This is a genomic window from Synergistaceae bacterium (genome assembly GCA_017444345.1).
Lineage (GTDB): Bacteria > Synergistota > Synergistia > Synergistales > Aminobacteriaceae > JAFUXM01.
The window spans coordinates 1-50,314 of sequence record JAFSWW010000092.1 but is presented as its reverse complement, the minus strand read 5'-3'; the positions used below and the strand labels follow the sequence as shown (position 1 = coordinate 50,314).

Below are 50,314 nucleotides of genomic sequence, written 5' to 3'. Positions count from 1 at the left end.
TGTGCTGTGCTGTGCTGTGCTGTGCTGTTGTCGATTCTACCTACCGACATAATTTCTTGTCAAGTCCTTTCTTGAAAAATTTTTATGCATGAAAATATTATAACACCCCCGCTATTATTTATAACGAGGGCGATATTTTATTATTGTAAACTTGCTGCTTTGACTAAATTTTTCGCTAATACTGAAGTGGTAACAGCTCCGACTCCGCCGGGCACTGGGCTTATTGCGTGAACAATCGGCGCGACCCGTTCATAATCTACATCACCGCAAATTTTGCCTTCAGGACTTAAATTTATTCCCACGTCAACTATAATGCTATTATTATTTACAAATTCGGGCGTGATAATTCCTGCTTGGCCTGCTGCTGAGATAATAATATCGGCTTGTTTGCAAGTTTCAGCTAAATTTTGAGTCCTGCTATGACAAATAGTAATCGTTGCGTTTTCACTAAGCATTAACATAGCTAACGGACGGCCAAGAACGAGACTCCGGCCGACTATGACGACATTTTGCCCAGTTAAAGAAATATTATAATGCTTCAACATTTCCATGACAGCAAGAGCAGTACAGGGCGCAAAAGAATTTTTCTCCCCAGCAAAGACTCCGGCCAAGTTAATGGGACTCATACAGTCAATATCTTTTAAGGGATTAATTGTCTTGCATGCTTTCTTGTCGCTTAAGTGTTCAGGCAGCGGACGAAATAATAATATGCCGTGATTGTGTGAGTCTTTATTTATTTTCGCAAATTCCGAGTCAAATTCTGACTGTGAAATATTCTCCGGCAATTCGTGAATGTTTACGCCGAAGCCCAAAGCCGCGAATCTCTTAACTATTCCGCGTTGATATGCTAAATCGTCCGGACGCGCTCCCACTTTGATAATAGCGAGATTTGCAATTTTGCCCATTAATGACTCTTGTATGCTTGCTGCGACCTCTGAACCCTTCATTATTAATTCTGCCATGATAGAAGCTCCTTGCTTTCACGTTCAGAATTCGAGACCCATTCGGACATTTGCGCATTATATGACTCGTCCTTAATAAATGCGAGATTTATTTTTACGTTATCGAGTGCTATATTAATCGCCGCATAACATTGAGACAGTGCCGCCGTCAAATCGCATTCAGCCGTAATATTTGACTTCCCGATTAAATTTCTTGATAATTTCATGACTTCCAAGCAATTATTTACTATTTCAACCGGTGCAGAGATTGCGGTTTTATAAGCCTCCTGCAGTGCCTGTGAACGCGCTAATTTTTCGGAGTCTGTATTTTTCGGGAGCTTGAGAGCGTTTATTACTCCGTCAAATGAGCGCATATCTTTATTTATGCATTGAGTCAAATTTTGCATTAACTCATTTGCTTTCTTGGCCGAATTAATTGCGAGTTCCTGAAATTGTGAATATTTTTCGCGGTTAATTGTTAGATTCGCTACCATTGAAACAAGAGCCGCGCCCATTGCCCCGGAAAGTGCAGAAGTTGCCCCGCCCCCCGGTGCTGGTAAATCTGAAGCAAGATCAGCTAAAAATTTTGAGATTTCCATTTAGAATAACCCCGTGATTTTGCCGTTCTCGTCAACGTCGATATTTAAGGCCGCAGGTTTTTTCGGGAGTCCCGGCATCGTCATAATTGCTCCTGTTATAGCTACCATAAAGCCCGCCCCGGCAGATAGTCTCACTTCTCTAACTGTGATTCTAAAATTTTCAGGACGGCCTAATTTCGCGGGGTCATCTGATAAAGAATATTGAGTCTTTGCCATACATACAAGCAAATCATCTTTATTTAAATCGTGAATTCGCTGTAAATCCTTTTCTGCCTGTGCTGTGAAGTCGACTCCTTCAGCTCCGTAAATTTCTCGTGCGATTGCGTTAATTTTTTCTTTAGGACTCATTGAGGACTCATAAATGAATCTGAAGTGTGACTCTTTCTCGCAAGCCTCGACAACTTTTTGAGCTAACAATTTGCCGCCCTCGCCGCCTTTGCCCCATACATCAGCTAGAGCAAATGACGCGCCTAACTCTTCACACTTTTTAGAGAGTAAATTAATCTCTGACTCTGTATCATTCGCAAATTTATTTATCGCAACAACAACAGGAAGGCCATATTTCTGTATGTTCTCGATATGCTTTAATAGATTCGGAATTCCTGCTTCAAGAGCTGCTAAATTTTCGTGAGTAAGCTCGTTCTTGCTTAATCCCCCGTGCATCTTGAGAGCTCGAATCGTGGCAACTACAACAACTGCATCAGGCTTTAACCCAGCTGTACGGCATTTGATGTCTAAAAATTTTTCTGCTCCGAGATCTGCTCCGAATCCTGCTTCAGTTACTAAATAATCAGCGCATTTGAGTCCCAGTCTCGTAGCCTGCACTGAATTACAGCCGTGTGCAATATTAGCGAACGGCCCGCCGTGAATAAATGCCGGGTTGCCTTCAAGAGTCTGCGCTAAATTCGGCTTGATTGCGTCCTTAAGTAATGCTGCCATAGCTCCCGCCGCCTGAATGTCATTCACTGTAACTGGCTTATTATCATAAGTGTAGCCTAAAACAATGCGCCCGAGTCTAGCTTTCAAGTCCATTAAATCAGCTGATAAACACAATACTGCCATTACTTCAGAAGCAACTGTAATATCAAAACCGGACTCACGGGGGACTCCGTTTGCTGTGCCTCCCAGACCGATAATAATATTTCTTAATGCTCGCTCGTTTAAGTCCATGACTCTGCGGAAAACTATTTTTCTGGGATCGACATTTAACGCGTTGCCCTGCTGTATGTGATTATCGAGCATAGCAGCGCACAAATTATGTGCAGTAGTAATCGCGTGTAAATCTCCGGTGAAGTGCAAATTTATATCTTCCATAGGGACGACTTGAGCATAACCGCCGCCAGCTGCCCCGCCCTTGAGTCCAAAACTTGGCCCCAGTGAAGGTTCACGCAAAGCAGCACATGCTTTCTTGCCGATTTTATTAAGTCCGTCAGTTAATCCTACTGTTGTAGTAGTCTTGCCTTCACCTGCTGGAGTCGGTGTAATTGCAGTAACAAGAATTAATTTACCGTCGGGCTTATTTGCGAGTCGCTTTAACACGTCCGGAGAAATTTTTGCTTTATATTTGCCGTAACACTCTAAATCATCTTCAGAGATTCCCAGTTTTGCGGCTATATTAATTATTGATTCAGGTTTAGAAGCCTGAGCTATTTCGATATCGCTTAACATGTAAAAATTTTTCCTCCTTATAACAAATAATATCATCAGGATAAAACGATATTTTACAAAATCAAGCGGCAATTAATCAACTATTTTATTAATAAGCTCCTGTGCCTCGTATAACTGCCCTGACCGTTCGCAATAAAATTATAATATCAAGCCATATAGACCAGTTATGAATATAATATAAATCGTAAGTTATCCGCTCGTCATAATTCTTGACATCATTGCGGCCGCTGACCTGCCAAAATCCTGTCATTCCGGGTTTAACGTGAAAGATTTGCCGTGCTGTCTTATAACCGTAATATAATTTGATTTCTTTCTGTACAATCGGACGGGGACCTGTGAGACTCATTTCTCCGCGCAAAACGTTAAAAATTTGCGGTAACTCGTCAAGACTCGTGCGGCGTAAAAATTTGCCAAATTGCGTTATTCTAGGGTCATTCTTGAACTTGAAAGCTTGCTGAAATTCTTTGCGTAAATTCTCATCTTTCATCATTTCCTGTAAAACCTGCTCGGCATTTGGAATCATAGTTCTAAATTTATACAAGTAAAATAATTTCAAGTTTTGCCCGACTCGTTTATGCTTAAATAAAATATTGCCGCCGTCCTCGTGTTTAATTTTATAAGCTGAGTAGATCATTAACGGCGAAAAAATTATCAATGCAGCAAAGCCCCCGACATAATCAAATATATTTTTTATGAAGCGATTCACGGGATTCAATAACCCCTGCGAGGCCGATATAACAGGGAGTCCGTCAATGCTGCGAATTTCTGCCGAGTAAGTTGTAAGCATATACATATCGGGAATATATAAGACTCTGCTTACGTTCTCTTCTACAATGTTTAATATATCAGCTAGAGTCTTTCTTGACGCTGTAGGAATTGCTATAATTGCCTCATCCGCGTTAATTTGTGATTGAATTTGCTCAAAATCTTGTAATTTGCCGAGCACCGGAACTCCCGCAATAAAATTATCCTGTTTTGACTCGTCGTCGTCAAGAAATCCCAGAACTTTACGCGCTATAAACGGTGAAGAGATTATATTTTCCGCGAATATCTGCCCGGCCTTACCTGCTCCGAGAATTATTACATTTGTTGTGAGTAATCCCAGCGCAAATAATAAACGCCTGAAAATATACCTGGCTGCCAGACTCACAGGTATAAATATTGCAATTCCGAGAATTAATGCGAATAAGGACATTTTTATTTTGCTGGTATAAAGAAATAACACGCTCACAAGCAATATAGACAGCCCCGAACGGAGAGCCGCCTTTATTTCGTCCCAGAATGTCCAGAGCCTAAAGAAATATAATGACTCAAACAAGAAAAATGCTGTCATTGTACCAGTTAAGAAGGCTTTTACTTCAAACGAAATTTTTACGTCAATTAACAGCGCGAATATAATATTATATAAATATACGTCAAGAATAATTTGTATTACTGAAAATATTACCCGTAAAAGTGAATAATTAATGCGATGTGCGATGTTTGAAGCACAATCAAACAAAATCATGAGAAATCTTGTCAAGCTCCTTTCTTGTAAAATTTTTACGATAAAATAATTTCTTGAATTCTAACATATTTATTCGCAAAAAAAATCCCTCCTGCAAATATTTCACAGAAGGGACGCATAAATTTTTTAATTTCCTACAGTCTATACTGCATATCCAAAGAACGCAGGAAGCCATAAACTTATACTCGGAATAAATGTAAGCAATAATAAAGTTATCAACATGCAAAGATAGAACGGGAGAGTAGCCTTTACCACTTTCTCCATCGGCAATTTTGCAACCGCCGAGCCTATAAATAAAACCGACCCGACCGGAGGTGTTAATAAACCTATACCGCAATTAAGAATTACCATGATGCCGAACTGAATCGCGCTGATTCCAATTGACTGTGCAACCGGTAATAAAATCGGCGTGGCTATTAAGATAATCGGTGCCATGTCCATAATACAGCCGAGAATTAATAATATAGCATTGAGCATTAAAGCAATTATAATCGGGTTGTCTGATACACTCTTAATTAAATTTGCTGCTTTGAGAGGCACGTGCAAAGTAGTCAAGCAATAACCGAATGCCGCCGACGTTGAAATAAGTATTAACACGATCGCAAGAGTCTCTACACAAGTATCAAGCGATTTCCATACGCCTTTCCATGTCAAGCCGCGATAAATAAATACTGACACGATAAGCGAATATACAACGGCTATAGCTGCTGATTCAGTTGCTGTGAAGACTCCGCCGACGACTCCTACAACGACTATTAAGACCGCCGCTAATGCCCAGAATGACGTTAATAACTGCTTAATAAAAACTGTCAGGCTGAAGGGATTGCCTTTAGGATAATTTCTCTTGACTGAAATAATATAAGAACCTACCATTAACGATAATGCGAGAAGAGCTCCGGGAATATATCCGGCCATGAAAAGCGCACCTACTGAAATCCCGCTCGCTGTAGTCGCGTAAATTACCATATTATGACTGGGAGGCACAAGCAAGCCCTCACATGATGATGTAATAGTAACTGCTGTTGAGAAGTCAGCCTCATAGCCCTGATCTACCATCATGGGAATTAATATCGAGCCTAGAGAAGCCGTATCAGCTGAAGCCGAGCCGGAAATCCCCCCGAAAAAGTATGACGCGACAATATTGACCATTGCAAGACCGCCGCGCATCCATCCCACGAGAGAATTTGCAAGCGCAATTAACTTGTCAGAAATTCCCCCCGTGCCCATTAATACGCCCATTGTGATAAAAAACGGGACTGCCATTAAACTAAATGACCATATGCCTTTGACCATTTGCTGAGGAAGTGTAACAAGTGCCTGACCCTGCGAAATTAAACAAAATACAGTCGAGAGTCCGACAGCATAAGCAATCGGGAAGCGCAATAAGATCATCGCGAAAAACGTTCCTAGTAATACTAATGTCGAAATATCTTCAGGACTCATTTTTATTCACCTGCTGCATCAAGAATTATTTGCTTTATTTCTTCATTTCTTGCGAAATCAATAGCTGTCTGCCCGTTGTCGTTCTGAATATTAACATCTGCTCCAAAATCAATTAAGATTTTCACGACTTCGGGATTGTCATTATAATAAGCTGCTTTCATTAGGGCTGTGTTGCCGTATTCGTCACGCATGTTAATTCTTATTTCCTGATCGCCCTCTTTCAGGAAAGTATAAATCACGTCGGAATTTGGATTCATTGCGGCCAAGTCCAAAGGAGTCCAGCCGTTATTATTCCTGTGATTGAGTTCTGCCCCTTGTCTTATGGGAATTCGCACGTCTTGAGGTGTTGAATGTTCGTTCTTTACTGCTCGAAATAGATCGCTCGTAGGACTCGCATAAGCACATGAAGCAATTACGAGTATTAATACAAATGCGAGAGTAAATTTTTTCATTTCGTGACCTCCTTATTTTATTTATATTGCTGCTTTCTCTTCCTTAGGGACAAAGATTTCTTCAAGTCTCATGAAAATCTGTTCAAGCTCAAAAATTGCCATACTTCCGCCCGCAATGGGAATCGGCAGATACATCCAAACTCGGCTCAATGTCGGGATTGATTCATAGCGTCCGAATCTTGCCAAAGGCGATTGACATACTTTAATGCCATAAACGAGCATTACAATACCCAGTGCAAAGACTGCTATATCAGCTACTAAATCAAGAAATTTCACAAGCCCGTCGGGTAAATATTTATCAAATGCCGTCATTCTTATATGAGCACGGCGGCGAATTGCTAGTGTAGCAGACAAGACCGCCATATATACCATAAATGTTAATACCATTTGCTCACTCCACGCAGGATCGGGAATCCATTCGATATAACGCCCTGCAACGGACATTGAAGTTATTACGATGTCAGCAACTAATAATAATTTGCAGATTAACATAACTAATTTATCCGTGATGTCATATAGCGGCCTTATTAATGAAATTGCTTTAAAGAATCCGCGCATAATTATTTAGTCATTCCCTTCTGATAATCTAATAATCTAATAATTTAATCTGGAAAATTAAATCACTCTCATAAATTAAACGGGAGAAATTTTATTAACTCCTCCCGCTGAAATATTAAATCTTATTGCATGTCTACGATTTTCTTATAGAGTTCGGCCTGACTTGCTGTATTTGCTTGAATAGTGGGCTGGCATGCCTTAACCCATTCGGTTTTGTCGGGAACGTCTACAACTGTTACGCCGTCTTTGCGGAGAAGGTCTAACACTTTTGCTTCTTCACCGGCTGATAACTGCGCATTAAATTGCTGGGTTGCCTTCCCTGCTTCCATGATCCAAGCGCGCTGCTGATCATTAAGTTTATTCCAGCCTGAGTCAGCTATAACAATCTGAATAGCTCCGAGTGTATGTCCGTCAAGCAATAAATTCGGGGCAACTTCTGAGAATGCATTAGATCTGTAATTTGCGATGGGCTGCTCGGCACCGTCAGTAACTCCGGTCTGTAATGCGCTGTAGAGTTCCGTATAAGTTACAACTGTAGGATTTGCGCCGAGATTGCTGACCATTCCGGTCATAACAGGGTCATCTGATACACGAATCTTTTTGCCTTTAACATCGCTTAAGCCGCCGACTTTTTCCTTAAAGAAGAAATGTCTGAATCCCTCTTCACCGTAGCAAATGCCTCTTAATGGGAGTCCGATTACATGAGGTTCTGCTAAAAATTCCGCAGCGAGTTCACTATTTGCGAACTTCCAGAAATGTTCACGGCTCACAAAAGTATAGGGAATTGATAATAACATAGCTTTCTGACAGCCGTAACTTGTGAGGGCAAATGCTGAAATTCTTGACATGTCGATTGTGTCGCCGCCGCCAAGGATTCCGTCTAAAACCTGAGCTTCTGAACCGAGTACGCCGCCGGCCTGAATATCGATGACGACTTCACCTTTTGAGAGTTCTTCAACTTTGTTCTTGAAAAATGTTCCAGTTTGTCCGACGATTGAGTCAAGCGGGTTGACTTCTGCATAAACAAGCGTAACTTTTGCGGATGCTGCTCCGGCAAATACACAAGAAAGAACGAGCGCGAGTGCTAATACTTTTTTCATTATAGTGAATCCTCCCTATAAAATATAAATAATTTAGCCCTGATGATGAGCTAACATTACAGCCCCTGCTATTGATAATAATTTTGCTCTGGGTGAGTCTGCTCTGCTTGTTAAGACGACTGGAGCCTTTGCACCGATAATTAATCCTGCTGTCTCACTGCCCTTAGCAAAGAAACTTATCGATTTTGCGAGCGCGTTACCTACTTCAATTTGAGGCACCATCAAAATATCTGCGTGGCCTGCGACTGGTGATTTAATGTGCTTGATTTTCGCGGCTTCCTCGTTGATTGCGTTATCGAGTGCGAGAGGTCCGTCAACTACACAATTTTTAATCTGTCCGCGTGCGTTCATTTGTACGAGTGCCGTAGCGTCAAGAGTGCAGGGCATATCAGGATTTACCATTTCAACGGCTGCGAGACATGCTACTTTCGGGAGCTCGACTCCGAGTGAACGCGCAAAATTTACGGTATTCTGCACAATATCGGCCTTCATCTTTAAATCCGGGTACATGTTAAATGCTCCATCAGCAATAAAAATTATTCTGTCATAGCCCGGTATTGAGTGGAAATAACAATGAGAAATAGCATTCTTGCCGACTCTGAGTCCGACTTCCTTGTTTAACATGCCTCTAAGGAAGTGATCCGTGTGAAGCTGACCCTTCATATAAATATCTGCCCGGCCTTCTGAGACTTCAGTAACTGCCACGATTCCGCACTTGGGCTCGCTAGTTTCGGGGATAATGTGATAACTTGATTCTGATGCGCCTGCTTCTGCGATACACTCTTTGACTTTGTCGGGATTGCCCACGAGTGTAGCCTCAATGAGTCCCATTTTGCGGGCGTCCTCGATTGCTGAAATGAGTCCCGCGTCTTCTGCCATTGCTACGGAAATTCTTTTACGGCCTTTATCAGCGCATAATTTCGTAGCGTCCTCGATTAACTGTGATAATGATCGAATCTGTTCCATAAAGATAAATAAACCTCCTATTATGTAAAAATTTTATTATGACTCCGGCTCAAATTCCCGGAGGTGTTGCCGTTATTCAAGCCACCTGTCTAAATTTTTAGCGTATAGGTCAGCGATTTTGCGTGTAACTTTGCCCGGTCTGCCGTCTCCTAAAGTAATGCCGCCGACTTTCACGACTGGGACGACCATTTTTATACTTCCTGTAACAAATGCCTCGGCTGCCTTCTCGCTTGCAAGTTCTGACCATAGGGGGCAGCGTTCTTCTATTTTGATCCCTGCTGATTTTGCGAGTTCTAATGCTCCGTCCCTCGTCGTACCTTTCAAGACCCGCGATAATGGAGCTGTTACAATCGTATCATCCTTCAGGACTAAATAAAAATTGCTGTGTCCTGCTTCCGTGATTTCACCGTTTGGACAATATAATACGTCGCTTACTCCGGCCGGGAGCTTGAATGTCATACGATAATCAACACTCTTTACTGAGGGATCATCTCGGCCCAATGGTACAGGCTCAAGAATTACACCTCTCTCAAAATCTTCAGGAGTTAAAAAATTTGCTTCATCGAATATAGCAAAAAATCTCGGTTCAGTAAAGCAATTTTTTTCTGAATCGAAATTATCTCCGCCCGTCAAAAAAGTTCTGACTCTGACATCACGGCCGATTTTCTTGATTCCTTCACGGACTATATTTTTCATGAATTCAACGTCGGGAATATTTGCGATTCCTGAACTCTTTGCGCTGTTAACAAATCTTGTCATATGCGGAGTAAGCATTAAAGGCTTCAAATTATGTGATGCAAGAGCCTCAAAGACTCCGACTCCGCGCTGAATGATTAAATCTGAAATCGGTAATTTTGCGTCTTCAGGTTTAACAAATTTTCCGTCAATGTAACATAAAAACATTTTCGCACAACCTTCCATAAAAATTTATTTATTCTTGGGAATTTCGCTTGGCCTTATAAACGGGTCAACGTCGCGCTTTTGTCCGAATGACACGTTAGAATCCGGGTAGGCATTAATCGAGATTGTCAGGCCTAAACTATCATTTCCGCCATATGTGCGCTCATTCTTGTAATGCAGATCCCATAACATACAATCCGTAACCCATTGAATACTATAAATCATCTTGTCAACCATTGAAGCCTTTAGATCATAACTGCCCCTGACAGCAAGATAAATTTCACGTCCGACGGGGAATCTAATTTTCTGGTGAATTCTCTCAAGATTATAATATTGATCCCAGTACATAGCACTTTCTCCCCAGACAAATTGACGCTCGTAGCCTGTTCCTAATTCTAACGCACCTAAATTATATTTAATGCCCGCAAAAGTTCGTAACATTTCCATGTCTCTATGATCGTGATCATAAAGCCACGCTTCAGCCTTAGTATCAGAAAATAAAGTAGTCTCGCCGATTGGTAACTCGAAATAAGACCGCAGGCCAAGTCCAAATCTTGATACAGTGCTGCTTTTAGGGTAGCCGTATATTAATTCTTTATAGCTTCCGTATGAGGCATAAATTCTTGACCATGTATGAGTCGAACTCTTGAACCACGGAGCATAAATGTAAAATTCAGGTTCACGGTCGACTCGGCCTTTATATTGAGTAAATGCGTCTTTCTGTTCCTCGACGTATTCATTATGACTCCATTTTAGTTCAGCCTGCCAGCCGTTATAGTGATAAATTAATGAGCCGTAGGGATGCCAGAGTCTTTCTTGCCATAAATCATTCCAAGTGCGTTCGGCTCCGACCTTGATAGAAAATTTATCGCTTAATTCCTGCTCGATTTCTACACGATACTCCCAGCCTGATTTACGAGCCCATGAGAGTCCTAATGCAATTGAGCCGGTCTCCCAGCCTAACATGCTTGACATTCCCCCGCCTGAGCCTTTAGTGTCGCTCCGTTGGAAATATGGCAGGAAAGCATAACCGATCTCTCTGCGTTCAAGTCTCAAGACATAATCAAGCGGTGAAGTAAATAAATAAGTGTTGCCTAAATAGACTCGCGGACGTTTTGCGATAATTCTTTTTCCGGGTACAAACGTAATAATTTTTGACTCGAGCCTGTAATGAGGGTGATCTAATTTACAAGTCGTTAGCTTAACATGATGCCACCGCACAAAATAATCTTCAGGAGTCCCCCGAACGAGCCCGCGTTCATGTGCAAGATCCCACGGGATGACTTCTATATCTTGACCGTGAACGTAAAGAACTCCGCCGTTGTCGCCTATGCCGATTTTAGTAGCTGCTCCGGTTAAGATTCCTTCTTTAGTGTTCAAGTCATAATTTAATTGATCCCCGCGTAAAATTCTATCTTCCTGCTTTAATACAACTTTTTCACCGGGTAAAGGCATAGCTTGAATTTTTTGAGTATCTGCGTCGTATTCGATTCGTTCGGCCATTATTGACGTATTATTATATTGCAGGACTGCCCGGCCTTCAGCGAGTGCGTGCCCTGTCTCGTCATTGAATGAAACTCTATCAGCATTTAACGTAACTTTTTCGGGAGCTGATTCAGTCTCAGGTGTTACAGGTGCTGAATCCTGCTCATCTTCAGCGGCATTTATTTCACAGCAAGAAAAAATTATTATGCAAATTATCAATATTGTTCTAAAGGTTTTAGCCATTGGATTACTCCTCCTTGCTCTAATAATATCACGCCGCTTTCATCCATGCTCGCATTTGGAGTCGTCAGCATAAATTCATCGTCATAAATCGTGAATCCTTCAGGAAATGAGAAAGTATTATTTTTTTCCTGCCAGTTAAGACGGGGGCTCTCAAGATTCCAGACTCGCTGTCCTGTGTCAAGAGTTCCCAGCAAACCGAGAAGACTCGCGGCCTTCTTTTCGTGATAGTAAGCACCTTCACGCCCGAAAAAATACCACTCGCCGCCGGATTTTAACTCGCGCCTGATGTCAAGAGATTTCACGTTTATAATATCTTCTTCGCGATCTAAATAGGGAATCTTTATACGCCACATGTCGCCGGAAATTTCGCGGGAGAAATTAATATTTTCCATGACTATGCCGGGCAAATTTTCGAGACTCTCGCGCAAGAAATCTATATTTAGATTCATGTCCCGCCATGCAAAGCGAACTAACACGACAAAGCCAAGAAAGAAACTAGCTACTATAAGTTTTGTGAGTGAAAATTTCATTTGCTTAATTCTTCCAAACGTCCTAACGCGTCAGAGCCTTTGAGATTCTCATTTTCGCGGGCATAATCAACTGCCATTTTTCCGGATTTATCGCGGATTTTCACATCTGCACCGGAGTCAAGTAAAATATTTATTATTTCCTGATATTTAGTATTCGAGGCTGCAAACATCAAAGGTGTCAAATCGTGATAATTTTTCGTGTTGACTTTAATTCCGGCATTCAGCAAAATTTTAACTATTTCGGGAGTATTAACTGCTGCTGCCGACATAAGAGCCGTATTACCGTATTTATCTTCTGCGTTGACATCTGCGCCGAGTTTCAAGAGTGTATTAATTATTTCAGGTTTATTATTAACAGCTGCGGCAATCATTAAAACTGTTTCGCCCTCAACAGCTTTATAATTTATATCGACTCCGGCATTCAAGAAAGCATTAATTATTTCAGGAGTTATATTTCCTCTTACTGCATACATTAAAGCATTCTGGCCGTGTTCGTCTTTTGCGCGGGGATTAGCTCCTGACTTTAGAGAGTCAAGAATTTCCTGTGATGTCCCGTTTTCGCAAATCTTTATAAATTGAGCGTCTGAAATTTTCTCGGCAAATAAAGGACTCGCGCTCAACAAAAAAATTAACACAAATAATAAACTTTTACGCAAATTTATTTACTCCTTTCACCATACTATTTTCCATGAAGATCCTTCGCGAATTACTCCCAGTGTGCGGCTCACGACGGATCTAAATATTAAAGTTTTCTGTACTGCTATAACTTTTGCGCGTTCTTCTCCTACCCAGTCAATATTAAAATCTCCCTTAAGTGCTGCTCTCATGTCGGAGGCTTTTGCGGCATCTTTCGCGAAATTATCACGTGAAATGACTTTCTTTGAGCTGGTACACAACATATCATACATTTCTGAATATGAACCTATAGCCCATAGAGATAAAAATTTTCGTAATACTGCCTCGCGACTCGAATAAGCATTACCGGTATTATTATTTAATTGCCGTGAATTATTATTTCCGGGCTTGCTGTCTTGACTCGTGTTATTATTTCTGCGTCCCTGTAAATTATTCACAAAATTTGCCATGTCGCTGGACTCTTCCTGAAAAATTGGCTTAATAGGTCTGGGAGGAATCGCGGGCGGAGTCGGCTTTTTCGGGGGCGTGGGCTTCTTTACGGGCTCGCGTTTAGGAAGATTCACTACTACTAATTCAGGTTTATTTGCTGGCTCTTGAATGACGGCGGGGGCTGTCTCTAATGGCGCAAAAGTAAATAATCTCTCATTACGGCCAATTCCATTTAACGAGACTGAATAATTTTTCCGAATTTGTTTAGGGAAGAAAACGAGTCCCTGAATTACTCCGCGTGAAGGATTCTCAAGTGAGGCATCGAATCTTGTCGGCTTGACTCTCTCACCTGAATCAAGAATTAATGCAATATTATCACGGACGGGATTCAAATCTACAGGCTTGACTCCAAATGAGTAAATGCTAATTAAAAAAGTTTCTGACTTGTCAATCTGTAATTCAGAAATAAAATTTTCCTTGTATGCTTGCTGCTGTGATGGGCTCATTCCTGTGCGGATTGCTTCAGATTCGACCCATGGATTAATTAACTCTTCAGGATAATGAACTATCCAGACAAAACAATCTTGTCCCCAGTGAGTCGCCGTCCAACGTTCGAGAATTCTTATTGTGTCATTGAAGGGGTCAGGCTCGGCGAAAATTTTACAAGCGCAAAAAAAATTACTCGCAGCAATAATAATCACTACGAGTATGAATCTTGCATAATTAATTAACCGGCTGTTCCGGAGGCAGCTGGAAATCTCCACCCTGATTCGCTCCTGATCCTGAATATGTCGGAGTGCCGTATTGACTCCTGTTAAAGACATCGCCTTTAATTATAGTATCTCGATTAGGGTCATAATTTGTCGGCTGGGTAATCTCACTTTGAGGCGGGGCAGTGTTTATATTATTAGTTATGCTTGACTGCAGACTTGCCGGAATTGGATAAGCTGACACGGGAACATCGCCGGAAATCTGCACAAAAGTTACTGAACCTTCGGGGATTCTGATTGAATTTCCGCGAATAAATATACCTCCCACGAGTCCGACCGGCCCTAACAAAGCAGCTCCGGCAACACTCACAGCACCTGCTCCGACAAATCCGCCTTCACCGCGATCTCCCACTCTGCGGGCTTCTTTCAGTGCATGTTCTGACGCTTTACCGACTATAACGGGGGGACGCTGAGGGCCTAAAGGTTTCAGCTCGTTAAATGAGAGTCTGACTTCTCCGGGAATTCCGAACATTCGAGGGCGTTTAACGTCTCTTACTTCTGTAATTAATAACGAACCGGCCGGGGCAACTAGGCAATAATTCACAATTAAGTCATTTGTTAATTCTAATCTCACAAAGTCGCCTACTCTTGATTTAGCGGGGCTTAATTCGTCCATAAATCTGAATTTCATTACAGTGTCGCCGGGAATTACTACACTTTGAGCCGAGACTGGATCCATTAAGAGAGTCGATAAAAGACTTTCAACGCGCATAACGAGGGGGCTTCCTGTGTTAGATGTCCCGTTTAAATTTGTTTCGAGTCGTTCAACACGTTTAATAGCAGGCTCTGAGGCACTAATTTTTTTATCGACTACCCATTCAGCGACTCCGAGCTTGAATAACATAGAAGGCTGTTCGGGTGTACCTATTTCTAAGAAATTCAAGATTGCCGCGTGACGTTCTGCCATTGTACCGGGTAGACTGCGCCCGAATAAATCGCCCTCAACTTTTGAGAGCCTGTCAAGTAAACCGCCCTGCGCAACATAACCGTAAATAATCTGCTCGATTTGCTGCATCATTCGATGTGATGAGCCCGAACTATCTTCAGGATCTGGGACTGCTTCAGACGCAAAACAAATTGACGACGCGAAAATTAATATTATTGCCATAAAAATTTTTATTGACTTCACTGTTTTATGCCTCCTTCTCGATTTCTCATGTAATTAACGCTTGCATTTATGAATCCGTCAAATAACGGGTGCGGACGAATGGGACGAGATTTTAATTCACTGTGGAACTGACCGCCGATGTACCAATTATGACCGGGCAATTCTACAATTTCGACTAAATTATGCTCTGTGCAAACTCCTGAAATTTTCAGCCCGGCCTTCTCGAGTCTCTCACGATATGAATTATTGAACTCGTAACGATGTCTGTGTCTCTCTGAAATTTTTAACTGCCCATATGCTGCGGCTGCTTTTGTGCCTTCTACTAAGTCGCAGTGATAAGCTCCGAGTCTCATTGTCCCGCCGAGATCGCTTAAATTCTCCTGATCTTCCATTAAGTGTATAACAGGATGAGGAGTCGCGGGATTCATTTCTTTGCTGTGAGCATCGGGCAATTTGCAGACATTTCGGGCGAATTCCACGACCATCATTTGCATTCCTAGACAGATTCCGAATAAAGGCACGTTATTTTCACGGGCATATTTTGCAGCTGCTATCATACCTTCAACGCCTCGAACTCCGAAACCGCCGGGAATTAATATTCCGTCAGCAAATTTTAGAATCTCTTCGGGATTTCCTGACTCTAAATCTTCTGACTCGATTGAAATTATATTAACTCTGACATTATGAGAGATTCCGCCGTGATGTAAGGCCTCTACAACGCTCAAATGTGCGTCCTTATGCTGAATATACTTCCCGACTAAGGCAATACTAACCTGCTCAGGGGGATTTATATATCTGTCAACGACTCTGGCCCAGTCGCTCAAATCAGGCTCAGAGTCATAATTCAAGCCTAAATATTTCAGAATTAAATCATCGAGTCCCTGTTTATGAAGACTTATAGGCACGTTATAAATTGTCTGCTCGTCTCTTACTTCTATAACTGCTTCGGCCGGGACATCACAGAACAGAGCGATTTTATTTTTCATGCCGGTGTCCATCGGGTGACTCGTGCGGCAAACTAAGACATTCGGCAAAATTCCAATTCTGCGCAATTCTTGAACGCTGTGCTGAGTGGGTTTAGTCTTTAATTCCTTTGCTGCTTCAAGATATGGCACTAAAGTAACATGACAGTACACGACATTTTCACGGCCGACTCTGACTGCCATTTGCCTGATTGCCTCTAAAAAGGGCTGACCCTCAATATCTCCGACAGTTCCGCCGATTTCGACAATCAAGACATCAAGATTTTCAGCCGCACTGATTAATCTTTCTTGAATGTCATTCGTTATGTGAGGGATAACCTGAACAGTTCCACCGAGATAATCGCCGCGCCGTTCTTTCTTGATAACGCTTGAATAAATTTTGCCGGTCGTTATTGAACTTTTTTCGCTTAAAGTCTCGTCTACAAATCTTTCATAATGACCTAAATCTAAATCCGTTTCTGCTCCGTCATCAGTTACGAATACTTCTCCGTGCTGAAATGGATTCATAGTTCCTGCGTCGACATTCAAATACGGATCAACTTTCAAATTTGAGACTTTGAGTCCGCGCTTCTTTAAGAGAGTGCCGACAGAACCTGCTGTAATTCCCTTGCCTAATGACGACACTACGCCGCCGGTGATAAATACAAATTTTGACATGTTATTTGCTCAGGTACTTAATCGGATTGACGGGGCTGTTACCGTTGCGCACTTCAAAGTGTAAATGCGGCCCAGTTGAACGCCCTGTAGTTCCTACTTTTGCTACTAGCTGACCTGATGAAATACTTGCTCCCTTTCCTGCTAATAATGTGCTGCAATGAGCATATAATGTTGACTGGCCGTTTGAATGCTCGATTACGAGAACTTTTCCATAACCGCCCATCCAGCCGGAATAAACAACTTTGCCGCTTCCTGCTGCCTTAATAGGATCTCCCCTGCTCGCTTTAATGTCAATTCCAGTGTGAAAATCTCTGCGTCTCGTAATGGGATGCTGTCTCCAACCGAACGGGCTGTTAATTCTACCCATGATAGGCCATCTGTATGTACCATTTTTTACAGCAACTTCACCCGCTTGAGATTTATTTGCCTGCTTGGCCGGAGTCTTTGACGGTGAAGGCTGTTTCTTGACTTCTGCTAATTTCGGAGTGTCTCTGCGTTCGATTAAGCCGTCAGGTTTTGCGCCGGGTAAAAATATTTCGTCGCCTGTTTTGAGTGAGGCAACATCTACATTTATATTTACCTGCTTTAATTTATTAATGCTGACTCCGTAACGCTTGCTGACTTCTTCGAGACTCTCACCCTTCTTTAACACGTAAAAAATTCCGTCCTGATTTGGAATTCTTAATTTTGCGCCGGGCCTCAATCTTGCTGAAGTCTTGAAAGTGTTGCTCCCGATGAGTGTATCAAGTTCGATATTTTGAGCGTTTGAGATTGACCATAAAGAATCCCCCGGAGCTATGACATAACTTTTGACTTTGAGGGGCTCAATTTTTTCTTTAGTAGCGGCTATTCTCATTTGTCGGGTTCTAACTTCGTCTAAAGTTTCTTCTATTTTGCTTGGGTCGTTAGGAATTAATAAAAGCTGATTCTCTGATAGTCTATTTGCGTCCTTGAGTCCATTTGCGCGTAAAATGTCCTGAGCCGTGATATTTCCGTGAGCCATTGCTATATCTGAAAGAGTTTCGCCGTTCTTTACAACATGTTCGCGCCATATTGCGGCATTCTCAACTAAGATAATAGGCTGCTTTTGTGAGGGTTTCTCTGCGGGGGACTCTATGACTTCTTCATGATTTATCGGGATTTCTTCTTCCTCGTCATCTTCTGGCATCTTTGTGCCGTCCTCGTGAACACTTAATATAATACTCTCATAGTCCGATAAATATTTAGGCAGGGGGCCTATTTCTTCATTCAAAGTATTTTGTGTGTAAACATATAAATTATTATTCTTGGGAGTTTGTGCGCCTTCAAGCTCTGTGATTTCTACTTTGATTAGATTGCCGGTTATAGTTGTCTCGCTGCCTTCACTGCCTCCCCATGCTTGGCTAATGTCTGAATCTGAGGCAAAACTAAAGTGTCCGGCTGAAAACATCAAGAATGAAGCAAGCCCGAATGTCAGACACACAAAGAATCCAAATGCCCAGCAAAAACCTAATGACACGCCTTTATTCTTTTTTTTACGGGAGCGATTCTTACTGTTTCGATAGCTTTCATAGCTATTATAATTCCTGTATTGCAAAGACTCCCGTTGTCTATCCAGATCTCTCAAAAAATATTCCTCCCGACCTGCCGCGCGCTTTTACTCAATCACGACATCTAAATTTTGATAGCCCTCTATAAATAAATTTTTCTCAATCATTGAACGTAAGCATTATAACATATGGAAATACCGCGAAAAATACTCAACATTCACTAAAATTTTATTCACAAGTTCAACAATGCCGGCTATTATAGCACAGTAAAAAATCTCTAAATCGGTGTAATTCCGCATTCTTTGAGAAAGTTATAAAAATTTATTCTGTATTTTTTCGAGATTTCACAGCTAAAAATTTTTCTCATAATTGAGTCATAACGGCTAATTTTTCCGGAGTCTATCTGTCTGATAAATTACAAGTTAATTTGCTTGATTCTCCTGCGCTGCTCACACTAACAATTATATTTTGCTATAAAAAATTTTCTCATCATTAACCCATGAAGGCCAAATTTTCCGGAGTCTATCTGACAATTTACGAGTTAATTTGCTTGATTCTCCTGCACTACTCACACTAATAATTATATTTTGCTATAAAAAATTTCTCTCATCATTAACCCATAACGGCCAAATTTTACGGAGTCTATCTGACAATTTACGAGTCAGTTTGCTTGATTCTCCTGCGCTGCTCACACTAACTGAAATATTTTCGCAATTTATTAGTGACGGAAAATAGAAATCGCATTCACTCTGACAATCTGCAATATTTACGGGGATATTAAAATTTTTTGCCGTGTCATGAACGAGTCTATTAATTTCGCGCTTATCTGATGCAGCAATCACAAATAAAAATTTTCTGCTTATATCACTAATAATAAATTCTCGGCAAATTTTTACGGCTTCACGCGGGAATTTCTCGATAAAACAAGGACTCACAGCTGTAACTTTTGCGCCGCACCTCAATAAAGTATCTGCACGCCTCGCAGCAACTTGACCGCCCCCGACTATCAAAATTTCACGATCCTGAATATTTATTAAAAACGGAAATAACGGAAATTTCACGAAAATATTTGCCCCTTTCTTGATTCTTGCTATTATTATATAAATTTTTTAGCTGGGAGTGAGTATAATTTCATGAAAAAATTTGCAGCGTTTATATTAGTCTTTCTTGCTTTGACTGGAATCGGCGAAGCTTTTGTACGTGAAGGCAGAGTACCGGGCAAAAATGGGCTTGCTTTTTACGGACTTCGCTATGATTTCGACAGTCTGACTCTCTCAATCAAGAATAATACAAAATATAATCGGACTTTCGGAGGGAGTATGCTGTTTCTTGATAGAAATTATAAACTAGTAGCAAGAGCAGAAATCAGACCGGCAAAAATTAAGCGGCATTCTTCACGAAAATATAAAGCATTCTTCACTAAAGGCAGCGGACACGAAGCAAGACAAGCAAGTTTTCTCGAATGGGAATTCTAAAGGAGTGAATAAATAATTATGTCGCAAATATTACTCGATTTTACGCCGGAACTTCAGGAACGTATTAATTTCTGGAGCAGCAAGAATAACAAGACACCCGATATTTTTATTAAAAACGTGCTGGCTGAATATCTCCAAGATTTAGAAGACTACGAGGAAGCCGCAAAAATTTCTCAAGAGATAAAAGCAGGGCGGGTAAAGACTCATTCATGGGAAGAAGTGAGGGAGCGTCTTGGCTTGGAAAATTGAAATCTCAGACGAGGCCGAGTCTGTACTAGCAAAAATGAATAAGACAGAGCAGCGAAGATTTGATAAATTTTTGAAAGACTTGCAAGCCGTGAGAATCCCCGCTCAATGGGTAAAGCATTAACAGGGCCTTTAGGAATTTATTGTAGCTATAGAGTCGGCGATTACCGCGCAATTTGTGATATCCATGACAATATATTAACTGTAGCAGTAATTCGTATAGGACACAGGAAAAATATTTATAAGATTTGAGGTGATTTCATGAGCGCAAAAAAATTTATTCTCGCAATTATTATATTTATTATATTTATTGACTCGGCCTATGCATTATCTAACAGTGCAGACGCTTTTATGTCGCTTCCATTTGGACACACTTTTGCACGCACTCAAAAACGAATGCAGACGAGCGGATCAAGAACTAAGACTCCCCGCAAAGATTCTCTAACAATGGAAGGAATGTTTGAAGGTTACCCGGCGACTTATATATTCAGCTTTCACAAACAAAAATATTTGAAGACTAAGGCCGTTTATCTTCAGAGTATGGGCGACGCGGAAAAAGACCGGCAATTTTACGAGCTTCTACAGATGGGCTTTAATAGGGCTTACGGTTCAGGTAACGAGAGACCAAAGGCAGCTACTCGAACACGCGGGCAATTAATATTGAATAACGTCTGGACTCCTGATAGATATACGACTATAACAATGACATATAACCCTGAGGGCTCGAAAAGATTCCCCGGTTCGTCAATGAGTAATAGATTCATTCAGATTATATATAAGACTGACAAATGGGATTAAGTGTTTTTCCGCCGCCGAGCGGGGTGGGCGGGTGGGAGTGAGGCGGCGGATTTTTTTGTTACTCTATAACAGTCCCTGATGAGGCACAATTTAACACAAAGAAATGCGAGGCTGCTCCCCCTTCAGTGAATAATTTGCACATTGCACTCGATAATTTACCGGCTAAGCCGTGAACTATTGCTATCATTGTCGGCCCTGATCCCGATATTGCCGTAGCTATGCAGTCAGGATGATTTGCAATCTCGCTGAAAAATTTTCCTCCTGTTTCGCCCGGAAATAATTTCGCCCTGTGAGGTTGATGGAGTCTATCTTCCATTCCGACCCGTAATAAATCCCAGCGTCCCATTGCCCACGCCGCGCAGAGCAAACTCGCATGACTCACGTTAAATACTGCGTCCCTAAACGGCACACTCTCAGGGAGAATCTTTCTTGCGTCCTCTGTGTGAACCTGAAAATCAGGAACGGCAGCAATCACGTTTAAATCATCGGGCAAGGCAGGCAGTCTCACATAACGCAATGACTCACCGTCCCAGCATGAAACAGTCATACCTCCTATAAAGCAAGGCACAACATTATCCGGATGGCCTTCTATTAAAGTCATTACACGTAATAATTCACTCTCAGGAAAATTTGACCCGCTCAATAAATTTGCAATTATAACGCCGGCTACTACAGCAGTAGAAGAACTACCGAGTCCGCGATTTAACGGCACTGCATTACAACACGAGAAAGCAAAGCCCTTCGCCGGTAAATTCCATTCTTGACATGCCCGCAAATAACTTGTAACGATCATATTTTTACGAGCGTCCTTCAGTTCGTCGACTCCTTCTCCTGAAATCTCGCAAGTATATTCACCATCGGGCAAAATTTTATCTACAGTGAAAATATTATAGAGACTCAATGCCATTCCCAGAGTGTCAAAGCCTGAACCCAAATTTGCAGTAGTAGCAGGAACCTTTAAACTAATCAGCGGCATTCTAAGACCTTCATTAAATCTTCTAGAGTGTCATTAATTTCTATAGGCTTCCCGACTTGACTCATTGCTGTATCAGGATCCTTTAAGCCATTACCCGTTAAAATCATTGTAACAGTTATTCCCTCCGGCAATTTTCCGAGTCCCTGTAACTTTATTAACCCGGCCAAAGGAGCACAAGACGCAGGTTCAGCAAATACTCCGCCTTCAGATGCTAAAATTTTTTGAGCGTTTAGAATCTCTTCATCACTCACTGAATTAAATTCGCCGCTTGACTCTTTAACTGCTGCACGGGCTAAATGTGCGCTGACTGGATTCCCGATTCTTATTGCGGTCGCTATAGTCTCAGGATTCGGACAAGGTTTATTATTTACGAGCGGGGCTGCTCCTTCTGCCTGAAATCCCATCATTCTAGGAAGAGTCTTTATTTTGCCGAGCTTGTAATATTCGTTATAACCTGCCCAGTAAGCACTGATATTTCCTGCATTCCCTACCGGTATAGCGTGCCAGTCCGGGGCCTTCCCTAAAACGTCGCAGATCTCCCACGCCCCCGAACGCTGACCGATAAGCCTAAACGGGTTAACAGAATTTACCATAGCACAGCCTGTTTTTTCTGCACCTTCACGAGCGAGTTCTAATGCCCTGTCAAAATTTCCTTTGACTGCTATAACTTTCGCGCCGTACATTAAAGCCTGAGCAAGTTTTCCGAGTGCCACTTTACCCGCCGGCAATAAGACAAAGCAAGGAATCCCCTGTGATGCAGCATAAGCCGCCGCACTTGCACTTGTATTACCTGTTGACGCACAAATTATCGCGCTCTTCCCTTCTTCTAAAGCCTTAGCAACGGCCAAGACCATCCCCCTGTCTTTGAACGATCCAGACGGATTACAGCCCTCAAATTTGCCGTAAAGTTTAATTTTGAGTCGCTCGCTGACTCTGGGCAAATAAATTAACGGCGTTGATCCCTCTTCAAGATTCACGTCCGGAGTGTTCGCTGTAACTGGTAATAATTCTCTATAGTGTTTCAATACTCCCATAAATTAATATGCCTCCTGAAAAAATTTATTATATTTTCTCACAAAAAAGGGCGACAGTTACGAAAAATTAGCCATCGCCCATAAAAATTTAATTTCGTGAAAATTTCGCGTTTTCTTCTTTTCTTAGCAAGTAAAATTAATCCAGTAAGAGCCAAGATTCCAAATATGCCGGAATTACAGCCGCTCGAAGATATGTAATAAAGAGGATAATTTTCCTCGAAAAATACTGCCGTCGTAACATCAACATAACCGCCTAAATCGTCATCTTTGAATGTCTTGACGAGATTCTCCAGTGTGAGATTCTTTCTTATTGTGTCGTCCCATTCAAAGACTCTCATTGCAAATCTTCCGCCGACCGGCCCGGCACCGACAAAGAATAATTCATGTTCTGAGTCCTCCAAAAATCCGTGTTCGCTCTGTAATAATTCTCTGACCATGAAGAAATCTCCGCTTGCACCCTCATAAGCATTTGCAGGAGCGTCAAAGAGTCCTAAATCACAGACAAGATCAGGAGATTTTACCCAGCCAGTGCAGTGATAAAGTTTTATGTCAACGCTTACCATTCCTATATCGACACTTGAATTTATCTTATCTATGCTTACGGGAGTCCGGTTAACTGCGCTCTTAACATAATAAAATCCGTTGCCGCCGTCTAATGGTGGATTCTCTATTTCAAGTTCCATAGCTGAATAGTCAACAATTTTAAAGCCGTTCGAGGGATTCCAGTGGCAAAGAGAATCAGCATCATATGAAAGTATCAACATTTCCATCATGAAATAAAGTCCGTCGCTTCCGTCCGTAAAAGGCTTCTCAAGTTCAGTAGCTACCATTCGGCCGTTATCAATCATTATGGAAGTATTATTAATGCCGTCCCATAAATAAGTATCAATTCTATAAAGTTTCTGATTGTTGGTTATGACATAACTTTCGCCGGTGTAAACAAATGCTACAATTTTGCCTGCGTGCTGACCTGCTTTTACAACAAGATCTGCCGTAGTCTGTGCGTTCGTGATATTTGCGCGGGTTAAATTTTTCGTCTTGTTCCAGTGATAAAGCGCACAATCTTTACTAGTATTGCCGCCCGGTTCTGCGTTTGCGTCTCCTGAATAGCACCCGAAATAAAATCCGCCCTTCTCATCAGGTATAGGGGACTCTATATCTATATCCCAACCGTTTATTTCTGAACTGTTCACTATGACACTATAATTTACAGGTGAAGCGGCCTCATCAATGCGGATAATTTGCGGCGAATCTGACGAGACAGTATCATATACTACAAGCACTACGGCTTTATCGTCTTCAGTGTTATTTATGTCAACGAGTCCGCGCCCTACTTCAATCCCGTTTGCCTCATCGTCAACGCGTTTCTTTGTAACATCGAGTCCGGTTCTGACAAAATGAAAATCTGCTACCTTCGCAAGAGTCTCCCTGTTATAAATATAAATATCGCTCTTTGCTGGAGTATAATTATCTCCGCTTATATTTTCACGTTGAGAAGCCCAGACATAAACATAATTTACATTATTTGTCAGTCCAACGAGACTATAAGCATTATAGCCGCTCTCAAGAGTTTGAGTAACTTTATTATCCCAGTTCAACAGGTCATAACGAGTCAAAGTATTATCATGAATGGCATAAATATATCCTTCTGAGTCAGGTGCTAGAGTCAAATCACATGAAGTAATAGGATTCGGAGTAATTGTTAAAGTCATATTTGATGCGATCGGTCTAGTTATATCAATTGAAGCGTTATAGACATCGTAATAAGTCGTATTCTCGTCAGGCTTTTGGACTCTAGAGTCATAAATATATCTTAGTCCGTTGCGTGTAAATTCTCCGAGTGAATGCTGCTTTGTGTCATTTGAAATTAAAATAGTCTGAACAGGTTCGCCCTCATCGAAATCTATTCGTCCTACTCCATAAGTGGGAGTTTGACTCGGATTCGTTGCAATAATATCACCCGATGAGAAAGTGTAAAGCAATGACTTGGCGCAGGCAGGTAAACAACTTCCCAGCAAAAATATTAACATCAATAATAAGGCGCGTTTTCTTATAAAAAATTTACTTCCTTTCATAAATCTATTAGATTCAGGCATAATTTCAAGTGAGAATATTATATTAGATAAAATTTATTCTTCATAGCCCGAACGAGTTAATTTCATGTCAACAAGTTCATTTATAAATAAAGCGCACGACATAATAACAGCACTTCCCGCCGGACTCGTACCCTTTGAGCGTAAATTTTTGTCCATATTAAAAATTGCGTCGACTCCTTCAACGGTCAAAATTCCGCCCGAGTCTATAACTTTTTTTGCCTCTCTTTGAACGTTTATGAGTCCAGTTATGCCCTCGTTAATTGTCAAGCAAGTATCTTGATTCTCTGACATTATATATATAAGCGCATGAGTGCATTTCTCCCGGAAACTTAATTGTCCCTGAGTCGCCTCAAGTTTACGCAAAATTTCTAAAGCCTTCAGAGTCATATTATAACCGTGTTCAACTTCTCCACGGCAGCCCTCAAGACCGTATGCAATATAAGCCCGTTCACCTTGAGTAAAAATTTTTGTGCCTCGTTTCTCTTCAAGAGTCCATAATTCGCGCTCAATTATTCCATTAGCAAACGCCGACGCAGTGAGAGTCAATGCTCCGGGAGTCAAAATCCTTTTTTGCTTGATTAACCGCCCAGCCGCCGCCGCTAAGAGTCCTAGACAAAAAATGTGTCCCCTAAGCGATAATTTGCCCTTAGTAGCTCGCAGCGAGTCATTTATGCCGATCTTAATAGAAGATTGCAGAATCGTGAAAGAGTCACGGGGATTCAGCGATTCAGTGTCAGCTCCGGCCGAAGCAAAATTTACGAATGACTGAAATAATGACATTGTGCCGTCAATTAAACACGGGTAATCAGTCCCATCAAGTGCGCTGTTGTCAAGCGGCGTGATTAATCCCGGCTTAGGATAAACTGACGCAAATTTTATGATCGATTTTATAGCGTGTCTTGCTACGTTGAAGACAAATAATTCATTCAAGTTTTATGACCTTCCCGCAAAAATATTTGTATAAATTTTACACGTTCAAGCAAATTTTTTCAGAATTCATGACGTAACAAAAAATTTTATAGCCCGCTATATTAATCAGCACCTGCCCGCCCGCCCTCATATGTGTAAAAAATTTTTCGCTGTATTCGCCCGCACCGGTCATTAATGAGTCGCTCGTAAATATTGAGTAGTTCCCGCCCGCCCGCCCCCCGACATTTCTCGCTCGTTCGTGTAAAAATTTTCCGTTATATCTGCCCGCCCGTAATTTATCCCTCGCATGTGTAAAATTTTCTTGCTAGAATTACTACACGATTTATTAATATATATTCAAGGAGGTAATTTATAACTATGCAATTAAATCTGAAGGGACTTTCTGAGCGTTCAAAATGGGAAGAGGCCGGAATCAGACTCCCCAAAAATGACATTCAGAAAATGCGCGACTTAACAGCAAAGAATCCTACGTGGGTTCATTTCGGAGCTGGTAATATTTTCAGGGGCTTTATTGCGGCGTTACAGCAGGATTTACTTGACAAGGGACTTGCTGATACGGGAATAATAGCGGCCGAAACTTTTGACTATGAGATAATCAAAAAAATTTATGACCCGTTCGATAATTTGACTCTCATGGTAACTCTAAGGGCATCGGGAGAACTCGATAAAAATATTATTGCCTCAATCGCTCAAGGAATCCGCGCAGATAGTTCAGACTCTGAAGAGTGGGAGAAATTGCGCAAAATTTTCGTAAATCCCTCGCTTCAAATGGTAAGTTATACTATAACTGAAAAAGGTTACGCATTAAGAGACATGAAAGGGGAATTAATGCCGGTTGTAATTTCCGACATGAAAGCAGGCCCGGCAAAACCTAAGCACGCAATGAGCGTTACAGCCTCGTTATTGCTTGAGAGATTCAAGGCAGGCGCAAAACCTATCGCAGTAGTAAGTATGGATAACTGCTCACACAACGGCGAAAAATTACGTGCAAGCGTTCTCGAAATCGCTAAATCATGGGTAGACAACGGACTCGCTGATAAAGAATTTTTCTCATGGATCAGCGACGAGTCAAAAGTTTCATTCCCGTGGTCAATGATTGATAAAATCACCCCGCGCCCGTCTGAAGTAGTCGAGAATCAGCTAAAATCACTCGGAGTCGAAAATATGAGCCCGGTAATTACGAATCGAAATACTTATATAGCACCGTTCGTGAATGCTGAAGCCCCGCAATATTTAGTAGTTGAAGACAAATTCCCGAATGGCCGCCCGCCCCTCGATAAAGCCGGAGTTTACATGACTGACCGCGATACAGTGAACAAGACCGAGCGCATGAAAGTTACAACATGTTTGAACCCGTTGCACACTGCGTTGGCTGTATATGGCTGCTTACTGGGCTATAAGAAAATTGCGGACGAAATGAGCGACCCCGAATTAAAGAAACTCGTCGAGCTGATAGGCTATAAAGAGGGATTGCCGGTTGTTACTGACCCGAAAATCTTAGACCCTAAAAAATTTATTGATGAGGTTGTAGGAGAAAGACTCCCGAATCAATTCATGCCTGACACTCCGCAAAGAATAGCAACTGACACGAGCCAAAAAATTCCGGTGAGATTCGGCGAAACTTTAAAGAGTTATGCGGCTGATAAATCACTCGATATTAAATCATTGAAGGCGATTCCTTTGGCATTAGCGGGCTGGCTGCGTTATCTCGGCGGCACTGACGATAAAGGCCAAACTATGGAAGTAAGTTCGGATCCCATGCTTGCGACTCTACAGGCTGAACTCAAGAAAACTGGCGGACTTCACGAAATTTTGAGCAACGCAAATATTTTCGGAGTTAATCTTTATGAAGCAGGACTCGGCGATAAGGTCGAAAAATTTTATAACGAGTTAAACGCAGGGCCGGGAGCTGTTCGTGCTGTGCTGAAAAAATATCTTGATTAGGTGAATTTATTAAATAGTCCCCCGTGATTCGCTCATGAGGGACTAAAATTTTTTATTTTACCGTGAATAATGCGCAGTCCCGTAGCTGTCAATCTCAATCTCGTAAATCTCGAATAAATCAAGATCGTGCCACTCCCATTTTTTGCCGTTAGTTAAATCGACTCGTAAATCCCAGTAACGAACATTACGGCGTTTGTGATTGTGAAAATTTATCGTAGTGTGCCAGCCGCTTTTAAGGGGATTCATGTTTACTTTATCCGCATCGCTCCATCTTCTATTAGACGAGGGGCCGACCCATACACGACGAAAAGTTCTGCCGCTGTTGTTGACGAGTTTAAAATTTTGCGCCATCTCTGCAAATGCTGAACTCGTTAATATTGCGGCTAACAATAACGCTATAAAAAATTTTTTCTTGCTAATGTTCATTCAAATAACACTCCTTTGTTAATTAAATATTTGCTAAAATTATGAAGCTGGTTTTTACGAGAATGGCATAAATTTACAACTTTAAGCAATCACGAGTCAATACGCCCTAATACACAAAAAAATAAAATTTTCTCGTAATTTTTCATGGGCAAATATAAATTTTTACTAATACATTTACTAATACAAAAAGTTGAGTTAATTAATTCAGTTGCAAGCATTTACAAAGCAAAAAATTTTGTTATCTATGCAAAAAAATTTTAATGACTCATCACGCAATTTCACGTATTGAATTAAAGCGGGCTTTATCGTTTATGTTTACTCACACGAAAAATTTTTATGATTAAATCAGGAGGAAATTTTTATAACATGAAAAAATTATTTATCGCAGTATTATTAATTCTCGCGCTCGCAAGTATATCATTTGCGGCAAATCCAAAAGTTTATTTCACTAAAGATATTTCTCCGGCGGGAATCATGGCAATTTATAACGCACTCGGCCGGGCAGCATCAGGAAATGTCGCAGTAAAACTCAGCACCGGTGAAGCCGGCAACACTCACTATTTATCGCCGAACTTAATCGGGGAACTTGTGAAAAAAGTCAACGGCACAATAATCGAAGGCAATACAGCTTACGGGGGATCAAGATCAGCTACAGCAATGCACATGCAAGTCGCAGAAGATCACGGATTCACGAAAATTGCTAAGGTCGATATATTAGACTCAGAGGGCGAAATTTCTTTACCAGTGAACGGCGGCAAACATTTAAAACATGATGTTGTAGGCTCACACTTTAAAGATTATGATTTTGTGCTTGTATTGACTCACTTCAAAGGCCACGCAATGGGAGGATTTGGAGGCGCAATCAAAAATATTTCAATCGGAATCGCTTCACCTCGCGGAAAAGTTATAATTCACACAGCAGGCACAAAAGAGTCCGGCAGTATTTGGTACGACAAGCAGGACGATTTTCTTGAGTCAATGGCTGAGGCAGCTAAGGCAATTTCTGACAGTTTAGGCAGCGGACAAAAAATTATGTATATAAGCGTCATGAATCATTTAAGCGTAGACTGTGATTGCGACGGAAACCCGGCAGCTCCTGATATGCATGATATAGGTATTCTCGGCTCGCTTGATCCTGTTGCGTTAGATCAGGCCTGCGTTGATTTAGTGTATAAAGCTCCGGACGGCAAATCATTAATTAATCGAATGGAGTCAAGACACGGGATTCACACTCTCGAACACGCCGCAGAAATCGGACTCGGTTCACGCACTTATGATTTAGTAAATATTGACTAAAGAATGACTAAAATTTTTCAGAGAGAATTTATATATCTCTGGTATTACTTCACGTTACAGCTTGAACAGATTTATATTTACTGGCTGTTAGGAATGGCGATCGGCTCGTTTGTGTCAGTATTCGGCAAAAATAAGATTCACGAGCTTTTCGCCTCCCTCCGTGATAAAAAATTGAGCGTGTTCGGGATTATTCCGGCTTGTATTCTGGGTATTGCGTCGCCCCTTTGCATGTATGGTACGATTCCGATTGCTGCGTCATTTTACGAGAAGGGAATGCGTGAAGACTGGCTTGCGTCTTTCATGATGGCGTCTATATTATTAAATCCGCAGTTAATAATTTACAGTTCGGCACTGGGTCAGACGGCTTTAATTATCAGGATTCTATCTTGCTTTATGTGCGGGATATTCGCGGGCTTGAGCGTAAATTTATATTCAAGAATTACGGGGCGGACTTTCTTTAACTTTTCAGGCTTCTATGAGATTGCGAATCATGACACGGACTCAAATTTATTTATGCGCTATGTAAAAAATTTTGCTCGTAATATCAAAGCAACGGGACTATATTTTTTACTGGGAATATTTTTGACGGCTTTATTTATGCGTTATGTTCCGGCTGAGTCATTTGCGCGGTTATTCGGCCGTAAAAACGGATTCGGGGTTCTCATGGCTGCTACAATTGGAGTGCCTTTATATGCTTGCGGGGGCGGGACGATTCCTTTATTGATTCAGTGGCTCGCTGATGGTATGAGCATGGCAAGCGCGTCGGCATTTATGATAACGGGACCGGCTACAAAGATTACGAACTTGGGTGCGCTGAAAATAGTTCTCGGAGCAAAAAAATTTATTTGTTATATTATATTCGTGATTGCGTATTCGCTTATAAATGGCCTTGTTGTAGATTTGTTTGTGTGATAGTCAGCTTTCATGATAACGCACAAAAAATTATATTATACTCGTTAAATAAATGGCTTAATTATGGATTTGCTTGTGTGATATAATCTCGTCAAAATAAAATTTCAGTTAGTGGGAGATTCTTTAATAATGACGAGGAAAAATTTACATAATCAAGTATCAGGTTCAATTATGCGCTTTAACGGGACGGGTGAATAAGTCATGAATATAATATTTAAGGCTGCCCGAAAAGTTTATATTTTAGTAACGACTTATTCTTGTGTGATTGGCTCTTTCTTGCTTGGCCGGTGCAGTTTTGCGAAATTACGCGCTTTTCTTAAGGATTATACACGTCAAGAATATGGAATTAGATGCCGCAAATTAGGCATAAAACTTAAAGAAAGGACACATTTTAACGGTAAAAGAATTCTCACAACTGACGAGGCAAATATATTTATCGGTGAAGCAATAGAACGCGGGGAGCCTTTCATGGTTGGACGTTACGGCAGCGCAGAATTCTCTAAAATTTGGCGTGTTCGTGATGACGGAAAAGGATTTATAGCTCCTATAGGACTTTCTAAGAAGGATGCAGCCGGTTTTTTCCCAAAAGATAAACAGACAATCATAAAATTTGCAGAAATTATGAAATGGGCAACACAATATGTCGATTTACAGGGAATCTGGAATCCTATGGAAGAGTATATGCTTAAGACATACGGCAAAAATCCGGAATATTGCAATCTCGGTTCTATTGAGCCGTATTTCTCAAAATATCCATGGAGCGCAAAACTTGAGGGGAAAAAAGTTTTAGTAATCAGCCCATTTGTTGAATCAATTCCGTATCAATATGCAAGACGCGAATTAATATGGCCGGGAAAAAACATTCTTCCAAAATTTGAGCTTATGGTACAGCGTTCAATTATGATCTTAGATGACGGCAAAGACTCAGGATTTAATGACTGGTTCGAGGCTCTTGATTTCATGTATAACGAGGCAATGAGCAAAGATTTTGATATAGCTATATTAGGCTGCGGCCCGTACGGTTTTCCACTAGCAGCAAAATTTAAAGCAGCCGGCAAAATAGCTATAACTTTCGGCGGAGCTACACAAATTTTATTCGGTATTAAAGGCGCGCGCTGGGAACAAATGGATGTCTTTGTGAAAATGTTTAATGAAAACTGGATAAGGCCATTAGAAGGCAAACCTAAGGGATATAAGAAATTAGATAATGGCTGTTACTGGTAGAAAATAGCGAATATCCCGGCCGTTATGACCGGGAATTTTTTTTCATGATATAATCTCGACTCAAATAATTAGTGAAAGGACTCTATTATGCAAAATATCGCTGACCAGTTAAAAATTTTAATCTGCTATCATAAACCTTATAATATGCCGCAAAATGATAATAATATTTTCTTGCCGATTCACTGCGGGCGGGCTCTCACTGACTTAGATTTACACATTCAGCCGGATAATTCACTTAATGGCCGGCCATGCGACAACATCAGCGAAAAGAATCCCTATTATTCAGAGTTGACGGCTCTTTACTGGGCATGGAAGAATATAAAAATTTTATACTCTGAAATTAAATATATAGGCTTAATGCATTATCGGCGTTTCTTTGCGTTTGACGAGAGTAAATTTTTCACTGAAGAAATTAATAAACCTGAAAGCGAAATTTTGAATTACAAGATTGACCTTCAACAAATAATAAATATTTTAGAGAGCGGCAAAATTATACTAGTTCGCAGGCAAATTTTTCCTTTTTCTGCAGCGACTCAATATAATGAATCACATTTCAGCGAGGATTTAAGAGTTCTTGAAAATATTATCGCGAGTCAATTCAGCGAATATTACCCGGCATTTAATAAAATAATGAATCATAATAAACTTTCTGCGCGCAATATGTTTATCATGAAATATGAAGATTTTTGCGATTATTGCGAGTGGCTTTTTGCTGTGCTTGACGAGATAGATAAACGCATTAATTATCAGGTTTATTATAGCCCGTATCAAATTCGTGTGCCTGCTTTCATGTCCGAGAGATTATTTAATGTGTATATGCTCAATCACGAAAAGAAAGCTAAATTTTTGAATGTGTATTTTTACGTAGGGGGGGGGGGGCAAACATAAATCTTTAATACATAAAATAATTCTGTTTATTATTGATATATTTTCTTATTTGAGGGACGAACTGACAGCGTTATTATTATATTCGCGCTTTAAAATTGTGCCAAAAATTGTAAGTATAATTCGCAAAATATTTAAACGGGAGAAATGAATTCCCCCCGCAAAAAAATTTATATCTTTCTGAAATATTCACAGGCTGACTCAAAAATTTTCGTGTCGTAATTTCCTGCAACGTTCTTATAAAGACTCGCGCCGAATCTCTCAACATGTCCCATTCTGCCTAAGATCCGCCCGTCCGGTGAAGTAATGCACTCAATCGCAAAACTTGAGCCAGCCGGGTTAAATTCTGTCTTCATACTGGGAATATTATTTAAATCGACGTATTGACTCGCGACTTGGCCGGAATTCATGAGAGATTTATAAATTTCATGACTGCAGATAAATCTTCCTTCACCGTGTGAAATCGGCATAGAATACACTTCACCGACTTTATTTTTTCGCAGCCACGGTGAATAATTTGATATGACTCGTGATCTTATAATTCTTGACTGATGACGGCCGATTTTGTTAAATGTCAGAGTCGCAAATAAGTCTTCAGGATTCGTGAATTTGCCAAATGGTAATAAGCCCGTTTTTACGAGAGCCTGAAATCCGTTGCAGATTCCTAAAATTAAGCCCTCACGAGAATCAATCAAATTTTCTACACTCTCGCGAACTTCAGGACTGCGCAAGAAAATAGCTATAAATTTTCCTGATCCGTCGGGTTCGTCGCCGTTAGAGAATCCCCCCGGAATCACTAAAGCCTGAGAGTCTCTCAATTCCTGCGCAAATTCATGGGCTGACTCTTGCATTAATTCAGGCGTTAGAGTCTTCACGACAAAAATTTTCGCGTTCCCTCCCGCGTTATTAATTGCGTTTGCTGTCTCATATTCGCAGTTAGTGCCGTTAAATACCGGAATCAAAAATTTCGGATTAGATTTTGATTCATGCGAGTAAAAGACTCTGGGAATATCTGAATTTATCTCGAAATCAGGAATCACTGACGAGTCATTTATTTCGGTCGGGAAGATATTTTCAAGCGTTGAGTTATAAATTTTAGCAGCATCGTTTAAATTCACTCGTTGATTATCGCAAATTATCTCCGGAGTCTCAATAACCCGGCCAAGTCTGCAAAGATTCTCGTTCTCGTCAGCAAGTTCGATTATAAATTTACAGCGTTTAGAGTCATCTAATAAATTATTATTCTCGAATTCAAAGCCTAAATTATTGCCTAGACACATTTTAAATATTGCTGCGTGAATCCCCCCGAATGTAGGCACGTAGCACGATAAAATTTTATGATTCGCGTTTAACTCTTGAATCAAAGCAAATAAATTTTTCATTGAGTCAGGCGTCGGCAAGTTATCAGAGTCATAATCGGGCGACAAAATATAAACGTTTGAGCCTGCACGCTTGAATTCAGGAGAAATAATTTTATCGACTTCAGCAGCACACACACAAAACGAAATAAGAGTCGGCGGGACATCGTAATTTTTGCCCGTATCATCAACAAATGAGCCGCTCATTGAGTCCTTACCGCCTATTGCAGCAACGTTAAAATCTAATTGAGCCCTCAAAGCTCCCAGCAATGCCGCAAAAGGAAGTCCCCATTTTTCGGGATTATAGCCGGGCTTGCCGAAATATTCCTGTAGAGTCAGCCAGCAATGTTTTAGATTCCCCCCTGAAGCTATGATTTTACATAACGAGTCAAGAACTGCTATATATGCGCCTCTGAACGGTGAAGATTCGCTAATAAACGGGTCAAATCCGTATGACATCAGCGAACATATTTGCGAACCTGTAAAAATTTCTGCTGCCATTGCTTGAGCCGGCGTTTTCTGAAATTTGCCCCCGAACGGCATTAATAACGAGTGTGCCCCGACCGTTGAGTCAAATATTTCTGAGAGTCCTTGTTTAGAGCACACGTTTAAATCTTTGAGAATAGCAAATAATTTATCTTGAAAAGTTTTATAATCATTCTCACAAGTTTTTATTACAGGCTGATTGACTTTCACGTTTATATTTCTTTCTGCACCGCTTGAGTTTATGAATTCGCGCGATAAATTCACTATTTCATGACCCCGCCAAGTCATTCGCATACTGCCTGAATTATTCACACGAGCTATAATACTTGCCTGAACATCTTCAGACAGAGCTAAATTTTTTACCCGTTCTATATTTCTTTCACTGACTACAACGGCCATGCGTTCTTGAGATTCACTAACTGCAATTTCTGTACCGTCGAGACCTGCATATTTTAACGGAACTGAGTCTAAATCTATATCGAGCCCGTCTGCTAATTCACCTACTGCGACACTTACTCCGCCCGCCCCGAAATCGTTACAGCGTTTTATTAGTCTCGTAAATTCCGGATTCCTGAATAATCTTTGCAGCTTTCTTTCTTCAGGTGCGTTACCTTTTTGGACTTCAGCCCCGCAAGTCTCAAGAGATATAGAACTGTGTGATACGCTTGACCCGGTTGCGCCGCCGATTCCGTCCCGTCCTGTTTTGCCGCCGAGTAATAAAACATAGTCGCCCGACTCCGGCCTTTCACGAATCACATTTTTTTCAGGAACTGACGCGAGAACTGCTCCGACTTCGAGTCTCTTAGCTCTATAGCCCTCGTGATAAATTTCGTCGACTAGTCCCGTGGGAATCCCGATTTGATTCCCGTATGAGCTGTAACCGGCCGCAGATTTCGTAATAATTGCCCGCTGTGGTAATTTGCCCGGCATAGTTGCTTTAAACGGGTCAGCAGCTCCTGTGATTCTCATTGCCTGATAGACATATGCGCGTCCCGATAATGGATCACGAATTGCCCCGCCTATACAAGTCGCAGCACCTCCGAACGGTTCTATTTCAGTCGGGTGATTGTGAGTTTCATTCTTGAATAACAAAAGCCATGACTCATTATTAATATTTATTTTCACAGTGCAGGCGTTATTTTCTTCAGAGTCTACCAAGTCAGGCAACAACCCGCGGGACTTCAAAAATTTTGCTCCTATTGTTGCTATGTCCATTAAAGTAACCGGCTTATCGGGGCTGTAATTTAATTCTTTGCGGATCTCTAAATATTTTGCGAACATGTTAGACACGCTATTATCAAGAATTTCTGCCGAGTTTATATGCGTCAAAAAAGTAGTGTGCCTGCAGTGATCTGACCAGTAAGTATCTAAGACTTTAATTTCTGCGGCGGTGGGCTTGCGGTTTTCCGAGTCAAAATATTTTTTGCAGCATTCTAAATCTTCCCGGCTCATAGCGAGTCCCTTAGTGCTTAATAGATCATCGATAATTTTAACGTCATCAGGGCGCGAATAATTTAAATCAAGTGAGTCATATTCGTTTAATTGTGCTTCACGAGATTCGACCGGGTTTATTAGAAATTTCTTGACAGCGTCAAAATTATTTAATTCCCCGTAAAATAAATATATTCTCGCAGTCTTAATAACAGGCCTGAATCCCAGCAAGAGTCCCGCGCATTGTTCAGCTGAGTCGGCTCGTTGATCGTATTGTCCGGGTAAATATTCAACTGCTAAAATTTTATTAGAATCACCGGGCAAATTTTCTATAATATTATCAGTGAAGGGCTCAGAGAAAATCAAATTTTTACACGAGTCTAATTCCGAATCGCTCAAGCCCTGAATATCATAACGGTTTAAGATTCTTACTTGTGAAATATTCTCATTGCCTGATAAAATTTTTATCTCGTTCAATAGAGTTAATGACTCGATATTATTTGAGTCCTTGCGTTCCGTATAAATTCTATGTACCAGAGTAATGACCTCCTTAAAAAAATTCCCTATTCTACTCGGCTGCGTAGCAGTCGGGTGGGCGGGTGGGAGTAGAATAATGCGTAAAATTTATATTACATGAATAACTCCCTAAATAAAAACGGGAGAATAAGAATAAATCTCACTCTCCCTGAAATTATATTATAAGCTGCAAAATTTTTATTAACTCGCGTATATTGGCTCAAGTCCTGAAGGCATATCAACAGAGACGCTTTTATCGCCCTTGAGTATAGATGCAGCAGCCCCCGCAATAAAAGCACTCGCAACACTCAAGCCAGCAATCGCCGGAATCAAGAATCCGCCTTTACTAGTTCCCATTACTGAAGGAGTTATATATTTTTTCATGACAAATCACCCCCTATTTTGAGCCTGATTAACTTTTTCCATTGTAAATCGCGTAAAAGATTCACTAAATCATTTTCCAGTGAGTCGCGGTTAATATCATATTCGCATAAAAACTTTTCGCAAATTGAGTCAATATTTATATTTCCGTCAATAAATTCCCAGAATTCACGAGCCGTAGAGTTCAGATAAAAAATTTCCTTCTCGTGATTTGCCGCGATTAAAAAATTTCCGTCCTCTCTAACTTTCAGGGCATTACGAACGGGAATAAAATTTTCCAGCATATTATAAGCAGTATTCATGATATAACGGGCTCAAGTTCAAGCAAATTATCACGATTTATCATGTTTACGTCAAATAATTTCTTAACAGCTTGGCCGGCCGCATAACCTCCGATTAATGCAAGACCTACAGCAGGGAACGCAAAAACTGGCTTGGAACTGCTAATTACTTCAGGTTTAGAATATTGCTTCATTAAAAAATTTCCTCCCTATACAATTATAATATTATGTCAGAGTCAAAATAATTCTTGATTCCGTGATTAATTTCGTCTATATCGTCCCACGAGTCAATATAATTAATAATTTCCGGTCTGCTCCAAATATTATGGGCTTTACTCTGCCAAATTTCGCAAAAATCACCGTCTAAAACATTCCCGATAACAAACGGAGCTACACAATCGAGTCTTATATTTCCGTCGGGTCTGATAATTGCTCCTGTCATGGGTGAATTTTGTGAGCGCATTAATTGAATCTTTGTGAGTGAACTTCTTTGTACTTGCATTTTTCCGGAGAACTTGGCCGCATTCTCGTTAATTTTCTCGTGTAAAAAATTTCTCTGCTCATGATTTAATAATATTTCCTGATTCAAAAAAGTTCGTCCGCTGGGCATTATTTCGCCTAAAATTATTCCCGCCGCTCCGAGTTCATAAGCAAGCGAGCACATTTTATCGAGTTCGCATAAATTCTCAGGTGTTACAGAGTGCGCAATCATTACAGGAATCCCCGCACTTGACAACATGAAGACTGCTTTAATAGCTGCGTCAAAGCTCCCTGCTTTCTGCCTGAAAGAGTCATGACGTTCACGAGTCGCCCCGTCTATGGAAATTTGCAGCCATTTATAACGATATTTCGCGAATGATTTAACTTTTCCGGGAGTCATTAATAATCCATTTGATATAAGCAAAAAATAGTCCCGTCATCGTGTAAAATATTCATGATCTCGAATAGGTCATCACCCAGTAAAAGCGGCTCGCCTCCTGAAATTACGCACTGAAAGATTCCGCCGTGATTGACGAGATAGCGCGCAAAATTTACCCATTTTTCGGGAGTCATTCTATCAGGTTTAGAATTATTCTCGCCCGATAAATTATAACAGTGCTTACAATGGACGTTACAATGTGAAGTAAGCTCAAATTGCAGTGTTAAAGGCATCATAAATTTTTTAGGATATAAATTTTCAGATATAAGCCGCTTCAGATAATTTGACTCGTCCTGAGCTGCTTTCTTGTCTCGTAAAAAATTAATTTTCGCGTAATCTTTCATAATTGCCGCTCCTTATTGATTCGCAGGAAGATATTAAAATCTCGTCAAATTTTTCGCGTGTCATGACATTTTTTAGATTCTGTTCATAAAATTTTTTGTTGTTGCAGATAATGGGCCGGGAGTCATAGATTCTGCATAGTCTTGAGTCAGAGTCAAAATATTTGCAAGTTCCTGAGCCGTTATTTAACTCTGCTGCGATTTGTGATATTTCCGGCAAATTTTGAGCCTGCAAGAAATTCATTAACTCACAGCAGGAGCCGCATTTTTTGCACACGAACATTTTTTTACGCGCTAAATTTTAACCCATTTAGGTTTATGCTTGCCGTCCGGACTTGATGGACATCTGCCGCCTATACTGGGAGGATTTGAATGGGGCTGACCAAGACTCTCGCTTATTGATGTTGAAGAGCCGCCCTTACCGCAATAAATGCAGACACTTTGATATTTTACTGTTGACATGATTATGACCACTTTTCTATAAAGTATTTGCGTAAATTATAGGGGGGGGGGGGGGGTATTATTCAATCGGTAATTTTCACAGTTTAAGCGATAAAAAAATGGGAGAACGAGAATAATTCCCGCGCTCCCTGAAAAAATAATATTTCACGAAAAATTTTTATTGATTCTCGGCATTAAGAGTCTTTGCTGCTGTTCGGCCTGATACAAAAATTTCAACTATAGCATTTCCGCCGAGTCTATTTCCGCCGTGAATTCCGCCTGTAACTTCTCCCGCTGCGTAGAGTCCGGGAATTATGCGCCCTTCTGAATTCAAAACGTGCCGCCCTGTATCAACAACAAGTCCGCCCATTGTGTGATGTGTGCTCGGTGCCATGAGTCTAATAGTCATAACTGTATTATCTAAATCATAACTATCAAGATTATAAGTTCCGTCGGGATTCTTGCTTACATTTCCGATAGTTCGTGAAGCTATAGCCTTGCCCACGTCGGGGAATTCTCCGCCAGTCATTACTGCTTTGTCGTAGGCTCTAATAGTCTGCTCGACGACTTTAGGATCAGCTTTGACTCCTAATTCTTTAAATAATTCGGGGAGCTCGGAAATTTTGCGCCTGTAATAACGCCCGGGATAATCGCCGGTTTCAGGCAATTGAGTCGGGGCGGGCATTTTCTGCTCAACGTTATAGAATTCTAAGAAAACGCCTTTACTGCCTTTGTAGTCCATTCCATTTTTGAATTCAGCTAAAGAAAGTACATCGCGTTCTGAACCCTCATCGACGAATCTATGTCCAGTATTTGGATTAATCCAGCAAGCATAATTACCGCCTCCAAATGCTAAATTGCCGTTATCGATCCAAGAAATGGGCATTAATTGAGTGAATCCCATGCCTGTAACTTTTGCGCCGACTGCTTGAGCCATTGTTATGCCGCTGCCCTGTAAACTTGATCTATTAGTCGTCTTAGTAGTTGTTGAGAGATATTCAGGTGACCAATAAATATTTTCGTCGACAACTTTAACGAGATTTGCAGCATATCCGCCGGTTGCTAAAATTACACCTTTTGCCGCATAAGCAGTAATTTTTGTGCCGTCATAGCTTGTAGCACGGACTCCGATAACTCGCCCGCCCTCGTAAATTAATTCATTCACTGTAGTACGAGTCATAATGCGATTTAATTTATTAGCTTGTTTCATTGCATTAATCGGAGCTACAAAGAAAGTTCCCCAGCGGCCTTTGTATTCTTCTTTTACGCCGTCGCCGTTAGTGTCAACATTTGCACCGACGAATTCATTTTCACGATACCATAATGCGCCGATTAAAGTGGGCTGTGTATCATCATGAAAAGTAGAACCCATTGACTCGAGCCATTCTTTGAGCCCTTGACCGTCTTCAATAAATTGCTTGACGAGATCGACATTTCCATAAATCCAAGTTGATTTATCTGCGCTTTGTCTCAATCCGCCGTAATAAGTCTGGAAAATGTGAAGATTCAGAGTCGAGAACAGCGTCAAATTATTTTCTGGAATTCCTGCGTCGAGTTTAGGCTGTGCCCAGTCAAGATAGGCTTTGATTTCTTTCTTGAGAGCCTGCAATACCGGCAAATATTCAGAGTGTACACCGTGTTTTGATAATTCTTCAGCGTCTCCGGCTACATACTCATGAGTCTTATAATATTCTGCGTCAAATGGCGATTCGTTCCAGTTAAGAATCATCTTTAATTCTTTAATGCAGCCCTGAACAGATTTAACTTTCTGGTAAGATTGACCGTTAAAAGCAAAAATCCCCGTTTCAGCGTCAGGATCTTTAGGGTCCCATACAAGATAGGGCATGACACTTTGATATTGACCGCCTGACACTAGAGTATTCCCGCCGACTTCTGCGTTTTTCTCAAGAATTAATACTGTGTTGCCGTCCTGTGCTGCCTGAGCCCCTGCCGCGACTCCTGCTCCGCCTGCACCGACTATTACGACATCATAAACAAGTTTTATATCGTCCTGTGCATTGTGAATAATTTTCGCTTTCTTGAATGCTTCAATATTTGTACAGCCTGCCATTTCTGCCGCGTTATTAACTGCGTTGCGTAGTGCCCTAGTCGAGAAAGTAGCCCCGCTGATTGCGTCAACTCCTGAGCCGTTAGCCTGCAACATTTCAGGAATCATAAACGTGAAAGCTATATCTCCTACGTGTTCGGTCTCTTTGTGCGAAATTATTTCGATTCCTGTCATTTTGTCAGCTGTGAAAGTCGCTTTAATTTTTACAGGGCCGTTATAGCCTTCTGACTCTGACTCATAAGTTCCGGGAGTAAATGAAACGGGCTTGTCTTTATCTTCCGGCTTTTCTCCGCGTGCAAGTGATAAAGCCTTCTCTACTGCTTCAGATATTCCATTGCGAGTCATAGTTGCGCCGCTTACTGAGTCAATCTGCCCATCAGTCCTACCGATTAAAGCCTCGCCGTATTTGCCGAATAATGGCACACCAAACGGGACTTCTTCGGGAGCGTCGATCTCAATTTTTGTAATAGCATTCTCGTCTACGGTAACATGAACTATTACGTCAGAATTTTCGCTGTAACCCTTGCCGCGTCCTTCATAAGTTCCGGGCGTAAAGATTCCCCCGTAAACACATGAACTCATGACAAGAGAAATAATTATTGTAATTATTGCAAAAGAAAATTTTTTGTGCATAATAAATACTCCCCTTTTTGTGTGTGAAAATTTGATAGTTGAATCATAGCATAATCAAGCATTAATTTATCTTGAAACCGTCAAGAATTTCACGGAAAATTATATAATTCTCGCTTTTTTCCGGATCTATATGACTCTTGACAGCGAAACAAATTTTATTAAACGCGCCTTTAAATTCATTTTCGCGTAAAACCTCGCCGAATAACTGCGCAACATGACGGGGTGGACAGTGAAAAGCGCCGCAGCCTAATGCACCTAAAACAAGATTTCTTTGCTTATTCTCGCAGGCGATTCTAAAAATTGTACGGATTTTATTTTTCACGCCGATTACTAATTCAGGAATAATATACTCTTCACCGTTTATAATTTCCCGTTCGGGGTTTACCATTCCGGCGACTGCGATAAAATTAACTTCCCACGGAGATTTTATAAGCTCATATCCGCGCGACTCGTTTTCTCTGAAGACAATTACACCGGGGCTATAAATTCCGCCGAAACTTCTATCTAATGGATATTGATATTTTGAACGCTTGAGTCCGTATCGTTCGGCATAATCAGCGAAAATATATAAAAATTTGTAGTAGTCCGAGCAGTGAAATAAATATTCTTCTTGAGCTGCCGAGCCTCCAACTACACCGCCGCCGGGGTTATGCCTGTTTGCGAGATTCAACACACAGACTTCGAGACCCTGATTTACCCAGTTATGAGCGACATCAAGACAATCATCGGGCACTACTTCAATTTCAGGCTGAATATTGAGCGGCTCAAACTTGGCTGTAAATTCATTCTCGTAAAATTTTGACTCTTTGCGGGGGTTGTCTTCACTGCGCAATAAAATTTTTTCATCGTCTGATAACTCATAATAATTAGCTTCAACTATTGCAAAAGTATTTTGCCAGACTTCACGATTTAACGCCCTATAATCAGGTGCAGTATCATTTAATCTGTTGAGCCAGTTACGAGAATCCCACGATAAATTATTATTTTCCGGCAAAATTCGCGGCTTTGGCTTGAATGAGTTAATAATCTGCAAAGTGTTATAGTCCTGCTGACCAGCAAAAAATTTATTTATTGCCTTGTGAAAAATTGAGTCATTCCCCGATATATACGCAAAAAGAGTCATGCAAGAATGCAGCTTCATATCGTCGGGACTGCCCATAATTTTATTAGCGTCATTTTCTTTGAGTTCAAGCAATGCCCTTGTGATTTCCTGTAATCTTGCGCCTAAAACGGGATGAGCTAAATATTTTTTTGCCTCGTCAACGTCTTCAATTCCGTAAAAATCAGAATTATAGCTATAGCCCAATCCCCTAAGCTGAGGGAATATATACCAGATCCAATGACTCTTTTTCCGGCCGTGTTTTATCTCGTTCAATGCGATATTATAATCACTTTCTTGAGCCGATATAAAACGTTCGAGATTATAATCTTTCATGATAAATTATCTCGCTCCTATATCTGACCTGTAGCGCATATTTTCAAATTTTATGCAGTTGACGGCCTCATATGCTTTAGTTCTTGCTGAAGGAAAATCATTCGCGACTGCATTAACAGCTAAGACTCGCCCTCCTGCCGTGTAATATTGCCCGTTTTCAAATTTTGTCCCGCAGTGGAAAATTTCGACTCCTTCTATCTTATCAACATCGCCGAAATCGATTTCATAGCCTGATAAATATTTGCCGGGATAACCTCCTGACGCTAGAATAACACAGCAAGACGCAGAGTCTTTAAACTTTATATTAAGCTCGTTCAATCTCTCATCACGTACAGCAAGCAAAATATCTAGCAAATCACAATCAAGCAAAGGCAAAACGGCTTCAGCTTCAGGATCTCCAAATCTGCAATTATACTCGATGACTTTTGCGCCGTCCCGAGTCAGCATTAACCCGAAATAGAGACATCCTTTAAATTTGCGGCCTTCCTGATTAAGTGCGTTAATAGTGGGCAGAAATATTTTTTTCATGCATTCGTCTGCAATCTCATCACTATAATAAAAATTTGGAGCAGCGACTCCCATTCCGCCGGTATTAGGGCCTTTGTTGCCGTCATAGATTCTTTTGTGATCCATTGACGAAATCAGCGGGAGTATAGTTTTGCCGTCAGTTAAAGCTAAAACAGTAACTTCCGGGCCTCGTAGACACTCTTCAATTAAAATTTTCTCCCCGCTCGCTCCGAATGCTTTATCCTTCATGCATGAAATAATAGCGTCCCTTGCCTGTTTGAAATTTTCAGCGACTGTAACGCCCTTCCCCTTTGCGAGCCCGTCAGCTTTTATTACAATCGGACAATCTGATAAAGCCGCATGTGATAAAGCCTCGTCTAAGTTCGTGAAGACTTTATATTTTGCAGTGGGAATGTTATAACGAGTCATTAATTCTTTTGCGAAAATTTTGCTGCTCTCGATTATTGCTGCGTTCTGAGACGGGCCGAAACATTTAACGCCGATTGACTCGAGCCTGTCAACTGCTCCCAGTGCTAAGGGATCATCAGGTGCGACAATTGCGAAATCTATAGAATGAGTCTCAGCAAATTTTACGATTCCGTCAATGTCTTCAGCTGAAATATTAACGCACTCGGCAATTTGTGAGATCCCCCCGTTGCCGGGAAGAGCATATAATTTTTTGACTCTGGGATTCTTTGCGACGTATTTTGCGATAACGTGTTCACGCCCGCCCCCGCCGATTATGAGAATATTCATAAATTATTCGCCTCCCTTTATTGATTTAACTTTCTTGACTGCCTCATCTTGAGCTAGCTTAATTTGCCGGGCTGAAAGCATTTCAGTCAACCTGATTATATAGTCTTGATGTATATGAGTGATATTAAAGCCGCATAATCTCGCAACTTCAAACCAGAAATAAGCGCGGAGGGGATTCTCTTTTGCCTTGTTATAAAGCACTCCTAAATGATATTGAGCGTTAGTATTACCCTGATTTGCCGCCTTAGTGTACCAGTAAATAGCCTTGTCGTAATTTTTCTCGAATCCGTTGCCGCTCTCGTAATAAGTTCCCATTACGTTTTGTGCTGCAGGGTCGCCCTGTTCGGCCTTATTCAAATTTTTTGCTGCTGATTTGCCGAGTCCTGCGCGTTCCTTTGCTGTGAGCCCGTATTTCTTAGCATTATCAATATCGGGTATATCTTCGAGCTTGTAATCTTTCTCGTCTTTAGGGTCGCTGATTCCGGACATTGACTCTTCAATGGGAATTTTGCCGTCAGTTACGAGTTTACGGAAAAAAATATCAATTGCTTCTGACACTGCACCGGCCGAATCAAGTTCAAGCGCATTGCAGACAAGTTCGAGTCTCTGCGCGTGTTTCTCGTCAAGTTCGATATTAATAGACATAAAAATTTGCTCCCTTCTATATAAATAAATAATAAATATAGCGTGATTACAGATTTTGCTTTTCTCCTATTCTACTCTGCTACGAAGTAGCAGGGTGGGCGGGTGGGAGTAGAATATTAGGAAAAATTTTTTGCTGCTATATATATTAATGATGGAATAATCTTTTACCCGTCATTACCATTGAAATATTATGATCGTCGCAGGCCTTAATCACTAAATCATCACGAATAGATCCGCCCGGCTGTGCAATAAATTTAACGCCGCTCAAATAAGCACGTTCTATATTATCAGCGAACGGGAAGAATGCATCACTGCCAAGTGACGCGCCGGAATTACTTGCAAGCCATTCTTTACGCTCGGAATCTGAAATAATGCCGCTGTTTGTCGTGAGAATTACATTAATTGCGTTGTCTCGTTCAGGCCGGCCAAGTTTTGAATTAAATTCTAAATCTAAAATTTTCGGGTGTTCGCGTAGAATTCTTAAATCTGCCTTATCACATGCAAGTTTTACACAATGAAGTCTTGATTGCTGACCAGCTCCGACTCCCAGTGTCTGCCCGTTTTTAGTAACACAGACTGAATTAGACTGAGTATATTTAAGAGTTATCAGCGCAAGAATTAAATCACGTTTTGCGGACTCCGGCATTATCTGCGAGACAGTAACAAGAGAGTCAAATTTTGATAATTCACAAACGGGGGCGGTGCTTCTCGACTGCTCAAAAGTTATCCCGAAAACGTCGCGGGTCTCTAAATTTTCAGGCTCATAATTTGAGTCAATCTTGACAACGGCATAATTTCCTTTGCGCTTAGATTTCAAGATTTCCAGTGCTTCAGGCTCATAATCAGGGGCAATGACTCCATCCGAAACTTCACGGCGTATATATTCAGCTGTAATCTTGTCGCATTTATCACTAAGTGCTACCCAGTCCCCGAAAGAAGAAAGCCTGTCAGTCCCGCGCGCCCTTGCATAAGCACAAGCAAGTAACGAGTCATTTATATTTAATTTCTCGTCAACAAAGAATAATTTGCGCTCATTGTCATTTAAGGGAAGACCTAAAGCAGCACCCGCCGGACTCACATGCTTGAATGACGCAGCAGCAGGAAGATTTAAATTTTTGCGTAATTCCTTCACTAACTGCCATGAATTCAAAGCGTCAAGAAAATTTATATAGCCCGGCCGGCCGTTGAGAATCTCAAGCGGTAAATCCTGATTATTTCTCATGAAGATTCTTGCTGGGCTTTGATCGGGATTACAGCCATATTTTAATTTGTACTCGTTCATGAATAAATCACTCCTTTAATATATATAGCGTGTTATATTTTACAGACTCGAATAAATGCCGCAAAATTTTTTACGTGAATGCAAATTATCACAGTGTATTAAATAATTTGTCGGTATAGCTCGATAAATCAGGCTCATAAAATCTCACATAAAGCGCGACTCTATAATCTTCGCTGAGTTCCGCCCATAGTGAATCAGCAAATAAATTTATATCATCGCAAATTTTTACTTCTCTAGGTTCGCCACTGAATGAAGGCAAAATTTTATCCCTCATAACGTCATGATCATAAGTGTGAATTAAATGACCTGTTCCTGCTTTAAATTCATACTCGAAAAAGAATCGCCCTGAACGTTTAAGAATGCTTTGTGTGTAGCCTTCTTTGTTAATAATCGCGCTGATTCTGGGCGTATAGTGGGGTGCGTCCGGTTCATATTCGCGAGTCCTCAAAGCCTGCTCAAAAGTTTTTGACTCGTTCAAAAAATTATAAATCGTGTCAGTCTGATCCCCGTTAGTTACTATAATATTTTCTCCGTGAACTCTAAGCGGCGAATAAAGAATTAACGAACTGTCAAAATCCTGCTTTATATTCACGAGCTTAATAATTAAATCATCGCCAGATTTAGCAAAGATTCTTGACTTGCTTGACTGACTGCGGCCCATAATGAAATAAGCGAGCGCAATTTGTCCGGACTCAGTCATTCCCGTTATAATTCCCCGGCCGGGATATTTCATACAAGGCTCAAAAATTTTCGGCTGTATTTTCCTGCAAACTTCTTCAACAGCACGCGGCAAAATAACCCATTCCGCAAATTCCATGACTCTGCGCTGTAATTTTTCCGGTGTATCATCAGGGAGAATATTTATTGCTTTCTGCGCTATAATCTGCCCTCCGTCGGGAATCTCATTCACATAATGAACAGTAGCTCCGGTAACTTTTGCGCCCGAATTCAACACAGCTTCATGAACGTGAAGACCGTAAAAGCCTTTGCCGCAAAACGCAGGAATTAATGACGGGTGAATATTTATAATTTTTGCGTTACAGGATTCAATAAAATTTTTGCTTAAAATATGCATGAATCCGGCCAAGACGATTAAATCAGGACTAAATTTTTTAAGCGAGTCTAACAATCTTGACTCAAAATTTTCGCCCGACTCCTTCAAGCTCACTACTTCACTGGGAATATTTGCACGTTTAGCGCGTTCGAGTGCAAATGCTTTATCATTGCTTGAGATAACCTGCACAATTTGACCCGATTTAATTATCCCGTTATTCTGCGAGTCAATTAGGGCCTGTAAATTCGTTCCGCCTCCTGAGACAAGCACGGAAATTTTCACCATAAAATTACGCCTCCATTTTCGTTATTAATTATTTCTCCGATTATATATGACTCGTTTAAATTTTTTAGAATCCCGTCAACATTTTCAGGCGAAATTATTAAAATCATTCCCACGCCCATATTAAAAACGTGATACATTTCGTCAAGCTCGATATTTCCGGCCTTCATAATATAGTCAAATACAGGGAGAGTCTTAATTTTTGAGAGTTCGATTTTTGCCGCGAGTCCTTCACCGAACGCCCGGGGGATATTCTCATAAAAGCCGCCGCCCGTTATATGAGCGATTGATTTTATTTTATCGATAACCGGCAACACTTCACGGACATAAATTTTTGTAGGAGTTAATAACTCTTCACCCAGACTCTTAGCGAACTCGTTAATATATTGCTTGAAATCATGTTCCGCTAAAATTCTTCTTACAAGTGAGAATCCATTAGAATGCACACCAGTTGAAGGCAGAGCAATAATAATATCGCCTTGTTTCACGTTTGAAGGATTCAAAATCTTTTCGCGCTCAACTACTCCGACAGCAAAACCGGCTAAATCATATTCATTAACTGGGTAAAATCCCGGCATTTCCGCAGTCTCTCCGCCTATTAACGCACAATTTGCCTGCACGCAGCCTTCTGCAACACCTGAGACAATTTGCGCAACTTTTTCCGGATAATTTTTGCCTACAGCTATATAATCAAGAAAAAATAACGGCTTGGCTCCCGAACATAACACATCATTAACGCACATAGCAACGCAGTCAATCCCGATTGAGTCATGTTTATCGAGTGCAAAGGCAATTTTTAATTTTGTCCCGACTCCGTCTGTGCCGCTCACTAAAATGGGATTCTTGAGTCCTTCAGGAAGTGCGAACATCCCCCCGAATCCTCCTAAATCAGAGAAAACCCCTTCAATTTTCGTGCGTTCAACGTGGGAGCGCATTAATTTTACTGACTCATAACCTGCTGTAACGTCAACGCCTGAGTCTTTATATGAATTTCGCTTGTATGTCATGATTCTTTTTCTCTACACTTTCCGACATTTTTTGAGTCTCGATTTCTAATTTTTGCGCTAAATCATTATCACTAACGGCCAAGATTCTCGCAGCAAGCCACGCAGCATTTGCCCCGCCGTCAATGGCAACACAAGCAACAGGGACTCCCGGGGGCATTTGAACACTTGAGAGTAAAGCATCAAGCCCGCCTAAATCTTGACTCATAACAGGAACGCCAATAACGGGAACTCTTGTATGAGCAGCTAACACGCCCGCAAGTGCCGCAGACTTCCCAGCAATGGCAATTATTACGCCGTAATTATTATCACGTGCATTAATGGCAAATTCCCGCGCTTTTTCCGGAGTCCTATGAGCAGAAATTATATTTACTGTGAACTCAAGCCCTAGAGTCTTTAACACTTTTACGCACTTCTCAGCAATATTTAAATCACTGTCAGAGCCTAATACAACCGCAATTTTTTTATCGTTCATTCTTTATCATCAATCCTATTATTAATATGAACCGTGGGAATCTTTGAGAGTTTCGAGAATGTCGACAATGGCAGGCGGGTCGCAGCTTTATAGTCCGGAAATCTCACACCTTCTGCGGCTGTCTTGTTTTCTTTGACGATTACGTCCCATAATTCTTTGCGCCAACTTTGAGTCGATTGCGGGGCAGTTATTCCGAGTCTTACTACATCGCCGCGAACGTCAATTACCATTATTTCAATGTCTGTGCCGATTTGAATGCTTTCATTAACTCTTCTGCTTAAGACGAGCATTATTCATCGCCTCCGTTTTCTTGCTTTAATTGAGCAGGTTGAGCAGAAGCCTTCATTTTTTCGCGGACATCTTCAGGGAATATAACATGTCTTATCGGGTACTCTTCATTGAGGGCTATAACCTGCACGGCCTTATGAGTCTTTAAATTTATGAGAATTGGAGCGCGTAAATTTGCCGTCATGTTCCACGGAGCAGCAGGAGGAATCGAGACGACTATTAATAATGCAAGGTCAGCGGGATTTACTGTGCCTATCATCTTTAGCTCATCTTCAGGGATTCGGGCGTTATAATCCGGTTGAATTGCGTCGGGTGAAGTTACTGGGAGTGCTAAATCTCCGTCGTTAATGCTTTGAAGCCATTTAATTGCGCTGTCATCACTGCCTGCTAAAATCCATTCGTGCATAGTCTCAAATGCAGGAATACCGCGCGGAAAAAATAATAAATCTTCCTGTTTATATTCGACCTCGCCAAATCTTGAAGTCTTTATAGTCATGTTTGACATTCAATATCACATGCTTTCATGAAAAATTTTTATACATAATAATAGCATGTTCTGAACGCCTTAACGTTGCCAAGTTCATAAAATCGGGGTAAACTGACAAATCACTAAACCAGAATATTATATAAAAGGTGAGCTTGTAATTTGAAGCAGGATTTAATGGACTGGCTTAATAATAATAACAAAGACGCAGGGACGGGACTATTACTCGCCCCGATTAATGCTGCTATAAATGCGCACGACCTGCAGAATATTACAGAGACTCCGGGCAATGACGCAAATATTTTAGACGAGCAGGAAATATTATTCTCTCGTGAAGATACTATACAAGCGCAAAATATAACGGGTGAAATTTTTGCGCATGATTTATCACATGACGAACACGAAAATATAACGCCTTCAAGTGAAATAACCAGCGAACAAGATATAACATCAACACTATATCAGAATCTCGCAAATTCTCTTGAGTCATATGATCCGGAT

At 41.0% G+C, this 50,314-nt stretch carries 52 protein-coding genes; 11 read left to right on the top strand and 41 right to left on the bottom strand.

Annotated elements, in window-relative coordinates:
- Positions 1-140: 140 nt before the first annotated feature.
- The 18 genes from IJS99_07085 to IJS99_07000 form a co-directional block, all read right to left on the bottom strand.
- Positions 141-962, bottom strand: coding sequence for a bifunctional 5,10-methylenetetrahydrofolate dehydrogenase/5,10-methenyltetrahydrofolate cyclohydrolase (locus IJS99_07085; GenBank protein MBQ7561581.1), 822 nt, complete (start codon positions 960-962; stop codon positions 141-143).
- On the bottom strand, positions 950-1,540 hold the full coding sequence (locus tag IJS99_07080) for a cyclodeaminase/cyclohydrolase family protein (protein ID MBQ7561580.1): 591 nt from the start codon (positions 1,538-1,540) through the stop codon (positions 950-952). Before IJS99_07080 ends, IJS99_07085 begins: the two co-directional genes overlap by 13 nt.
- Entirely contained in the window at positions 1,541-3,208 is a 1,668-nt protein-coding gene (locus IJS99_07075) for a formate--tetrahydrofolate ligase (GenBank protein ID MBQ7561579.1), read from the bottom strand. It abuts the gene before it with no gap.
- 88 nt (positions 3,209-3,296) lie between these two features.
- The gene (locus tag IJS99_07070) at positions 3,297-4,730 is read right to left on the bottom strand and encodes a sugar transferase (GenBank protein ID MBQ7561578.1); all 1,434 of its coding nucleotides are present in this window, start codon (positions 4,728-4,730) and stop codon (positions 3,297-3,299) included.
- A 126-nt stretch (positions 4,731-4,856) separates the two neighbouring features.
- Positions 4,857-6,158 (bottom strand): TRAP transporter large permease, encoded by a 1,302-nt coding sequence (locus tag IJS99_07065; GenBank protein MBQ7561577.1) that lies wholly within the window; start codon positions 6,156-6,158, stop codon positions 4,857-4,859.
- A gap of 2 nt (positions 6,159-6,160) precedes the next feature.
- Complete coding sequence (locus IJS99_07060) at positions 6,161-6,610, bottom strand: ankyrin repeat domain-containing protein (protein MBQ7561576.1); 450 nt, start codon at positions 6,608-6,610, stop codon at positions 6,161-6,163.
- A 21-nt stretch (positions 6,611-6,631) separates the two neighbouring features.
- Positions 6,632-7,168, bottom strand: coding sequence for a TRAP transporter small permease (locus tag IJS99_07055; protein MBQ7561575.1), 537 nt, complete (start codon positions 7,166-7,168; stop codon positions 6,632-6,634).
- Between the two features lie 122 nt (positions 7,169-7,290).
- Entirely contained in the window at positions 7,291-8,268 is a 978-nt protein-coding gene (locus IJS99_07050) for a TRAP transporter substrate-binding protein (GenBank protein MBQ7561574.1), read from the bottom strand.
- A gap of 33 nt (positions 8,269-8,301) precedes the next feature.
- Positions 8,302-9,234 carry a bifunctional enoyl-CoA hydratase/phosphate acetyltransferase gene (locus IJS99_07045; GenBank protein MBQ7561573.1) on the bottom strand — a complete coding sequence of 311 codons (933 nt, stop codon included), beginning with the start codon at positions 9,232-9,234 and terminating at the stop codon, positions 8,302-8,304.
- Positions 9,235-9,306: 72 nt separating this feature from the next.
- Positions 9,307-10,137 carry an aminotransferase class IV family protein gene (locus IJS99_07040; protein ID MBQ7561572.1) on the bottom strand — a complete coding sequence of 277 codons (831 nt, stop codon included), beginning with the start codon at positions 10,135-10,137 and terminating at the stop codon, positions 9,307-9,309.
- Positions 10,138-10,161: 24 nt separating this feature from the next.
- Positions 10,162-11,862: a hypothetical protein gene (locus tag IJS99_07035; protein ID MBQ7561571.1), complete on the bottom strand. Its 1,701-nt coding sequence runs from the start codon at positions 11,860-11,862 to the stop codon at positions 10,162-10,164.
- Positions 11,835-12,392, bottom strand: coding sequence for a hypothetical protein (locus IJS99_07030; GenBank protein ID MBQ7561570.1), 558 nt, complete (start codon positions 12,390-12,392; stop codon positions 11,835-11,837). The genes IJS99_07035 and IJS99_07030 overlap by 28 nt, the downstream gene beginning before the upstream one ends.
- Entirely contained in the window at positions 12,389-13,048 is a 660-nt protein-coding gene (locus tag IJS99_07025; protein ID MBQ7561569.1) for an ankyrin repeat domain-containing protein, read from the bottom strand. Before IJS99_07025 ends, IJS99_07030 begins: the two co-directional genes overlap by 4 nt.
- A 15-nt stretch (positions 13,049-13,063) precedes the next feature.
- Entirely contained in the window at positions 13,064-14,221 is a 1,158-nt protein-coding gene (locus IJS99_07020; protein ID MBQ7561568.1) for a hypothetical protein, read from the bottom strand.
- Positions 14,181-15,356: a hypothetical protein gene (locus tag IJS99_07015; protein MBQ7561567.1), complete on the bottom strand. Its 1,176-nt coding sequence runs from the start codon at positions 15,354-15,356 to the stop codon at positions 14,181-14,183. Before IJS99_07015 ends, IJS99_07020 begins: the two co-directional genes overlap by 41 nt.
- The gene (locus tag IJS99_07010) at positions 15,353-16,975 is read right to left on the bottom strand and encodes a CTP synthase (GenBank protein MBQ7561566.1); all 1,623 of its coding nucleotides are present in this window, start codon (positions 16,973-16,975) and stop codon (positions 15,353-15,355) included. The genes IJS99_07015 and IJS99_07010 overlap by 4 nt, the downstream gene beginning before the upstream one ends.
- Position 16,976: 1 nt before the next feature.
- On the bottom strand, positions 16,977-18,581 hold the full coding sequence (locus tag IJS99_07005) for a LysM peptidoglycan-binding domain-containing M23 family metallopeptidase (GenBank protein ID MBQ7561565.1): 1,605 nt from the start codon (positions 18,579-18,581) through the stop codon (positions 16,977-16,979).
- A gap of 513 nt (positions 18,582-19,094) precedes the next feature.
- Positions 19,095-19,565, bottom strand: a complete 471-nt coding sequence (locus tag IJS99_07000) for an NAD(P)-dependent oxidoreductase (protein ID MBQ7561564.1) — start codon at positions 19,563-19,565, stop codon at positions 19,095-19,097.
- A 72-nt stretch (positions 19,566-19,637) separates the two neighbouring features.
- Between IJS99_07000 and IJS99_06995 the strand changes: the two genes are divergently transcribed.
- From IJS99_06995 to IJS99_06975, 5 genes are read left to right on the top strand one after another with little or no spacing between them, the layout of a single operon-like run.
- The gene (locus IJS99_06995; GenBank protein ID MBQ7561563.1) at positions 19,638-19,979 is read left to right on the top strand and encodes a hypothetical protein; all 342 of its coding nucleotides are present in this window, start codon (positions 19,638-19,640) and stop codon (positions 19,977-19,979) included.
- Positions 19,980-19,997: 18 nt separating this feature from the next.
- Complete coding sequence (locus IJS99_06990) at positions 19,998-20,228, top strand: hypothetical protein (GenBank protein ID MBQ7561562.1); 231 nt, start codon at positions 19,998-20,000, stop codon at positions 20,226-20,228.
- Positions 20,212-20,349 carry a hypothetical protein gene (locus tag IJS99_06985; GenBank protein ID MBQ7561561.1) on the top strand — a complete coding sequence of 46 codons (138 nt, stop codon included), beginning with the start codon at positions 20,212-20,214 and terminating at the stop codon, positions 20,347-20,349. The genes IJS99_06990 and IJS99_06985 overlap by 17 nt, the downstream gene beginning before the upstream one ends.
- Positions 20,334-20,477: a type II toxin-antitoxin system RelE/ParE family toxin gene (locus IJS99_06980; GenBank protein ID MBQ7561560.1), complete on the top strand. Its 144-nt coding sequence runs from the start codon at positions 20,334-20,336 to the stop codon at positions 20,475-20,477. Before IJS99_06985 ends, IJS99_06980 begins: the two co-directional genes overlap by 16 nt.
- A 9-nt stretch (positions 20,478-20,486) precedes the next feature.
- Positions 20,487-21,023 (top strand): hypothetical protein, encoded by a 537-nt coding sequence (locus IJS99_06975; GenBank protein ID MBQ7561559.1) that lies wholly within the window; start codon positions 20,487-20,489, stop codon positions 21,021-21,023.
- A 58-nt stretch (positions 21,024-21,081) separates the two neighbouring features.
- Here the strand turns inward: IJS99_06975 and IJS99_06970 are convergent, their stop codons facing one another.
- The 4 genes from IJS99_06970 to IJS99_06955 all read right to left on the bottom strand — a co-directional run bounded on the left by IJS99_06970 (position 21,082) and on the right by IJS99_06955 (position 26,059).
- Entirely contained in the window at positions 21,082-21,999 is a 918-nt protein-coding gene (locus tag IJS99_06970; GenBank protein ID MBQ7561558.1) for a homoserine kinase, read from the bottom strand.
- Positions 21,990-23,033: a threonine synthase gene (locus IJS99_06965; protein ID MBQ7561557.1), complete on the bottom strand. Its 1,044-nt coding sequence runs from the start codon at positions 23,031-23,033 to the stop codon at positions 21,990-21,992. The genes IJS99_06970 and IJS99_06965 overlap by 10 nt, the downstream gene beginning before the upstream one ends.
- Before the next feature lie 38 nt (positions 23,034-23,071).
- Positions 23,072-25,066, bottom strand: coding sequence for a hypothetical protein (locus tag IJS99_06960; GenBank protein MBQ7561556.1), 1,995 nt, complete (start codon positions 25,064-25,066; stop codon positions 23,072-23,074).
- A gap of 96 nt (positions 25,067-25,162) precedes the next feature.
- Entirely contained in the window at positions 25,163-26,059 is an 897-nt protein-coding gene (locus IJS99_06955; GenBank protein ID MBQ7561555.1) for a triphosphoribosyl-dephospho-CoA synthase, read from the bottom strand.
- Positions 26,060-26,416: 357 nt separating this feature from the next.
- On the opposite strand from IJS99_06955, the gene IJS99_06950 reads away from it, so the two are divergent.
- A complete protein-coding gene (locus IJS99_06950; GenBank protein MBQ7561554.1) occupies positions 26,417-28,003 on the top strand; it encodes a mannitol dehydrogenase family protein in 1,587 nt (528 codons plus the stop codon).
- Positions 28,004-28,060: 57 nt separating this feature from the next.
- Here IJS99_06950 and IJS99_06945 read toward each other — a convergent pair whose 3' ends face one another.
- On the bottom strand, positions 28,061-28,429 hold the full coding sequence (locus IJS99_06945) for a hypothetical protein (protein MBQ7561553.1): 369 nt from the start codon (positions 28,427-28,429) through the stop codon (positions 28,061-28,063).
- Between the two features lie 366 nt (positions 28,430-28,795).
- Between IJS99_06945 and IJS99_06940 the strand changes: the two genes are divergently transcribed.
- The 4 genes from IJS99_06940 to IJS99_06925 all read left to right on the top strand — a co-directional run bounded on the left by IJS99_06940 (position 28,796) and on the right by IJS99_06925 (position 32,749).
- Positions 28,796-29,725 carry a DUF362 domain-containing protein gene (locus tag IJS99_06940; protein ID MBQ7561552.1) on the top strand — a complete coding sequence of 310 codons (930 nt, stop codon included), beginning with the start codon at positions 28,796-28,798 and terminating at the stop codon, positions 29,723-29,725.
- 3 nt (positions 29,726-29,728) lie between these two features.
- Positions 29,729-30,637, top strand: coding sequence for a permease (locus IJS99_06935; protein ID MBQ7561551.1), 909 nt, complete (start codon positions 29,729-29,731; stop codon positions 30,635-30,637).
- A 201-nt stretch (positions 30,638-30,838) separates the two neighbouring features.
- The gene (locus IJS99_06930) at positions 30,839-31,861 is read left to right on the top strand and encodes a hypothetical protein (protein ID MBQ7561550.1); all 1,023 of its coding nucleotides are present in this window, start codon (positions 30,839-30,841) and stop codon (positions 31,859-31,861) included.
- An 87-nt stretch (positions 31,862-31,948) separates the two neighbouring features.
- Positions 31,949-32,749, top strand: a complete 801-nt coding sequence (locus IJS99_06925) for a DUF4422 domain-containing protein (GenBank protein ID MBQ7561549.1) — start codon at positions 31,949-31,951, stop codon at positions 32,747-32,749.
- 167 nt (positions 32,750-32,916) lie between these two features.
- On the opposite strand, the gene IJS99_06920 is transcribed toward IJS99_06925, so the two are convergent.
- The 18 genes from IJS99_06920 to IJS99_06835 form a co-directional block, all read right to left on the bottom strand.
- The gene (locus IJS99_06920) at positions 32,917-36,645 is read right to left on the bottom strand and encodes a phosphoribosylformylglycinamidine synthase (GenBank protein MBQ7561548.1); all 3,729 of its coding nucleotides are present in this window, start codon (positions 36,643-36,645) and stop codon (positions 32,917-32,919) included.
- A 93-nt stretch (positions 36,646-36,738) separates the two neighbouring features.
- Positions 36,739-36,921 (bottom strand): hypothetical protein, encoded by a 183-nt coding sequence (locus IJS99_06915; protein MBQ7561547.1) that lies wholly within the window; start codon positions 36,919-36,921, stop codon positions 36,739-36,741.
- Positions 36,918-37,220: a PqqD family protein gene (locus IJS99_06910; GenBank protein ID MBQ7561546.1), complete on the bottom strand. Its 303-nt coding sequence runs from the start codon at positions 37,218-37,220 to the stop codon at positions 36,918-36,920. The genes IJS99_06915 and IJS99_06910 overlap by 4 nt, the downstream gene beginning before the upstream one ends.
- A complete protein-coding gene (locus tag IJS99_06905) occupies positions 37,217-37,393 on the bottom strand; it encodes a hypothetical protein (GenBank protein ID MBQ7561545.1) in 177 nt (58 codons plus the stop codon). The genes IJS99_06910 and IJS99_06905 overlap by 4 nt, the downstream gene beginning before the upstream one ends.
- Positions 37,394-37,416: 23 nt before the next feature.
- Positions 37,417-38,103 carry a radical SAM protein gene (locus IJS99_06900; GenBank protein ID MBQ7561544.1) on the bottom strand — a complete coding sequence of 229 codons (687 nt, stop codon included), beginning with the start codon at positions 38,101-38,103 and terminating at the stop codon, positions 37,417-37,419.
- A complete protein-coding gene (locus IJS99_06895) occupies positions 38,079-38,462 on the bottom strand; it encodes a radical SAM protein (GenBank protein MBQ7561543.1) in 384 nt (127 codons plus the stop codon). Before IJS99_06895 ends, IJS99_06900 begins: the two co-directional genes overlap by 25 nt.
- On the bottom strand, positions 38,440-38,694 hold the full coding sequence (locus IJS99_06890) for a YkgJ family cysteine cluster protein (protein ID MBQ7561542.1): 255 nt from the start codon (positions 38,692-38,694) through the stop codon (positions 38,440-38,442). Before IJS99_06890 ends, IJS99_06895 begins: the two co-directional genes overlap by 23 nt.
- A 59-nt stretch (positions 38,695-38,753) precedes the next feature.
- Positions 38,754-38,921 carry a hypothetical protein gene (locus tag IJS99_06885; protein ID MBQ7561541.1) on the bottom strand — a complete coding sequence of 56 codons (168 nt, stop codon included), beginning with the start codon at positions 38,919-38,921 and terminating at the stop codon, positions 38,754-38,756.
- Between the two features lie 157 nt (positions 38,922-39,078).
- Positions 39,079-41,601, bottom strand: coding sequence for an FAD-dependent oxidoreductase (locus IJS99_06880; GenBank protein ID MBQ7561540.1), 2,523 nt, complete (start codon positions 41,599-41,601; stop codon positions 39,079-39,081).
- 61 nt (positions 41,602-41,662) lie between these two features.
- Positions 41,663-43,036: a TIGR02452 family protein gene (locus tag IJS99_06875; protein MBQ7561539.1), complete on the bottom strand. Its 1,374-nt coding sequence runs from the start codon at positions 43,034-43,036 to the stop codon at positions 41,663-41,665.
- Positions 43,037-43,042: 6 nt separating this feature from the next.
- Positions 43,043-44,299 (bottom strand): phosphoribosylamine--glycine ligase, encoded by a 1,257-nt coding sequence (gene purD / locus IJS99_06870; protein MBQ7561538.1) that lies wholly within the window; start codon positions 44,297-44,299, stop codon positions 43,043-43,045.
- A 3-nt stretch (positions 44,300-44,302) separates the two neighbouring features.
- On the bottom strand, positions 44,303-44,944 hold the full coding sequence (locus IJS99_06865) for an SEL1-like repeat protein (protein MBQ7561537.1): 642 nt from the start codon (positions 44,942-44,944) through the stop codon (positions 44,303-44,305).
- Positions 44,945-45,089: 145 nt separating this feature from the next.
- Entirely contained in the window at positions 45,090-46,226 is a 1,137-nt protein-coding gene (locus IJS99_06860; GenBank protein ID MBQ7561536.1) for a phosphoribosylaminoimidazolecarboxamide formyltransferase, read from the bottom strand.
- An 88-nt stretch (positions 46,227-46,314) separates the two neighbouring features.
- Entirely contained in the window at positions 46,315-47,565 is a 1,251-nt protein-coding gene (locus tag IJS99_06855) for a phosphoribosylglycinamide formyltransferase (GenBank protein ID MBQ7561535.1), read from the bottom strand.
- Positions 47,559-48,569, bottom strand: coding sequence for a phosphoribosylformylglycinamidine cyclo-ligase (locus IJS99_06850; protein ID MBQ7561534.1), 1,011 nt, complete (start codon positions 48,567-48,569; stop codon positions 47,559-47,561). The genes IJS99_06855 and IJS99_06850 overlap by 7 nt, the downstream gene beginning before the upstream one ends.
- Positions 48,544-49,041: a 5-(carboxyamino)imidazole ribonucleotide mutase gene (gene purE, locus IJS99_06845; protein MBQ7561533.1), complete on the bottom strand. Its 498-nt coding sequence runs from the start codon at positions 49,039-49,041 to the stop codon at positions 48,544-48,546. Before purE ends, IJS99_06850 begins: the two co-directional genes overlap by 26 nt.
- Positions 49,038-49,331: a carbon storage regulator CsrA gene (csrA, locus tag IJS99_06840; GenBank protein ID MBQ7561532.1), complete on the bottom strand. Its 294-nt coding sequence runs from the start codon at positions 49,329-49,331 to the stop codon at positions 49,038-49,040. Before csrA ends, purE begins: the two co-directional genes overlap by 4 nt.
- On the bottom strand, positions 49,331-49,834 hold the full coding sequence (locus IJS99_06835) for a flagellar assembly protein FliW (GenBank protein MBQ7561531.1): 504 nt from the start codon (positions 49,832-49,834) through the stop codon (positions 49,331-49,333). Before IJS99_06835 ends, csrA begins: the two co-directional genes overlap by 1 nt.
- A gap of 141 nt (positions 49,835-49,975) precedes the next feature.
- Between IJS99_06835 and IJS99_06830 the strand changes: the two genes are divergently transcribed.
- Positions 49,976-50,314: hypothetical protein (locus IJS99_06830; protein MBQ7561530.1), on the top strand; the 339-nt coding region annotated here is incomplete at its 3' end.

Bases quoted from the DNA above. Each gene is read 5' to 3' on its own strand.
- IJS99_07085 (MBQ7561581.1), bottom strand. From the start codon at position 962: ATGGCAGAATTAATAATGAAGGGTTCAGAGGTCGCAGCAAGCATACAA.
- IJS99_07080 (MBQ7561580.1), bottom strand. From the start codon at position 1,540: ATGGAAATCTCAAAATTTTTAGCTGATCTTGCTTCAGATTTACCAGCA.
- IJS99_07075 (MBQ7561579.1), bottom strand. From the start codon at position 3,208: ATGTTAAGCGATATCGAAATAGCTCAGGCTTCTAAACCTGAATCAATA.
- IJS99_07065 (MBQ7561577.1), bottom strand. From the start codon at position 6,158: ATGAGTCCTGAAGATATTTCGACATTAGTATTACTAGGAACGTTTTTC.
- IJS99_07060 (MBQ7561576.1), bottom strand. From the start codon at position 6,610: ATGAAAAAATTTACTCTCGCATTTGTATTAATACTCGTAATTGCTTCA.
- IJS99_07055 (MBQ7561575.1), bottom strand. From the start codon at position 7,168: ATGCGCGGATTCTTTAAAGCAATTTCATTAATAAGGCCGCTATATGAC.
- IJS99_07050 (MBQ7561574.1), bottom strand. From the start codon at position 8,268: ATGAAAAAAGTATTAGCACTCGCGCTCGTTCTTTCTTGTGTATTTGCC.
- IJS99_07045 (MBQ7561573.1), bottom strand. From the start codon at position 9,234: ATGGAACAGATTCGATCATTATCACAGTTAATCGAGGACGCTACGAAA.
- IJS99_07040 (MBQ7561572.1), bottom strand. From the start codon at position 10,137: ATGTTTTTATGTTACATTGACGGAAAATTTGTTAAACCTGAAGACGCA.
- IJS99_07035 (MBQ7561571.1), bottom strand. From the start codon at position 11,862: ATGGCTAAAACCTTTAGAACAATATTGATAATTTGCATAATAATTTTT.
- IJS99_07030 (MBQ7561570.1), bottom strand. From the start codon at position 12,392: ATGAAATTTTCACTCACAAAACTTATAGTAGCTAGTTTCTTTCTTGGC.
- IJS99_07010 (MBQ7561566.1), bottom strand. From the start codon at position 16,975: ATGTCAAAATTTGTATTTATCACCGGCGGCGTAGTGTCGTCATTAGGC.
- IJS99_06995 (MBQ7561563.1), top strand. From the start codon at position 19,638: ATGAAAAAATTTGCAGCGTTTATATTAGTCTTTCTTGCTTTGACTGGA.
- IJS99_06990 (MBQ7561562.1), top strand. From the start codon at position 19,998: ATGTCGCAAATATTACTCGATTTTACGCCGGAACTTCAGGAACGTATT.
- IJS99_06980 (MBQ7561560.1), top strand. From the start codon at position 20,334: ATGGGTAAAGCATTAACAGGGCCTTTAGGAATTTATTGTAGCTATAGA.
- IJS99_06975 (MBQ7561559.1), top strand. From the start codon at position 20,487: ATGAGCGCAAAAAAATTTATTCTCGCAATTATTATATTTATTATATTT.
- IJS99_06970 (MBQ7561558.1), bottom strand. From the start codon at position 21,999: ATGCCGCTGATTAGTTTAAAGGTTCCTGCTACTACTGCAAATTTGGGT.
- IJS99_06965 (MBQ7561557.1), bottom strand. From the start codon at position 23,033: ATGGGAGTATTGAAACACTATAGAGAATTATTACCAGTTACAGCGAAC.
- IJS99_06950 (MBQ7561554.1), top strand. From the start codon at position 26,417: ATGCAATTAAATCTGAAGGGACTTTCTGAGCGTTCAAAATGGGAAGAG.
- IJS99_06945 (MBQ7561553.1), bottom strand. From the start codon at position 28,429: ATGAACATTAGCAAGAAAAAATTTTTTATAGCGTTATTGTTAGCCGCA.
- IJS99_06940 (MBQ7561552.1), top strand. From the start codon at position 28,796: ATGAAAAAATTATTTATCGCAGTATTATTAATTCTCGCGCTCGCAAGT.
- IJS99_06935 (MBQ7561551.1), top strand. From the start codon at position 29,729: ATGACTAAAATTTTTCAGAGAGAATTTATATATCTCTGGTATTACTTC.
- IJS99_06930 (MBQ7561550.1), top strand. From the start codon at position 30,839: ATGAATATAATATTTAAGGCTGCCCGAAAAGTTTATATTTTAGTAACG.
- IJS99_06925 (MBQ7561549.1), top strand. From the start codon at position 31,949: ATGCAAAATATCGCTGACCAGTTAAAAATTTTAATCTGCTATCATAAA.
- IJS99_06915 (MBQ7561547.1), bottom strand. From the start codon at position 36,921: ATGAAAAAATATATAACTCCTTCAGTAATGGGAACTAGTAAAGGCGGA.
- IJS99_06910 (MBQ7561546.1), bottom strand. From the start codon at position 37,220: ATGAATACTGCTTATAATATGCTGGAAAATTTTATTCCCGTTCGTAAT.
- IJS99_06905 (MBQ7561545.1), bottom strand. From the start codon at position 37,393: ATGAAGCAATATTCTAAACCTGAAGTAATTAGCAGTTCCAAGCCAGTT.
- IJS99_06895 (MBQ7561543.1), bottom strand. From the start codon at position 38,462: ATGAAAGATTACGCGAAAATTAATTTTTTACGAGACAAGAAAGCAGCT.
- IJS99_06885 (MBQ7561541.1), bottom strand. From the start codon at position 38,921: ATGTCAACAGTAAAATATCAAAGTGTCTGCATTTATTGCGGTAAGGGC.
- IJS99_06880 (MBQ7561540.1), bottom strand. From the start codon at position 41,601: ATGCACAAAAAATTTTCTTTTGCAATAATTACAATAATTATTTCTCTT.
- IJS99_06875 (MBQ7561539.1), bottom strand. From the start codon at position 43,036: ATGAAAGATTATAATCTCGAACGTTTTATATCGGCTCAAGAAAGTGAT.
- purD (MBQ7561538.1), bottom strand. From the start codon at position 44,299: ATGAATATTCTCATAATCGGCGGGGGCGGGCGTGAACACGTTATCGCA.
- IJS99_06865 (MBQ7561537.1), bottom strand. From the start codon at position 44,944: ATGTCTATTAATATCGAACTTGACGAGAAACACGCGCAGAGACTCGAA.
- IJS99_06860 (MBQ7561536.1), bottom strand. From the start codon at position 46,226: ATGAACGAGTACAAATTAAAATATGGCTGTAATCCCGATCAAAGCCCA.
- IJS99_06855 (MBQ7561535.1), bottom strand. From the start codon at position 47,565: ATGGTGAAAATTTCCGTGCTTGTCTCAGGAGGCGGAACGAATTTACAG.
- IJS99_06850 (MBQ7561534.1), bottom strand. From the start codon at position 48,569: ATGACATACAAGCGAAATTCATATAAAGACTCAGGCGTTGACGTTACA.
- purE (MBQ7561533.1), bottom strand. From the start codon at position 49,041: ATGAACGATAAAAAAATTGCGGTTGTATTAGGCTCTGACAGTGATTTA.
- csrA (MBQ7561532.1), bottom strand. From the start codon at position 49,331: ATGCTCGTCTTAAGCAGAAGAGTTAATGAAAGCATTCAAATCGGCACA.
- IJS99_06835 (MBQ7561531.1), bottom strand. From the start codon at position 49,834: ATGTCAAACATGACTATAAAGACTTCAAGATTTGGCGAGGTCGAATAT.